Source organism: Listeria goaensis (assembly GCF_900186125.1).
In the GTDB taxonomy this organism is placed as follows: domain Bacteria; phylum Bacillota; class Bacilli; order Lactobacillales; family Listeriaceae; genus Listeria; species Listeria goaensis.
In genome coordinates, this window is record NZ_FYBQ01000014.1 from 1 (window position 1) to 56,585 (window position 56,585).

65 protein-coding genes and 2 pseudogenes are annotated in these 56,585 nt (G+C 38.2%); 58 read left to right on the top strand and 9 right to left on the bottom strand.

Features of this window, described 5'->3' with window-relative positions:
- The 30 genes from CFT42_RS12915 to ssb form a co-directional block, all read left to right on the top strand.
- Positions 1 to 422: VaFE repeat-containing surface-anchored protein (locus tag CFT42_RS12915; RefSeq protein ID WP_159458171.1), on the top strand; the 422-nt coding region annotated here is incomplete at its 5' end.
- Positions 423 to 499: 77 nt separating this feature from the next.
- Positions 500 to 841: a hypothetical protein gene (locus tag CFT42_RS12920; RefSeq protein ID WP_088816311.1), complete on the top strand. Its 342-nt coding sequence runs from the start codon at positions 500 to 502 to the stop codon at positions 839 to 841.
- 27 nt (positions 842 to 868) lie between these two features.
- A complete protein-coding gene (locus CFT42_RS12925; RefSeq protein WP_088816312.1) occupies positions 869 to 1,675 on the top strand; it encodes a hypothetical protein in 807 nt (268 codons plus the stop codon).
- Complete coding sequence (locus CFT42_RS12930; RefSeq protein ID WP_088816313.1) at positions 1,676 to 1,897, top strand: hypothetical protein; 222 nt, start codon at positions 1,676 to 1,678, stop codon at positions 1,895 to 1,897.
- Between the two features lie 29 nt (positions 1,898 to 1,926).
- Positions 1,927 to 2,154 (top strand): hypothetical protein, encoded by a 228-nt coding sequence (locus CFT42_RS12935; RefSeq protein ID WP_088816314.1) that lies wholly within the window; start codon positions 1,927 to 1,929, stop codon positions 2,152 to 2,154.
- Between the two features lie 24 nt (positions 2,155 to 2,178).
- Positions 2,179 to 2,658, top strand: coding sequence for a hypothetical protein (locus tag CFT42_RS12940; RefSeq protein WP_088816315.1), 480 nt, complete (start codon positions 2,179 to 2,181; stop codon positions 2,656 to 2,658).
- Positions 2,659 to 3,066: 408 nt separating this feature from the next.
- A complete protein-coding gene (locus CFT42_RS12950; protein WP_088816317.1) occupies positions 3,067 to 3,420 on the top strand; it encodes a hypothetical protein in 354 nt (117 codons plus the stop codon).
- Positions 3,421 to 3,485: 65 nt separating this feature from the next.
- Positions 3,486 to 4,898 (top strand): hypothetical protein, encoded by a 1,413-nt coding sequence (locus CFT42_RS12955; protein WP_088816318.1) that lies wholly within the window; start codon positions 3,486 to 3,488, stop codon positions 4,896 to 4,898.
- An 18-nt stretch (positions 4,899 to 4,916) separates the two neighbouring features.
- Positions 4,917 to 5,267: a hypothetical protein gene (locus tag CFT42_RS12960; RefSeq protein ID WP_088816319.1), complete on the top strand. Its 351-nt coding sequence runs from the start codon at positions 4,917 to 4,919 to the stop codon at positions 5,265 to 5,267.
- Positions 5,268 to 5,333: 66 nt separating this feature from the next.
- Positions 5,334 to 5,603: a hypothetical protein gene (locus CFT42_RS12965; protein WP_088816320.1), complete on the top strand. Its 270-nt coding sequence runs from the start codon at positions 5,334 to 5,336 to the stop codon at positions 5,601 to 5,603.
- Complete coding sequence (locus CFT42_RS12970) at positions 5,581 to 5,916, top strand: hypothetical protein (RefSeq protein WP_088816321.1); 336 nt, start codon at positions 5,581 to 5,583, stop codon at positions 5,914 to 5,916. The genes CFT42_RS12965 and CFT42_RS12970 overlap by 23 nt, the downstream gene beginning before the upstream one ends.
- A 5-nt stretch (positions 5,917 to 5,921) precedes the next feature.
- Positions 5,922 to 7,115, top strand: a complete 1,194-nt coding sequence (locus tag CFT42_RS12975; RefSeq protein ID WP_088816322.1) for a hypothetical protein — start codon at positions 5,922 to 5,924, stop codon at positions 7,113 to 7,115.
- A complete protein-coding gene (locus CFT42_RS12980) occupies positions 7,112 to 8,527 on the top strand; it encodes an immunoglobulin-like domain-containing protein (protein WP_088816323.1) in 1,416 nt (471 codons plus the stop codon). The genes CFT42_RS12975 and CFT42_RS12980 overlap by 4 nt, the downstream gene beginning before the upstream one ends.
- Positions 8,528 to 8,680: 153 nt before the next feature.
- Positions 8,681 to 8,962 (top strand): hypothetical protein, encoded by a 282-nt coding sequence (locus CFT42_RS12985; protein ID WP_159458172.1) that lies wholly within the window; start codon positions 8,681 to 8,683, stop codon positions 8,960 to 8,962.
- 192 nt (positions 8,963 to 9,154) lie between these two features.
- The gene (locus tag CFT42_RS12990; RefSeq protein WP_088816325.1) at positions 9,155 to 11,827 is read left to right on the top strand and encodes a VirD4-like conjugal transfer protein, CD1115 family; all 2,673 of its coding nucleotides are present in this window, start codon (positions 9,155 to 9,157) and stop codon (positions 11,825 to 11,827) included.
- Positions 11,828 to 11,842: 15 nt separating this feature from the next.
- Positions 11,843 to 13,861: a pLS20_p028 family conjugation system transmembrane protein gene (locus tag CFT42_RS12995; protein ID WP_088816326.1), complete on the top strand. Its 2,019-nt coding sequence runs from the start codon at positions 11,843 to 11,845 to the stop codon at positions 13,859 to 13,861.
- 20 nt (positions 13,862 to 13,881) lie between these two features.
- Entirely contained in the window at positions 13,882 to 14,235 is a 354-nt protein-coding gene (locus CFT42_RS13000) for a DUF5592 family protein (protein ID WP_088816327.1), read from the top strand.
- Positions 14,225 to 16,741 (top strand): VirB4 family type IV secretion system protein, encoded by a 2,517-nt coding sequence (locus CFT42_RS13005; protein WP_088816328.1) that lies wholly within the window; start codon positions 14,225 to 14,227, stop codon positions 16,739 to 16,741. Before CFT42_RS13000 ends, CFT42_RS13005 begins: the two co-directional genes overlap by 11 nt.
- 12 nt (positions 16,742 to 16,753) lie before the next feature.
- The gene (locus CFT42_RS15030) at positions 16,754 to 17,800 is read left to right on the top strand and encodes a lysozyme family protein (protein WP_088816329.1); all 1,047 of its coding nucleotides are present in this window, start codon (positions 16,754 to 16,756) and stop codon (positions 17,798 to 17,800) included.
- A gap of 20 nt (positions 17,801 to 17,820) precedes the next feature.
- The gene (locus tag CFT42_RS13015) at positions 17,821 to 18,468 is read left to right on the top strand and encodes a hypothetical protein (RefSeq protein ID WP_159458173.1); all 648 of its coding nucleotides are present in this window, start codon (positions 17,821 to 17,823) and stop codon (positions 18,466 to 18,468) included.
- A gap of 12 nt (positions 18,469 to 18,480) precedes the next feature.
- A complete protein-coding gene (locus CFT42_RS13020; protein ID WP_088816331.1) occupies positions 18,481 to 18,876 on the top strand; it encodes a hypothetical protein in 396 nt (131 codons plus the stop codon).
- On the top strand, positions 18,873 to 20,369 hold the full coding sequence (mobP2, locus tag CFT42_RS13025) for a MobP2 family relaxase (RefSeq protein WP_088816332.1): 1,497 nt from the start codon (positions 18,873 to 18,875) through the stop codon (positions 20,367 to 20,369). Before CFT42_RS13020 ends, mobP2 begins: the two co-directional genes overlap by 4 nt.
- A gap of 48 nt (positions 20,370 to 20,417) precedes the next feature.
- A complete protein-coding gene (locus tag CFT42_RS13030; RefSeq protein ID WP_088816333.1) occupies positions 20,418 to 21,893 on the top strand; it encodes a DUF3991 domain-containing protein in 1,476 nt (491 codons plus the stop codon).
- Positions 21,894 to 21,902: 9 nt separating this feature from the next.
- Positions 21,903 to 22,832: a hypothetical protein gene (locus tag CFT42_RS13035; protein WP_088816334.1), complete on the top strand. Its 930-nt coding sequence runs from the start codon at positions 21,903 to 21,905 to the stop codon at positions 22,830 to 22,832.
- Between the two features lie 528 nt (positions 22,833 to 23,360).
- Positions 23,361 to 23,648, top strand: a complete 288-nt coding sequence (locus CFT42_RS13040; protein ID WP_088816335.1) for a hypothetical protein — start codon at positions 23,361 to 23,363, stop codon at positions 23,646 to 23,648.
- 544 nt (positions 23,649 to 24,192) lie between these two features.
- Positions 24,193 to 24,747 (top strand): hypothetical protein, encoded by a 555-nt coding sequence (locus CFT42_RS13045; RefSeq protein ID WP_088816336.1) that lies wholly within the window; start codon positions 24,193 to 24,195, stop codon positions 24,745 to 24,747.
- Between the two features lie 41 nt (positions 24,748 to 24,788).
- A complete protein-coding gene (locus CFT42_RS13050) occupies positions 24,789 to 25,109 on the top strand; it encodes a helix-turn-helix domain-containing protein (protein WP_088816337.1) in 321 nt (106 codons plus the stop codon).
- Positions 25,110 to 25,143: 34 nt separating this feature from the next.
- Entirely contained in the window at positions 25,144 to 25,365 is a 222-nt protein-coding gene (locus CFT42_RS13055) for a hypothetical protein (RefSeq protein WP_088816338.1), read from the top strand.
- Positions 25,355 to 26,350, top strand: a complete 996-nt coding sequence (locus CFT42_RS13060) for an ArdC family protein (protein ID WP_159458174.1) — start codon at positions 25,355 to 25,357, stop codon at positions 26,348 to 26,350. The genes CFT42_RS13055 and CFT42_RS13060 overlap by 11 nt, the downstream gene beginning before the upstream one ends.
- A 366-nt stretch (positions 26,351 to 26,716) precedes the next feature.
- Positions 26,717 to 27,142 carry a single-stranded DNA-binding protein gene (ssb, locus tag CFT42_RS13070; RefSeq protein WP_088816341.1) on the top strand — a complete coding sequence of 142 codons (426 nt, stop codon included), beginning with the start codon at positions 26,717 to 26,719 and terminating at the stop codon, positions 27,140 to 27,142.
- A gap of 42 nt (positions 27,143 to 27,184) precedes the next feature.
- Here the strand turns inward: ssb and CFT42_RS13075 are convergent, their stop codons facing one another.
- The 4 genes from CFT42_RS13075 to CFT42_RS13105 form a co-directional block, all read right to left on the bottom strand.
- A complete protein-coding gene (locus tag CFT42_RS13075) occupies positions 27,185 to 27,439 on the bottom strand; it encodes a hypothetical protein (RefSeq protein ID WP_088816342.1) in 255 nt (84 codons plus the stop codon).
- A gap of 273 nt (positions 27,440 to 27,712) precedes the next feature.
- Complete coding sequence (locus CFT42_RS13085; protein WP_088816344.1) at positions 27,713 to 28,453, bottom strand: hypothetical protein; 741 nt, start codon at positions 28,451 to 28,453, stop codon at positions 27,713 to 27,715.
- Positions 28,454 to 28,506: 53 nt separating this feature from the next.
- The gene (locus CFT42_RS13090; protein ID WP_088816345.1) at positions 28,507 to 29,250 is read right to left on the bottom strand and encodes a hypothetical protein; all 744 of its coding nucleotides are present in this window, start codon (positions 29,248 to 29,250) and stop codon (positions 28,507 to 28,509) included.
- 847 nt (positions 29,251 to 30,097) lie between these two features.
- A complete protein-coding gene (locus CFT42_RS13105) occupies positions 30,098 to 30,340 on the bottom strand; it encodes a hypothetical protein (RefSeq protein ID WP_088816348.1) in 243 nt (80 codons plus the stop codon).
- 159 nt (positions 30,341 to 30,499) lie between these two features.
- Between CFT42_RS13105 and CFT42_RS13110 the strand changes: the two genes are divergently transcribed.
- From CFT42_RS13110 to CFT42_RS13200, 18 genes are all read left to right on the top strand, one after another.
- Positions 30,500 to 30,721, top strand: a complete 222-nt coding sequence (locus tag CFT42_RS13110; RefSeq protein WP_088816349.1) for a hypothetical protein — start codon at positions 30,500 to 30,502, stop codon at positions 30,719 to 30,721.
- Between the two features lie 189 nt (positions 30,722 to 30,910).
- Complete coding sequence (locus tag CFT42_RS13120; RefSeq protein WP_088816351.1) at positions 30,911 to 31,201, top strand: hypothetical protein; 291 nt, start codon at positions 30,911 to 30,913, stop codon at positions 31,199 to 31,201.
- Position 31,202: 1 nt separating this feature from the next.
- On the top strand, positions 31,203 to 31,676 hold the full coding sequence (locus CFT42_RS13125) for a hypothetical protein (protein ID WP_088816352.1): 474 nt from the start codon (positions 31,203 to 31,205) through the stop codon (positions 31,674 to 31,676).
- A gap of 469 nt (positions 31,677 to 32,145) precedes the next feature.
- Complete coding sequence (locus CFT42_RS13130) at positions 32,146 to 32,601, top strand: hypothetical protein (protein WP_088816353.1); 456 nt, start codon at positions 32,146 to 32,148, stop codon at positions 32,599 to 32,601.
- A gap of 2 nt (positions 32,602 to 32,603) precedes the next feature.
- Positions 32,604 to 32,969 (top strand): hypothetical protein, encoded by a 366-nt coding sequence (locus CFT42_RS13135; RefSeq protein ID WP_088816354.1) that lies wholly within the window; start codon positions 32,604 to 32,606, stop codon positions 32,967 to 32,969.
- A complete protein-coding gene (locus CFT42_RS13140; RefSeq protein ID WP_088816355.1) occupies positions 32,959 to 33,834 on the top strand; it encodes a hypothetical protein in 876 nt (291 codons plus the stop codon). Before CFT42_RS13135 ends, CFT42_RS13140 begins: the two co-directional genes overlap by 11 nt.
- 194 nt (positions 33,835 to 34,028) lie before the next feature.
- Positions 34,029 to 34,724, top strand: a complete 696-nt coding sequence (locus CFT42_RS13145) for an AP2 domain-containing protein (RefSeq protein WP_088816356.1) — start codon at positions 34,029 to 34,031, stop codon at positions 34,722 to 34,724.
- A 1,142-nt stretch (positions 34,725 to 35,866) separates the two neighbouring features.
- Positions 35,867 to 36,841, top strand: coding sequence for a dsDNA nuclease domain-containing protein (locus CFT42_RS13150; protein ID WP_088816357.1), 975 nt, complete (start codon positions 35,867 to 35,869; stop codon positions 36,839 to 36,841).
- Positions 36,831 to 38,486, top strand: coding sequence for a coiled-coil domain-containing protein (locus CFT42_RS13155; protein ID WP_088816358.1), 1,656 nt, complete (start codon positions 36,831 to 36,833; stop codon positions 38,484 to 38,486). Before CFT42_RS13150 ends, CFT42_RS13155 begins: the two co-directional genes overlap by 11 nt.
- A 258-nt stretch (positions 38,487 to 38,744) precedes the next feature.
- On the top strand, positions 38,745 to 39,323 hold the full coding sequence (locus tag CFT42_RS13160; protein WP_088816359.1) for a recombinase family protein: 579 nt from the start codon (positions 38,745 to 38,747) through the stop codon (positions 39,321 to 39,323).
- A gap of 162 nt (positions 39,324 to 39,485) precedes the next feature.
- On the top strand, positions 39,486 to 39,779 hold the full coding sequence (locus CFT42_RS13165) for a WXG100 family type VII secretion target (protein WP_088816360.1): 294 nt from the start codon (positions 39,486 to 39,488) through the stop codon (positions 39,777 to 39,779).
- Between the two features lie 64 nt (positions 39,780 to 39,843).
- Positions 39,844 to 40,134 carry a TIGR04197 family type VII secretion effector gene (locus CFT42_RS13170; protein ID WP_088816361.1) on the top strand — a complete coding sequence of 97 codons (291 nt, stop codon included), beginning with the start codon at positions 39,844 to 39,846 and terminating at the stop codon, positions 40,132 to 40,134.
- An 11-nt stretch (positions 40,135 to 40,145) separates the two neighbouring features.
- Positions 40,146 to 40,490 (top strand): DUF3958 family protein, encoded by a 345-nt coding sequence (locus CFT42_RS13175; RefSeq protein ID WP_088816362.1) that lies wholly within the window; start codon positions 40,146 to 40,148, stop codon positions 40,488 to 40,490.
- Positions 40,487 to 41,857 carry a T7SS effector LXG polymorphic toxin gene (locus tag CFT42_RS13180; protein ID WP_088816363.1) on the top strand — a complete coding sequence of 457 codons (1,371 nt, stop codon included), beginning with the start codon at positions 40,487 to 40,489 and terminating at the stop codon, positions 41,855 to 41,857. The genes CFT42_RS13175 and CFT42_RS13180 overlap by 4 nt, the downstream gene beginning before the upstream one ends.
- A 3-nt stretch (positions 41,858 to 41,860) precedes the next feature.
- Positions 41,861 to 42,514 (top strand): DUF443 family protein, encoded by a 654-nt coding sequence (locus tag CFT42_RS13185; RefSeq protein WP_088816364.1) that lies wholly within the window; start codon positions 41,861 to 41,863, stop codon positions 42,512 to 42,514.
- A gap of 13 nt (positions 42,515 to 42,527) precedes the next feature.
- On the top strand, positions 42,528 to 42,827 hold the full coding sequence (locus CFT42_RS13190) for a DUF4176 domain-containing protein (RefSeq protein ID WP_088816365.1): 300 nt from the start codon (positions 42,528 to 42,530) through the stop codon (positions 42,825 to 42,827).
- A 272-nt stretch (positions 42,828 to 43,099) separates the two neighbouring features.
- The gene (locus CFT42_RS13195) at positions 43,100 to 43,372 is read left to right on the top strand and encodes a hypothetical protein (RefSeq protein ID WP_088816366.1); all 273 of its coding nucleotides are present in this window, start codon (positions 43,100 to 43,102) and stop codon (positions 43,370 to 43,372) included.
- A gap of 428 nt (positions 43,373 to 43,800) precedes the next feature.
- Complete coding sequence (locus CFT42_RS13200; protein WP_088816367.1) at positions 43,801 to 44,157, top strand: hypothetical protein; 357 nt, start codon at positions 43,801 to 43,803, stop codon at positions 44,155 to 44,157.
- Between the two features lie 71 nt (positions 44,158 to 44,228).
- Here the strand turns inward: CFT42_RS13200 and CFT42_RS13205 are convergent, their stop codons facing one another.
- The gene (locus tag CFT42_RS13205) at positions 44,229 to 44,741 is read right to left on the bottom strand and encodes a hypothetical protein (RefSeq protein WP_088816368.1); all 513 of its coding nucleotides are present in this window, start codon (positions 44,739 to 44,741) and stop codon (positions 44,229 to 44,231) included.
- 197 nt (positions 44,742 to 44,938) lie between these two features.
- On the opposite strand from CFT42_RS13205, the pseudogene CFT42_RS15130 reads away from it, so the two are divergent.
- The 4 genes and pseudogenes from CFT42_RS15130 to CFT42_RS13225 all read left to right on the top strand — a co-directional run.
- Positions 44,939 to 45,073, top strand: a pseudogene (locus tag CFT42_RS15130) (helix-turn-helix domain-containing protein); the annotation flags it as partial.
- Between the two features lie 341 nt (positions 45,074 to 45,414).
- Complete coding sequence (locus tag CFT42_RS13215; RefSeq protein ID WP_088816370.1) at positions 45,415 to 46,293, top strand: DUF1672 family protein; 879 nt, start codon at positions 45,415 to 45,417, stop codon at positions 46,291 to 46,293.
- 22 nt (positions 46,294 to 46,315) lie between these two features.
- On the top strand, positions 46,316 to 48,316 hold the full coding sequence (locus CFT42_RS13220) for an SA1320 family protein (RefSeq protein WP_088816371.1): 2,001 nt from the start codon (positions 46,316 to 46,318) through the stop codon (positions 48,314 to 48,316).
- A gap of 52 nt (positions 48,317 to 48,368) precedes the next feature.
- Positions 48,369 to 48,725 carry a hypothetical protein gene (locus tag CFT42_RS13225; protein WP_088816372.1) on the top strand — a complete coding sequence of 119 codons (357 nt, stop codon included), beginning with the start codon at positions 48,369 to 48,371 and terminating at the stop codon, positions 48,723 to 48,725.
- A 53-nt stretch (positions 48,726 to 48,778) separates the two neighbouring features.
- On the opposite strand, the gene CFT42_RS13230 is transcribed toward CFT42_RS13225, so the two are convergent.
- Positions 48,779 to 49,309 carry a hypothetical protein gene (locus tag CFT42_RS13230; RefSeq protein ID WP_088816373.1) on the bottom strand — a complete coding sequence of 177 codons (531 nt, stop codon included), beginning with the start codon at positions 49,307 to 49,309 and terminating at the stop codon, positions 48,779 to 48,781.
- A gap of 199 nt (positions 49,310 to 49,508) precedes the next feature.
- Positions 49,509 to 49,970: a hypothetical protein gene (locus CFT42_RS13235; RefSeq protein WP_088816381.1), complete on the bottom strand. Its 462-nt coding sequence runs from the start codon at positions 49,968 to 49,970 to the stop codon at positions 49,509 to 49,511.
- 274 nt (positions 49,971 to 50,244) lie between these two features.
- On the opposite strand from CFT42_RS13235, the gene CFT42_RS13240 reads away from it, so the two are divergent.
- The 5 genes from CFT42_RS13240 to CFT42_RS13260 all read left to right on the top strand — a co-directional run bounded on the left by CFT42_RS13240 (position 50,245) and on the right by CFT42_RS13260 (position 53,724).
- A complete protein-coding gene (locus CFT42_RS13240; RefSeq protein WP_088816374.1) occupies positions 50,245 to 50,907 on the top strand; it encodes a DUF7168 domain-containing protein in 663 nt (220 codons plus the stop codon).
- Between the two features lie 228 nt (positions 50,908 to 51,135).
- Positions 51,136 to 51,411 (top strand): TIGR04197 family type VII secretion effector, encoded by a 276-nt coding sequence (locus CFT42_RS13245; protein WP_159458175.1) that lies wholly within the window; start codon positions 51,136 to 51,138, stop codon positions 51,409 to 51,411.
- A gap of 25 nt (positions 51,412 to 51,436) precedes the next feature.
- Entirely contained in the window at positions 51,437 to 51,790 is a 354-nt protein-coding gene (locus CFT42_RS13250; protein ID WP_088816376.1) for a DUF3958 family protein, read from the top strand.
- 1 nt (position 51,791) lies between these two features.
- Complete coding sequence (locus CFT42_RS13255) at positions 51,792 to 53,267, top strand: HNH endonuclease signature motif containing protein (protein WP_088816377.1); 1,476 nt, start codon at positions 51,792 to 51,794, stop codon at positions 53,265 to 53,267.
- Positions 53,268 to 53,289: 22 nt separating this feature from the next.
- Positions 53,290 to 53,724 carry a YrhA family protein gene (locus tag CFT42_RS13260; protein WP_088816378.1) on the top strand — a complete coding sequence of 145 codons (435 nt, stop codon included), beginning with the start codon at positions 53,290 to 53,292 and terminating at the stop codon, positions 53,722 to 53,724.
- A 339-nt stretch (positions 53,725 to 54,063) separates the two neighbouring features.
- On the opposite strand, the gene CFT42_RS13265 is transcribed toward CFT42_RS13260, so the two are convergent.
- Positions 54,064 to 54,390 (bottom strand): hypothetical protein, encoded by a 327-nt coding sequence (locus CFT42_RS13265; protein WP_088816379.1) that lies wholly within the window; start codon positions 54,388 to 54,390, stop codon positions 54,064 to 54,066.
- A gap of 12 nt (positions 54,391 to 54,402) precedes the next feature.
- Complete coding sequence (locus CFT42_RS13270) at positions 54,403 to 55,215, bottom strand: ParA family protein (RefSeq protein ID WP_088816380.1); 813 nt, start codon at positions 55,213 to 55,215, stop codon at positions 54,403 to 54,405.
- Between the two features lie 730 nt (positions 55,216 to 55,945).
- Between CFT42_RS13270 and CFT42_RS13280 the strand changes: the two are divergent.
- Positions 55,946 to 56,585 (top strand): annotated as a pseudogene (locus CFT42_RS13280) (primase C-terminal domain-containing protein); the annotation flags it as partial.

Sequence of the window (56,585 nt, forward strand, 5' to 3'; positions counted from 1 at the left end):
AAGTGAAGTATCAAGACTTAACTCCAGGTCAAACCTACGATATTCAAGGGACTGTTATGGATAAAAGTACAGGAAAAGCCTTAGTTGTCAATGGTAAAACAGTTGTTGCAACTGGATCTTTCACAGCAAAAACAGCGAACGGTTCAGCGAAAGTAGAATTTACATTCAATACAAAAAGCCTGGATGGAAAAGATTTGGTCGTCTTTGAAGAGCTTTATAAAAACAAAGAATTGATTGCAGAACATAAAAATATCAACGATGCCAATCAGACCGTGAAAGTCGCAAAACCAAGTGTCATTATCATGCCGAACATCCCGAAAACGGGTGATCAAAGCATGGTGCTTTTTGTTGAATTTGGTGCCATCTTAGTCGCTTTAGCAAGCTTAGTACTTGTAAGACGCAAAAAAACGAAACAAAATTAAATCAACAGTATGTATACGATAAAAGCGTCTTTTCTTAAAAGGCGCTTTTTATTTTTGAAGAAGGGAGGAAAACAAGCGTGGAATATGGCTATCGCGTGAAATTTCATACACAAACGAAAGCTGTAACAGTCTTAATGATTTTACCGTATCAACTTGATGAGTCGATGTGCGCGGGCATTTTAGATGACTGGCTAGCTTTTAAAGCAAGTATTAATGAACGGATTCAATGTCAAATTTCAACGGGCAAACGAAAAGCTTATCGCCCATTGCCAAAAGAAAAAATCATCGTGAATCGCGTTAACATTGTCCCTAAAGTTGGGTTGCAACGAGAACGTCAATCGATTCCAGTTGTTAGTTTAAACACATCAGATTTGCATTTTATCAGTAAAAAACGTTTATCAACGATGCAATCATCATAAAAAAATGATAGAAAAGTGAGGAAAATCATGGAAACGAAACATAAATGGAAACAAAAAGTACTAACAGGTGCCCTTGCGACAAGTTTACTTGTCTTACCATTATCAGGGTGTGGACAAGCAACTTCTGATTCAAAAGCTGATGCTTCTGAAGCGCCAAAAACAGAAGAAATGCAACAAGAAACAGGCCATAATTTTAAGAATATCAACTATAGTGTAGATCGCTATTTAAGCTATCTTTATGAAGGCAAGAGTACCGAAATGAAAGATTTTCTCGGTATTGATCGTGATTTGTTCGAACAGCAACAAATTGACTTTTTTGCGGAACGCGCAGGAAGTGTCACACCTATTGAATATCCGTTAGTCATTCAATATGAGAATTTTTCAGAAGTCTATCAACCTGAGCAAATTAAAACGGAATATGCGACAGCGATGGTCGCTTATTTTGAACAAATTCAAGGAGATTACTCCATTGAGAAAGTAGAAAAAACAAGCAACGGGGCAGAAGTAACGGTTAAAACGAAAGGCATTGCATTGAACGCCTTAGCAAGCCAAGCGAATGAATACATGGATAGTTTAATTGGTTTTGACCAAAACATGGCATTGAGCAAATATCCATCGGATGAAGTTCAAAAAGCCAATGCTGTGCTCCAATTCTGGGCAATGGGCCAACTCTACAAGCAGGGGAACAAAGCACCACTTCTTGATGAACCTGTTGAATATACTCTTTTCTTCGAAAAAGATGTAGATGGCAATTATAAACCAAGTGACGATGCGATGAAGGATGTCTATTCCGGCAGCAGTAAGAGCACATATGAAGACGGAAAGGAAATCTAGATGACGCCGAACCAACTGATTGAGTCATTTTTTCATATTGTTGGGCAGTTGATTGGCCAATTTGGTCATCTTTTGTTGGGTGCACTTGGTCTGATTGTTGTCTCTGTCCTTTACCTTGTCCTTTATTTCACTCTAATAGGCAGTCTGTTGTTTCTCGTCATTTATGGTTTGGTTCGATGGATTCGTAAAAGAAAGTCTATGAAAAAAGAAGCGAAGAGATAGGAAATTATCACGTAAAGGAGCATGAAAGGATGCCAATAACCCTTTTACAGAAAAAACGCATGGCCCAAAATTGGACGATACGTCAACTAGCTTTTCGAGCCCATTTAAAATCTCCTGATTACGACGAGGAGTACTTAGAACTGGTCATCGAATGCATCGAATCGAATATATGCCAGTGTCCCAAACCACGAAAAACGTATGAATGGAAAGCATTAGCTAAAGCCCTCGAATGCGAGGTCGCTGATATTTATGAATAAGTCTATAACGAGGAGTTGAAAGAAATGAATATTCATCCCAAAACGCTTCACAGGATGCGAATCGGATTTAAATCCATGAGTGTCTTTGGTGGAATCGTGAGTTTATGGCTTTTTTATCCCCCATTAAGCCATCAATTTTATGCCTATCTCACGGCCCATGGCTTTCAAGATGCATCTTTTGAGGAGACTTTACGGTCTTTCTCCAGGACGATGGTCTATCTACTACTCATGTATGCGACGCTAAAAGTGGTTATTAAAGGACCCCAACTCAGTTGGTTAATCAGTGTAACACAAGGTGTTTCGTGGTTTTTAACACAATTAGCAGCAGTAGGGATCATCGTTGCCATATTATATAGCTTCCTGGTGCCCGTTCAACAACAAATGGCCAGTATTTGGATGTGGCTATTTATTATCTTGTTTTGTGAGCTTGTCAGCCAAGCGATAGCGGTGTGGCAAAGACGAGAAGAAGAAACACGCTATTTTTCCATGAGATATAAGGACTAAGACACGCCGTCACTCGTGTTCTATCATAAGCAGTGACTTTCTAAAGTGAATTTTAGGAGGAGGAAAGAAGATGTCGAGTATTTTATCTGTTATACAGCTGTTTCTCATTCTTGTGGGAGCCCTACAACCTAAATTTATTTCCTATACTACGCCATGTGTCATTTTGCTAGCACCATGTGTTGGCTTCACGTTTATGCTACTGGACAGTCCCATTTATCTGCAAATCTTCATGTGGGTCCTGCAAACAATCCTTGTGGCAACGAGTCTCTATTCATGGAAAATGAAAAAAGTGACAAGGAGATAGCAAAAAGAAGATCATATATCCCATAAGAGAAAAGGGAAATCACAGGAAATGAAAAGCGTGCCGCACATAAAGCCAGCGTGTGAAGAAAGGAAGATGTGATCCAAATGAGTGAGTATCAACAGGAAGAAGCTCGAAAACGGGCACAAATTTGTTATTGTCAAAGTTTATTTCGAAAAGACACGATGGATGTGAAACGGGGCGTATTGGCTCCAGAAGTCTATCAATTTGATCGAGATCATACAACAGAAGAGGCCTTGGATATGCGCTTAGAAGCATTAGCCAGCCTGAATGAAGTCGATTATCCGGTTTTAGAGCCAGTAAGAGAAGCTCTGGAAGAAACACTTCGCTACCAAACGGAGGAAGAGAAGGCGACTTATCTAATAGAAGAAAAAAGAATTCTTCGAGAAAAAGTGGCGGAATTTTATGAAGAAAAGCAAGACTTTCATTTGGAACTCTAATTCAGTGAAAAATGAAGCCATATATGAAATGAATCACATTGTAGAAACAGGAAAGGGTGAAGCGAATGGTAGCTCTAACAGAAAGTATCGCACCAATTATGGAAGAACAACGAAAAATGATGCAACGCCATCTTCAGATGAATATGGACGGGGCAAAAGAAAAGCAATTATTTATCTCGGAAGAAGAGATTTTGGCGCTGATACAAGCACACTATGATCGCTTAGAAGAACAGATTCAAGAGAACCATTTTCAAAAAGAAGAAGAAGTACGTGATGCGTTTGGTGTCTCATTAACTCAATTTTTCCGCGAAATGGCCTACTACTTTGGGCAATGTGTTCAAAAAATAGGTGCAATTGCTGAAGAAAAATATGAGGCCATCGCACAACGGCTACATCATCAATTAGATCGTCAAGCAGAACAAAAAACAAGTGAATTTGTTACGAGAACAGAGAAAAAAATGCAGCCTAAGACAACGGAAGATACTCCAGAAGAAAAGAGCGTGAAAGCACAGCCAAGGGAACAATCACTTCCTGTGCAAAATGGAAATAAGACGGATGACGTCCGTTCTATTAAAAAAGAGAAAAAAGCTGAAACGCCAGTCCTATCCAATACAAGCAGTATGCCGAAACAAACAGAAAAAGAGCCAGCAGTAGTTAAGAATCCTCCTGAACAAAAGAGAGAAGAGGAGAGTCAAAAAGAAGCACCAAATGTAAAGGGACAGACAGAGAAATCTGAAGATCCCTATATGAATTCTTTAATGGACACACTTATTCCTGACAATGAGGAAGCTCCTACGATGACAAAGGAACAGGTGGAAGAAATACAAGAAGATACACGCTCTACGTTTAAGGACGTAGCAGATGTGGTTGAACACGAGGCGGATAAAAATGGGAAAGTTCTTGCTGTAGCTGAATTAGAGGCTATTTTAAAAGAGCGAGAAGAACGTCTTGTCACGATGATTACAACTCTTTTGGAAGATAAAAGTGCGGCTTCTTTACCAGAATCTCTGAAGGCTGAACGTCAGTCCACCATTCAGAAAGTAAAAACAAAGTATCAGTCTACGAAACAATCTGTGAAAGAACATACAACGGAAAAAGTGGTTGAACTCAAAACAAAACTCGTTCAAGGGCTACAGCGAACAGCTTTACGACTCAATCAAAAGCTCTATAACTTTGCTGTTCACATGGATGAAAAGTTACAACCCAAACAACCCACTCTCCTACTTCCAGAAGCTAAGACCCCTTTACTAGAAGCCTACCCTGCAATGAAGGAAGCTGGTTTTACGCTTACTGTCCAAGATGAACCCTACCTCATTCGATATAGTCAAGAAACAAATGAAGTGGTTATGCAACAACAACAAGAAGAAGTTCACAGAATAGACTATTCGGATGACCTTTCCTTAGAGGAAGTTGAACAGACACTTGATCAAAAATTACACACCGATGATAAGGATCAAGAAAAAACAGTAGAAGTATAAAAGAACGGGAGGGAGAATATGGAAGCCAAACAGGCTCGTAAACAAGCTGAACAAGCCTATGCCATTTATGTTCAAGAAGAGTTATTTCCTCATATGGATAGACTGCTAAAAAGTATTGATGAACGTATCTACTTACGAACGTTGGATAAAAAATTTCAAGTCAATATTGTCATTCCCTTAAAAAAAATATATACACTATCCCCCACAAAAACGCCGTACCTTCAAGTGAAACAAGAAGCGATGGCGTATTTATTTGAAGAATTAGAACAACAAGGCTATACAGTACGCTACCGGCTAGGCAGTAAAGTCTGTAGTGCACTCCTATTCCAATATGAACCCAAAAGTCCATATATTAAGATAGCCTGGTAAAATCACGGGTTTTTAGTTTTCTCCCGTTCTTACAAAAAACTAAAATCAAAGGAAGGAGGCATGGTTGTGCTCGAAAGACAAGTGAAACCAAAAGAAAGTAAGGATACATTGTCGTTATTAAAACTTTATTTTGAAAGCGAAGGGGTACATCCGGATGATGGTATTCATCAGCTCTATCAAGACTACCTAAATCAACATGGCATATCGGAGAGCATGATCCCCCATTTACGAAAAGCCATTCACGTACAGAAAGAGTTACATCAAACGAAACACCAACTGATGGAACTCCAACAACAGATAGGAGGACAAGCTTATGGAAGTTCTGAAGAAGTATAAAAAGGTGACGATAATCGTCCTGACAGCCCTTGCTGTTTGTGGTCTTTTCATTGTGCTAGATCCACACGTCGTACAAGCAGCCAATGAATTTGAAAGTAAAGTGACGAGTGGTTCGGCTGATTTAAAAAGTCTGGTACGTCGAATAGCTCCAGGACTGATTTCAGCGGTTATTGTATGTTTAGCTTTATTTTTCTTAGGCCCAAGGAGATTGAGAGAGGCTGCCCAGGATCATCTCATGCATGCCATTTTTGCCGTCTTTCTTATATGTGCAGGCGGTGCGATAGTCTCCTATTTATTTGATTTATTTGGGTGATGCGGATGTTAACTGTTATTATTCAACAAGCGCATGCTGCCCAATTTATGCCCAAAGAGTTATCGCTACTCGATTTTACCCAACGAACGCATCTGCTGACAGATGGAGAAACGTTTGAAGTGGAGCTATTAAACCCACAAAAAGTGCCCTTTTATGTGACGAATTACGAACCGGGCACCGATGGGCGTTTTGATCTTTATTTGATGCAGCGGATGAAACAGCTGCGGAAACAAAAAAAAATGGATAAAGCCCGTTATCTCGTGATTCAAAAATGGATTGAAGAAAGTTGTTCGGAAATCGTTGCGATTTCCGAACCTTCTTCTCCCAGTCCATCTTTTGAAAAGCCCAAACGGAAAGGCCGCAACGAGCCTTCTCCAAAAGACAAAAAGAAGCCAACCCCTATCCAGCAAGAGAAGCCTGTCAAAACGAAGAAAACCAATCTTCCACTACGATCCATCCCGTGGAAATGGCCTTCTCTGAAGAGGACCTTTCTTAAAAAAAGTGCGTTTCTGATACTTGGACTTTTTCTGATGGTGAGTGTGGGGTTTGGTGCATCGTATCTGCTTCAGGAACATTCTCAAGCACAAGAAAAAGCGAAGCCCAATGTGAAAGCTCTACAACAAAAGAAGGCGTACCACACCTTCCTGAACGTCTATCCCAAAACATTTTGGAAGTGGGAACAACAAGTCGTGGAAAAGAAGGATATCGCCACACTAAAGAAGGTTTACCAACAAACAAAAGAGCGCAATGTGGCGTTTGATTTAGCCTTTCTTGAAAAGAAATATGAGCGAACCATCTTACTTTATCAGGCGAATTCAGATGTTTTGACGATGACGGATTTACGCCAAGACAGTCTAACCTACAGTTATATCCAAGAGGGGCAACTTGATTTAGCGCAAAAACAACTTACCGAGAAATCAAGTGCCTTCCTTTATGAAGAAATGGGGTGGGCTTATTTGGAAAAGGGACAAATTCGTCAAGCTGAAGAGTCCGCCAAAAAAGCGAAGCGGCCAGAACTCATCCAACAACTACAAGATTATCAACTTATCGAAACGACGTTGAAAGAAGTCGATAAACAGGTGAAGCGAAAAAACTTAGCCGCCCCTGTGAAAAAGAAATTACTGGAAAATCAAAAAGAATTAAAGAGTCAACTTGAGGCTTTGAAAAAGAGACCAGGAAAGGAAAGTGAAGCACAGTGACGCAAGAATCGAATACGTCCGGGAAAAAGAAAATTGTCGTGGCAGGACTCGTGATTGTCCTGTTGGGAAGTGGCATTGGAGGCGTTTTGTATTTATCGGAAGCCCAACATATGTTTTCCCACCCAACCAAAGAAAAGAACCAGCAATCTTTACTCCAACGGCGTGTAGCCGATACGGTACCGAAGAAAAAAACAAAAGACAGTCGTTCCAATGGATTGGAACGTATTGTAACGGAAGATTCTCTGGTTTCTTCAGAAGAGAGACCACGTGAGGAGGTGGATACAGAGACTCACACAGGAAGAACAAAAGCCAAACAAGTGGCGTTAGAAGCGATTGCGAATTTACCAGACGAATTAGGGGAAGCGAAGGCGAAGGAAGACATAAGGAAAGTTGCGCCGCCAACGCCCATCTTGATTAACCAGGATAAAACGGCAGAAGCATCTGCTCCAGACCAACCTTCCTATGCCTATCCGTATTTAGAAGGGTGGAATGTGGAACTGCATGTGGGAAGTCCGTTTCAACCATTGGATTACGTCAAAGCCACAGACGAGCTGGATGGAGACCTCACGGATGAAGTCGAAGTCATCCAAAATCATGTCAATCTAAAACAGGAAGGAACGTATACGGTTCGTTATCGCGTAACCAATCGACATGGCCTATCTAATGAATTAGACATTCAAGTTCATGTTCTCAATGACGCACCCGTTATTTTAGCGGACAATCATCGTATTTCTCTTCAACAACCGTATGATCCATTAGTAGGGATTACGGCGACCGATACGGAAGATGGAGATGTGACAAAGGCGATACGTGTCGTCGAAAATCACGTCCAAACCAATCAAGAAGGCCTTTATTCCGTCACGTATGCGGTGATGGATCGAAATGGAAAAGAAACGGAAAAAACGATTCAAGTGGAAGTGAAAAATGATGCGCCTATTATTCAGGCGGAAAATCAAGTTCTTCTTGTCGATGCGACTTATGATCCTTTAGAAGGGGTGACCGCAACGGATGTACAAGATGGGGATATCACCCAACAAATCGAGGTCATTCAAAATGAGGTGAACACGCATCAAGCTGGGCTCTATCATGTGACGTATCGCGTGGTCGATGCGCAAGGACAAGAGACGACTAAAACCATTGAAATTACGGTACAAGCGCCTCCTACACCGCCTGTGCTAGAAGTACCTGTCGAATTTAATACGACCATTGGTGTCACACCAGATTGGCTGCAAGATGTGCACGCGACTGATCAGGAAGACGGGGACCTTACCTCGCAAGTCACCGTAGACGATAGTCAGGTGGATATTCTGTTACCTGGAAACTATTTGGTTTACTTTTCCGTGACGGATTCCTCAGGTGAAAAATGTGAAACCAGTGCCATTGTACATGTACAGGCGATAGAAGAGTCATAAAATATTGAAACTATCACGTTTCTCGATGATATACAGTTGGTCATGCTTATCGCGCTTTTGGTTGTCATGGCAGGTATTATAGTCATCCTAGATCAATTCAAACTAGTGAAGCAAAGCCTAAACAAAGTGGAGAATAACCAGGAAAAAGACAGAATGTCTTATTCCGAAGAAGTGAGCGACATGGCGAAAGACTGCCAAATGGAATCCAAATTCATTCAAGAAAAAGTGGATGAGCTAAGAGACAAGCAAGAAGAAGCCAAAGGACTATTACGGGAAATGAATCTTCACATCCAAGTGGTGTGGCAGTGTTTCTCAGAGGAAAGACAGAGGCAGGAAATGGACCGAAGAGATGCGACAATGGCACAAAATAGTGTGGAACAAACCATGCCTCAGGTGTGGCAGGAAATAAGAAAGTTACAAACTGAAAATAGCTAATTGAGAGAAGAAAAACAACAACTTCATGAGAAAATATTGAATTTACAAGCAGATTTGGAGCAATACGAACAAAAATATCAACGTCCCCGAGGTCATGATGGGCCATTGATGGAACGTTAATCCGAAAAGTACATGTCCTTTACATGTGCTTTTTTCTTTTATTCATTTCCAAAAAAGGAGGTTTGAAGCGACATGATGAAAAAAGAAGCCACATGGAGAAAAAGGCTACAACACGTCATTCCAACCCGATGGCGCGAGTCGAGAGAAGAAGCGTATCGGAATACGCCTCATTATTTGGCCAATCCTAAACTCCTAACGCTCATGGCTTGTATGGTCTTTTTACTTGCCTTATTGATGGAACAGATTCTGTATACCGCTTTGTTGTGGACGGGGGAAAGTATTGGGAATGCTATTCATCAGCGAACAGGTGACTCTTTTTGGGGCATATTTTGGGCGCATAGCTTGCTACTCACTCACCCTTGGCTATTTGGGATTCTAAGTACAGCCCTTGGTCTTGCGATTGCCTTTGTGGTCATGAGTGTGCATCGTTCTTATTTTGCGATGGAAGATGTATTAACGGCCGGGACGAATTCTTTTGAAACGAGGTTAGGCATTTTTGAAACCTATCCCCTGATGCACTCGATTGAAGCTGTTCCGTATGAGGAAAAGCCAGGCGTTCCCCTTGCCCATTTTTCCATGGAAGAAATGGAAGCGTTAAAGCAACAAGAACAACGTGCGCTACAGAAGCGTAAAAAAAAGTTAAATCGCCGTCCCATCCCGTGGTTGACGCACAAAGCACAGGCGCATCTGGAACAAGAAAGGGAACAAATTGTGTTAAAAGAACAAACGCTGGAAGAAGCGCCCTATACGCAAGATGTAGCGGTTCTGTCAGAAGAATCGTATGCCGAACGCAAAAAGTTTTGGTTGGCGGTTGGAACCGAAACCACGAATGTGGTTTGTATTGGGATCACACGTGCTGGGAAAAAGGTGTTCTTTGTGGCACCAGTCTTGGATAGTTTTTCTCGCCCCCAAAAGAATGCGGATAAAGCGAGTTTTATTGTCAATGATACGAAAGGAGAACTTCTACTTGAAAATTATCGCATGTTAAAAGAACGTGGGTATAAAATTCGGGTTTTAAACTTATTAAAAACCTATCAATCTTCAGCGTATAACCCGTTTGCGTTGGTCATTCAAGCGTATAAAAAATATATGAATGAAGAAGGCATATATTCCTCCATCGAACAATCTGAAGCTCTTGATGAGGCGCAAAAATTACTCAATAGTATGGCTTATACCTTCTATGAAAATCCGGAATCTAAAGATCCTTTTTGGGGCGATAATGCACAATTACTATTTGTGGCTTGTGGCCTCGTGTTAGTGGAACAAGGCATTAAAACGGGTACAGAAGACAAAATCACGATTTATTCCCTGGCTACGATGGTGAATGAGATGCGTGGCGATGATATCTTAAGCGCGGATCACCCTTTTTTACAAAACTTTGTCACCTCCGAACAATCGGAAGAAGCGTTATTCCGCAAGTACAAAAAACAAAATACATTGGATGTCTTTTTTGGGGAACTTCCTGCGGAACACCCTTCCAAAATCTTATATGCATCGATTAAAGCCGCAAGTCAAGCATCTTCCACGATTGGGGCGATTGCGGGCCATCTTTTTTCAGGTTTAAAAGTGTATTTAATGAAAGGGAATGCCACCTTGACGGCGAGAAATGAATTTGACTTAGAGGAAATTGGCTTCGGGAATCAACCAGTCGCGGTTTTTTTAATCATACCGGATCAAGATAAAAGTAACCATGCCCTGGCTACTTTTTTTATTGATCAAAGTTATAAAGTCCTCATTGATAAAGCTTTTGAGATGAGTACGGAAGAGAGTAAACGCGCGTGTAAGCGCCCCGTCATTTATTTACTCGATGAGATGGGGAGTATGCCGATTATCAATGATTTAGATAATAAGTTAACGGCCTGCCTTGGCCGAAACATTCGGTTCTTTTTAATCCTTCAAAGTTTTAGCCAGTTAGATAAATATCCCGATGGTCTCTATGACACCATTCTTTCGAACTGTGGTTATACCTTCTTTATTAAAAGTCCGAGCGAGAAGACCACCGAGTTAGTCAGCAAACGACTAGGGAAGCGTCCCGTATTCAATCTATCACGCCAAGGGAAGTTTTTCTCTTTGTTTAAATCGGAAACCGAGAGCGTGGAAAAAGAAGAGCTGTTAACGCCAACGGAGTTGGAACAACTGCAATTTGGTGAAAATGTCATTCTACGAATTATGACGAATGAAAATTTAGAAGGAGAGGCCATTACCGCCTATCCGATTTTGAACCGTGGGGACAGGCGTTTCTATAAACATTATGACTACATGCAAACGTATGGCGAAACCACGTGGGATGACATTCCGGAAGTAAATCAAGGCAGCCATACGGAAATTGAACTGCGTGATTTAGTCACCCGATTAGATCCGAACGTAATCTTTTTAGATGAACGGCGAGAAGCTAAAGGTGGCGCGGTTATGCCTGAGGTGGAAACGGATGGAATCACTCCACCAGCGACACGGAAAGGCATTTCTGTCATGCAAGAAAAGCGCCGTGAAGCGTTAGCAACTTTCATTTCGAAACAAGCCTATACCCAATCTTGCCAGGCTTATTATGGGGCACAAGGTTGCGCCTTCTTAGCGCAACAGATTAAGAAAACCATTTTACGGAACCACGTATACCGAGAGGTACTCTTAACGATTTTAGATACGAGTACGATGGAAAACTTGATGGACTGTCTGCTCTCCGTAAAATCAGATCAACAATTTAGAAAGATGATGCAGAGCATGCATCAGGCTGAAAAAATAGCCTGAAGAAAGGAGGGAAACATGAAGAAACTTGGACACGGAACAGGAATAGGCTTGACACTCGCCATGCTATTCTCACTTTTATGGTATCCCGTGAAAGCGAGTGCGGATCAAGTACAAGATTATGTGACGACCCATATGCCATCGAACAATGAGGCCATTGTGACGTTCTTTCACCAATTTGATGCGATTATTGCCCACACGGGTTTTTGGGCTTTTGTAGGCCGTTCCATTAGCTGGTGGTTGATTGATTTGCTTGTGAAATTGGTGAACGTCTTAACGGGTGTTTATGGGGAGATCGTATCCTTAATACCGTTTTATGAAAGTGATGGCGTAGCCAATCTACTGAGTCAATTTACGGTCTTACAGAAAGCTTTCGCTACGCTAGTGATTGTGAGTCTAGGGACTATGATGGTGTTTATTGGGCGTAAAGCTAATGTCGGGGAAACCCTTGTGAATTTAGTATGTGTATTCCTCATTTTAGGCTTTTTAACGTTTGGTATGAGTAAAGCGACTTCCATTGTGACCGCCTATGTGTCGAGTGGGACCAATGAAACTACCCCCTCAGGACAACTCGAAGTGGGAGAGTCCAATCAAACCAATGGATTTGCGCCAGGGAATACCACTGTACTTGCGAATGTGTCAGATGTCTATGCGTTTGCTGTCGATGATTTTGAACATCCTGATTTAGAAAAGAAAAACTTTATAACCGACTATAAAACGATAAATCCCCTTGAAATTGTCGATATGGAAATGATTAAAAACTATTCTCCTGAAAAGGGGGCTTATTTAGAAAAGAAATTGCAGAGTATTCCCGGAACGGATGGAACCGTGCAAGAAGTCGCCGTTGATATCAATGATTTACCCAAGCTATTGAAACCTTTAACGCCACTTATTGGGGATTCGTATTACCGGTATGTCTATAATGCATGGACGATTATCATTACGTTAGCGATTACAGCTTTAGTTCTTGTGCTGACATCGTATAAAGGAGCAGGACTGATTATTGATATTGCCTGGAACTATCTGTTTGTGAATATCATTGGCTTCTTGGATATTCGAACGCTCTCACGCTTTAAGAAAGTCGTGGAAAGTATCTTTACCTCCATCGCCATGTTTTTGATTATCCCAGCCTTAATTAGTTTGTTTGGTTTATTTAATGCCTTTATTGCGGCTTCTGGAATTAGTCTTGTGGCTCAAATTATTTGTTTGGCGGCAGGGGGTTATTTTGTGATTAATGGGCCTGAACAAGTCGTTCGGGTACTGGGCATTGATGCCGGTGTCAAAGATGGATGGAACCTCATTGGTGGCGCACTGGGTCTCTCCAAAGCTGGAAAGGCCGCTATAGGAGGCGTGGCAGGAGCAGCTTCCTCAGCTGCAGGAATTGGTGGTTTTATCGCAGGCTATACAGCCAATGCTGGTGGTGAAGGTTCATCAGATGGAGAAGGCTTGTATGATCAGGATGATGAGCACACAGAAGATGACCATGATGGAAGTCTTTATGGGGATGAACAAGAAACGAATGATACGGCACATTCAAGTCAAGGACAAGGTGCGCAAGAAGGCCTGGAACAGCCACAAAAAGACGAAGAGAACGCGTCATCGCCTTCCAGCGAATCATCTGAAGGCGGACATACCTCGGAAGGGAATGAGGAGAGTTCAATCGAACGTGCGGAGGAAGATCCTGACAGTCTAAGCGAAACAGGGGCGAAAGAATCAACCGACCCTGTGAAATCACAAACGAAAGCAGACTCATCAGCGTCCCCAACGTCATCTCCAACTCGGAAATCGAAGAGTGCTACGTCTACTACTAAAGAAAAAGCAGGCCGACCAGGAAAGACCGAGAAAAAACCGACGGTAGATCAGTCCCATAGTCAACCAAGCCCATCTGTTCAGGAATGGGCGAAGAATAAAGCGACTCAAAACCGTTTTGCCCAAAGTGCGAAAAAAGGCTATGAAATGGGAAAAGGAACACAACAAAAACAACGTGATCGTCAAGCACGTAAACAACAAGCCAAACGTCCACTTGACGAGGACTAATCCTACAAGGAGGAAAAAGGATGAATGACCAAAAATTTTTAATACCGAAAGAAATTCGCGCCACTCAAAAGCTGTTTAATTTATTGAATTTGAAGATGTTAACCCTTTTGTTAATGTATTTCATGTTTATCTTATATTCCGATTCCTTTATCCCGGCGCGTTATCGTCTGACGGCGTGGATTGTGGTTGGAATCGCCTGCGTGTTTTGGATGTTGCCGTCTGTATCGAATCCCAAGAAAAACATGTTACAGGCTCTTTTGATTACCTTGAAACGGGACCATCATGTGTATGAATCGATTCCCTATGAACCACGCCACAGCATGGAAATCGAGTGGGAAGAATGGCAAAAGGAGGTGAACCGACGTGTACATTGATGATCGCGTAACGGATGAGACAACGAAGTCTGCGTCCCAAAAGAAAAGACGTTTTCGAAAGCGAACCACGAAAGCACGTATCCCGTTTCTTCGTGTGACGAAAGACGGGGGTTTTCAACAAAAACGCGAATTTACGGACTATCTGGAGATTAGGGGAACTCATGTGGAACAGCTACACCCTTCCGAACAAGTCGTCGCGATGACGAATTTTGCCTTTTTTCTCCGGAAACAAAAAGGAGACTTGAAGTTTATCTTTATGCCCTTTCCAGCGGATACGCAAAACCAAATCGATTATATGAGCTATAAAATCCAACAAAATCCGAATTCAGCCTGGTACCCGTATCAATCGGACCGTCGCCATGATTTGCATAAAATTAGAGAATCGAAAAAACATCAAGAATTTTACTTGCAGTTTTTCGCCGAATCGGAAGAGGAGCTCGCTGAAACAAGAGCTTCCTTGTTAGACTATCACTATGCGTTTTTTGAAATGGTCTCGTTACCCGTCGAGAAAAAGATTAAAATCTTGTTTAAGCTGAATAATATGAATTCCGAGTATGTGACTCCTACGGTCCCCAACGAGAAAGAATGGGGGCAAGAAGTCGATGATGACGGAACTGATGAGGCTTTGATTCGCCTGATTCAACCGCAAGGAAATCTAGCGTTCAGTGAACGGTATATTCGAAAAGGGGATGGGTATGAAACCTGTTTAGAAATCTATGGCTATCCGCGTGAAAATGGCCCATTCTGGGGGAGTCACGTCTTTAATCAAAACGGGGTCATCACGACAGTAGACGTGCGAGATATCACCAAAGATAAATTATTACGCGCCTTAAATAATAGTATTGATGAACAAGAAAGACGCTTTCAAGAAGCGCGGAATGAAGCCCAGAAAAGGACAGCACAAGCCGAATATCAATCCCTTCAGCAATTGTTGACGGATATCATCTATGGGAATGAAACCGCGAAAGAGATGGTGACACGGCTGTATTTGTATGCCCCTACTTTAGCAGAATTGAATCAAAAAACCAAAGCCATCCAAAGCCAATTGAGTTCTAAAGGCTATCAAGTGGCGGCATTTTTATCGGAATTAGAAGCGCAGTGGGAAGGTTTGTTTACTTCCTACAAACGACAAAATATCAAGCTGAAGCGACGAGGGCAAGAGATTAAAACCTTTTCTTTAGCGGCCTCCTATCCCTTTAATTTCTCCCATTTATTGGATGAACGCGGTTTGTATGTTGGCCACACCGAAACAAAAGGGGTGGTGCTGCTGGACTTATTTACGAAGAATGCCATTCGGAAGAGCTATAATTTTTTAATCGTCGGGACTATGGGCTCTGGGAAATCTGAAACGATAAAAAAACTGGGCGGACACAACACGATTAGTGGGAACTATACCTATGTCTTTTCGGTCAGCCAAGAATACAAACGACAAGCCAAGGCACTGGGAGGTCTTCATTTAGATTTAAATGGACGAGAAGGATCTGTGAATCCGTTACAGGTCTTTGCGACGGAAATTATCGATGAAAATTCCCTAGTGGTGGACGAATTAGGGAGTTTTAAATCCTTCATTAGTGCTAAAAAAGTAGAGTTTCGCTTTTATCATAATGGAACGGAAAGCGATACATCCGATTTGGAGGCCGAATATGAAGTCCGGCTAAGAGAATTCTTTGAAGTCTGGTGTGAGGCGCATCAGATGTCGCTCGATCAGATTACACAGTATGAAAATGACCAGTACCCGATATTAAGTGATTTTTTAGCGTATTTAATCGATGTCTATTATGCGGATCAAGAACAAAAAATTGTGAATCCTCATCTCACCATGCATGAACAAAAACGGTTTGATCGGATTATTTTAACCCTACGCACCATTACCCAAAACTACGGGGATATTTTTAATCAACACACCTCCATTCCGCCACTAGAAGGGGTACATCACTGTGTGTTTAATATGGAAGGGCTACTGAAACAAAGTCAAAATATTTTCAACGCCCAATTTTTTAATATGTTAAATATGGTTTGGGACCAGGCGATACGGAGAGGCCAGCGTGAAAAATATCAGTATGACCGCCAACAAACGTCATTTTGGGATATTGTCTATAGCTTAATCATTATTGATGAGTTCCATAATATTACGAAAATGAATAATGCGGTGGCGATGATGTTATTGGACCGATTAGCCCGTGAAGGCCGGAAATATTTCTTAGGGATTGGCCTTGCTACGCAAAACTTCTATGATGTTTTGCCCCAACAGATTACGACAGATGTGGACAAATACATGCAAAATTTATTCAATATCACCACCTACAAATTCATTATGAACCAAGATCCTGAGTCTGTCTCGGCGATTGACGAAGCGTTTCGAGGCCAGTTTAGCCAAGCGGAGCTGGAACGGATTCCGCATCTCACGGTTGGGAAAACCATTTTAGGGATTACGGGTTACGGCAATCTTCATTTTAAATTTGAGATTTCATCGCGTGAGCGTGACATCTTTGATGGTGGGGCGTGAGCAGGTGAATTCATGGGGATAACATTCAAACTCAAGTTAGCCGGCCTAGCCGGGATACTCAGTCTCGTCATCTGCCTGTTGGTCGTGATGTATCAACTGTTGGTTCTCGTTGCCGCCGTTGTGGGTGGTGCGGAAGAGGAACAAGCGATGACGAATCTGCCCATCGGAGCCGTGTCCAAAGATGTATTAAAGTATCAAGATGACTTTGAAGAAGCGATTCGAGCCCAACATTTAGATGCCGGTTATTTAAGTATTCTCCTGGCCATCTGTATGCAGGAGAGCGGTGGTCATGGCGACGATGTGATGCAGGCATCCGAATCGATGGGCTCTGCCCCGAATACCATTTCGAAAGCGCAGGCCTCGATTCAACAAGGCGTGAAATATTTTGCGTCATTAGTTAAAAGTGCTAAAGTAAAAGGGCCGGGCGATGAAGCGCGTCTGAAGGTAGCCGTTCAAAGTTATAATTATGGCGGTGGTTTTATTGGCTTTGTTGAGAAAAGTGGTGGTCAGTATACGCCTGAACTTGCGAAAACGTTTAGTATTTTACAAGCCGCCAAATTAGGATGGACGAGCTACGGAGATCCTTTATACGTGGAACATGTTTGGCGTTATGTGTCAACCTCAGATGCGAGCGAAAAAGCGAATGTGACAGGTCAAGGGGATTTTAAAATCCCAGTGGACCATCCTGTTATAACATCTGGTTTCGGTGCTCGTTGGGGGACTGTCCATAAAGGGGTGGACTTTGGCCAACCTATCGGGACCTTGATTGGGGCTAGTGAAGCAGGTACCGTTGAATTTGCCGGATTCGGTGTGAGAGGACACGGATTTGGTGGTTATGGCAATTGTGTGCTTGTGAACCATCATAATGGCTATTGGACGTTGTATGCGCATATGAGTCAAATTCGAACGGCAGTGGGACAAAAGGTGCAACAAGGTCAAATCATTGGAGATGTGGGGAGTACAGGCGATTCGACAGGTCCTCACTTGCATTTTGAAATTCGCACACAAAAAATGGGTGGACAAGTGGATCCTGTACCGTACTTGTACCCTCAAACGTGAATAGAAAGTAGGGAGTGCAGATGAAAAAAAGAGGTATGATGATCATGGGGAGTATTCTACTCCTTCTCGTGTTGGTTGTGGGCTATCAAGCGATGAAACTATACAGTTCAAAGGAGACTGAAAACTTGCCCCAAACAACGGAAAAGAAGGCAAAGGAAGAAAAGAAATCCAGTGAGACGGGCCAAACAAAAGCCATGACGAAAGAGACAAACGATGCGGCGATAGAGGAACAAATTCATCAAGCTGTTTTAAAAGCCCATGTAGAAGCGACGCAACAACAAGAGAAGCTGAAGGAAACGCTCACGGAATTTACCAAAAAATATTATACGTATACGAGTGAAACGGCAGCGAAAGACTATGAAAAAGCTAAACCATATTTGACACAGGATGCACAAGCTAAATATACGAGACCAACCGATGAAAATTATGAAGGCAATGAGGATGTCTATAAACAATACGTAGAAGATGTCGAGATGTATCTCGATACGAAAGAAAAAGACGGCTCTTTTATGGCGATTGTGACGTGCCACGGGGACTCTGGTGAAGTGTCTTCTTCTTTCCCCTTAATTGTGAAAGGGCAGATTGTAAAGGAAGGGAATGACTGGAAAGTAGATCAAGTGGTGGATGGGAATCCATCTAATTTTCCAGATCGCTTTTTCTATGAATAGAAAGGAGCACAAATGAAACAAACCATTTATATTAATGAACAAACGCATGCAAAATTGAATCAAATTCTGGAAGAAGATGGTTTTAAAACGATAGGCCAATTTTTAAATCATTTTGTGGCCCATTATGAGACACAAAAAGAGACGACTGAAAAAATAAATCAATTGACTCGAATGTATGCCGGGATTAAACGGACAACAGATGATCAGCGTTATAAAATGGGTGTGGTCTTGGATGTGTTAAATACCATGATGCAGGTAGAAGATATCTATGAGTGTGTTCCTGTTGAAGAAGAAAAAAGTGCGGTCGTGGAAGGCGCTCTAATGGCGGCAGACAAACGACAGGAAGCGGAGAAAGTACGTGCCTATCACATTGCCCAAACGCCAAATGTCAGCCGTGAGGAAGAATGAGTACTTCTCCGGGTATTTTTTATAATTCGAAGTTTGTGGTGGGTGGGAATAAAGGCGCTCTGGAGTATGCCGATGACCGGGATAAACTACCGGATCACTTGCGAACGAGCTTGTTTTTAAATTATATGGATAATCCGAAAAAAGCAAGTGGCTTAATCAATATGGAAGGGAGGTATGTGACTCCTGAAGAAAGAGAGCGATTAAGCCATCAATTTGACCTAGCGGAAGAAGCTGGGTCTCTTCTGTGGCAAGATTTATTTAGTTTTGATCATGACTGGTTAGCGAAGCATGGAATGTATGACGCGCGGACGAATACCTTCGATTTGGTACGGATTTCGAAAGCGATTATTGCCGCAGAAACCTACATCTTTGAAAAAGAGCAGTATCAACAACCGGTGGGATGTTTTGCCTTTCATGTGAACACCGATCATCTTCATGCGCACTTTTCGATGATGGAGCTCGTCCCATCCCGTGAAAAGAAATGGTTTCAAACCGTGGATAAGAAAACCGGCGAAGTGAAACGACAGTATCAACCTGTTGGGGCGCGAGATAAAAGTACCATTAAAGGCGCGAAACGGATTTTTGCGAATCGTCTTCTCCGCCATGACCAGGAACTAACACGGATCACCGATTTAATTCGACAAACGATTGTCGCTACCTTACCAAAGAAAGAAGTGTGGCTACATCCAGCTTTTGAGGAAGCCTTTTTAGTGCTTTATCAAAAGTTGCCTATGCAACGGAACAGATGGCAATACGGGTATGCGAAAGGCCAGCACTTTCAACAAGAAATCGATCATCTGATTCAACTCCATTTAGATACGTTTTACGAGGAAGATTACCGTGATTTGGTGCAGAAAATCACGTCTCTTGATCAAACGTATCAAGAAACGTATAAAGGGGTTCCACACGGTCAAAGCGTCCATGTGATCCACGAAGATGGACGTGTGATAAGCGAACAAAACATACCAGAATTAGAAGGGAATTTCACGCAAACGAAACTACAAGAACTTTATAGCAAGATGGGCAATGCCCTACTCCGTGAAATCAAGCAGATGGATCAAGAAATGCGACAGAAAGGTTTCAATCCAAAAGAGTACTTTGGAAAAAGGCGATTAAAAGCAGAGGTAACTGAAGCGCTTGAGCCTTTTTCAGCCCCCTTACCGGAAGGCAAGAAAAGGAAAGTATCTCCTGAGTGGGATTTCAAAAGCTTGGCCCCACAGACCAAGGAAGAACATTTTCAGGAAGTGTGGATGGAGCAAGGTAAGCAAGCCAATCGACCTCATACAGAGGCAAGAAGAGCCTACAAACAAGCTCTTCAAAGACCGCACAAACAAACCTATCGATCACCCGAAGAATTCCGAAGAGCTGTGGAAACGGAGAAAGTATTGCGACGTATGCAGAAAGCGTTTTATAAAGATTATAAAACCTGGAAAAACGAACAAGCCTTTGAAGCCTTACAACGAGATTTACAATTTCATCATCACTATACCTAAAAAAGAATCCCATTTCCGGATTCTTTTTTTGTTGGAGAGGAGTTTTATATGATGGCACAAACGATGGTTCAAAAGAAAGCCAAACCCCGTCACTTTACAGAGGCAGAAATTAAACAAGCCCAACAAATGGATTTACTGGGTTATATGGAAAGTAAGGGTGAAATTTTCAAACGGGCAGGGAAATATTACGTTCATCAGGAACACGATAGTCTTGTGATTTGTCCCGAAAAAGCTTATTTTTCGTGGAATAGTACGGGGAAATCAAGTAAAAGTTGCATTACCCTGGCGATGCAATTTTTTGAGTTGAATTTTCAAGAAGCGGTTCAAGATGTGTTAGAGCACACGGTTTCTTCTGATAAGGTAGAAGCCCGTCGATATACTCAGGATGATAAAAAAATGTTTGACTACCCGCAGGATATACAAGAGTCGACTCGCACCGATGCCTTGAAAAAATATTTAATTGACGAACGAAAAATTGACCCTGATTTAGTAAGCGAATTAATTCAACGCAAGTATATCGTACAAGATCAACAACAAAATGTGGTGTATAAATGGTTGGATCCGTTACAGAAAGAAAAAGTAGTTGGAGCAGCAAAAGAAGGCACGCGAATCATTCCAGAAGAGAAGCGAATCAAACCGTCTATGAAACGATTTAAGCAAGTTCTTACTTCAGGGAACCAGGGCTTTTATTTTGATGTGGGCAAGACCGAACTCATCAATCAGATTTATCTTTTTGAGTCTCCAGTGGATATGATGAGTTATCTCACGTTAAAAACACAAAGAGGAGATGCCTCCATCCAAAATGCACGATTCTTAGCCATGGATGGTGTGAAAGAATCGGTCTTTTTTCATCACTATATGTCGTTGACAGCTAAACTTAAACATCCGATTCAACCTATTTGTTGCGTGGATAATGACCATGCCGGGCATGTCTTTCTCGAAAAATTAAATGCCTTTGAGTATCTTGATTCGGAAGGGAATAACTGTCTGCGAAATGATATTCCTTATGACCGAGCGCTCACACCAGAACTCATTCAAGTCTATCAAGAAGCAGGACACTATTGGCAGGTAGACTGGAAAGCGATTGCGGCTGTGCATAAAGCAGAAACAAATCTTACACCTCAGGGGAAGGCGGCGAATGCGGCAGGCATTCAGAAGTTTTTCCAGTATGAAAAGGGACTTTCAGACATGACGAACCAAGCCCTATTGTTACCTGAAGCGATGAGCTGTGCACGTGTACTGAAGGAGCATTCTAAGGAAAATAACATCCGTTTTGATCAAGTCTATCAAGAAGAAATCGTACATCCTACTCACCAAGCCAAGGCGATGGGCTTTATCGAAACTATTCAATCTTATTATGAAAAATATCAGGACAATCAGTATTTTGTGGTCCAAGAAATTCCTAAAGATTGGAATGATATTTTAGTCGCCGTAGCTGAAAACCGGCATGAAATATATACGATTCTACCCCAGGAAGAGCAACATCTTGCTGAACAAAAATCCAATCCCCTACCAGAAAAATGAGGTGATGATATGAAGCAATGGCTACTGGATACATGGACAAGATGGGACGATCAACGGCAAGAAAAAGCGCATTATTTAGGTGGGAAAACCAAATATTTTTATTATGGAATGGCACTTGTGACCGTGTTTGTTTTCTCTTGGTTGGGTTATAAAGTGCTCACCTATCAAACGAGTTTAGATACGGATAGTGGCGTGGGTGTGCCCAGTCAACTGGCCTTAAATACGACCACGGTTCAAATGATTTCCCGTCAGTATAATCCCCATAATCAGTATTTAGAAATTTTAGTTCAAGCCAAAAGCGAGGACTTTCAATGGAATGAAAAACTCGAAACCATCGTCACAGAAGGCGAAGAGAAACAACGTTTACCGCATACCTTTTTACGTGTGACCGATCAATATTATGTGTTAGGCGTGAAAAATGTGCCAGCCGATTGGCATGTGATTTATATTGATGTTGGACTTATTGTGGCACCAGAAAATCGACAAGTCGATGTGGATTTGGGCAATTTATTAGGTGAAAAAGGCGCGCAAAAACAAGCGGATGGCACCACCGTGTATCAAGACTTGTGGACCTTGAATCACGAAAAAACGAAACGGGATGTCACGCTTCAACCGAAGACAGAATCCGACTATGTGATTCAATATACGCAGCTTGAAATCCAAGAATCGCAGAAGCTGATTCAGAAGATTGACACCTATATGGCCAACGTAAAAAAAGAGCAGAAACGGGTGAAAAATGAAATCGAGAAGCTTCAACAAGAGGAACGTTATCAGACAGAAACGGAAATCGAAAATACCGAAGATACGATTCATAATTTGCAGGCGAACGTGGCTCAATTGGAAGCCGATAGGAAGAAACAACAGACGAAAAAAGCCGAGCTACAAGAAAAAATCGAGAAGCTACAATTACAACAACGTGACCAGAAAAAGAAAAAATAAGCGTCAAAAAGGCTTAATAAAAGCACGGTGGAGGCACGGTATTAGGCACGGTGAGGACACGGTGGTATTCCGACTTACACGGTGGAACCGCCGTGTTTTGGAAAAAAAGAAACACCGTGCCCCCACGGTAAGGGTGGAAAAAGCCCCCGTGTATCCACGGTGTTGGTACAAAAAGCACGGTGTACCCACGGTAAAACGGACTCTGTATGGTACCACATGCAGGCTAGGCACTGCCTAGCCCCCCACGGTTTTTGGGGGCACTGCTCTCTTATCCTGCTTTCCATCGGCCCCCGATGGAAAGCTCGTTTTTGTGACCTTTCGGTCTCAAAAACGAGAGCACTCGGAAACGAATCAGGCGAAGGAAAAGAAATATTGTAAATGGAACGAGGTGAGCGAAATGGAACAGGGGAATGACAAAGTAAGGTTTGAAAAATACAGGCACTTTATCTAATCAGGCGATAGGATTGTGGTTCAGGCCACGTGACGAGATGAATATATGGAGCGTTTTAAAATTCGAGGAGGTGCTGCATGCCGGATCTAAAAATTAATAAGGTATCGGATGACATTTTGGAAAGCTTAACGATTATTGCCAAACAAAAAGGCTATAAAAGTCGCGATGCTTTTTTACGCGATGAATTACAAAAAGTGGTGCAGCGATATTGGAAAAAAGACGGAACTGATATTGAACAAATTTTATTATCCAAGACACTTAAAATTATCGAAATGAATTCGGATGTGATGGCGGCTTTGATTCGCGAACAAAATGTGCAAAACCCGTTTCAATTATCAGAATACGAAGATGATTCATCACAATAGATTTTATGATTTTTTTCGTGGCCACTCTTTTTTAAAAAACTATCGGGAGAAAAACGAGGTGCACTCGGTGCAAGAGAAGAGGCACTCATTAGATTAGAAATGACAAGCGAGAATGGATAGAAATCGATTCAGATAAAACGTGTTGAAAGAATTGAAACAGTGTCACGAGCATGGTTTAGAATGTGTGATGATAGGCATTAAAAAATAACCACGGTGGACATGATTCCAGAACTCCTGGATACGCTTAAAACTTATCAACGGAAAACGTTAATCCTTTCATATTGTGCCAAAATGTTACAAAAATGCTCTCCGGAAATGTATCAGCAATTTGAAAAAAACTTGTGTCTATATTCCGATAAATGATGGTTATCGACTCATGTTAAGTCGGTTTGTTTAATCACGCGAAAGAGGGGCTTCTATCGTCTAGCTGAAATCCATTTTAAAACCATCAGGAGAAAAACGGGGTGCACGGAGTTCAGCTAATACTTGCAAGGAACTGTTTCTCCTTTTATGATGAAAGTATCAAAAGGAGGAGTTGCATAAGATGAATGAAAGCTATGTTAAATTACAAGTATTGCTGGAGACTGTAAAGAAATCCTGGAGCTATCTGAGAAATCATATGGGTGACTGGGTGGCAAAAGTCATGATTTACGTAGGATGTGTTTTTGGTATATTAGCTACTATTTTTGTGTACATGGAAGCTAGGCATATTAAAATGAATTTAGATGAACTAGATAAAGACGGGATTTACATGTTTGTCATGTCTATTTACATAATTTTAGGAGGTATACTAATCCTATACCGTAAACTTTTGGATACTAAAAACAAAAAAGCTTTTATATTTTTGGGACAAATAATCCTATTCATGATGGCGGGATTTAGCATCGTAGGTATATTTGAAATTAATTATCATTTTTCCGTTTTTATAAAAAGTTTAATGCTACTTTATCTCATTTGGTTTGCTATTTTTGAAACCAAAACAGCCTTTCTTCTGGTAAAGAAAAAATTATATAGTACAATTCAAAATCCGCAAGATCGTTTATCGCTAATCATTACAATTTCTATTGGTGTAATCACAGCATTGACGTTACTTAAATAAAGAGCCGGCAAAGGCTCTTTTTTCTATGGGAGGAATTTAAAATGGATGTCCATCAAAAAGATTTATTTAAAGTGATGAATGTTGACATTGAAGGTTGTTTAGAAGACCAACAACGACAAAATCACAACAGTGAGATTGTGGCGATTAAGCATTATTCGCCGGAGGAGGTGAAGCGAATACGGCAGAAAGTAAATATGTCGCAGCGTGTCTTTGCGCAAGTGATGGGTTCATCGATACGGACCATCAAGTATTGGGAAGACGGTCATAAAAAACCGAGTGGGGCAGCGAATCGATTGCTTCAACTACTGGATATAGATCCCGATATTATGACGGATTATGGCTTGTTGAAAGAACATTTATAAGAAAAAGAAATCAAAAATCAAGGAGGTAGGTTCGATGACAAAGACCTATGGATTGCTCGAAAAAATGACAATACATCCGATTCAAGCAACTTTTTGGCTGGTGGAAAAAAAGGAGCGCGTCACGTTTTCATTAGAGGAAGAAGATTATCAGCTTGTGCAAGAATTGGAACAATTGGAAGAAGGAAATGTATTTTACAAGCTGGATCTTCATGCGAAAAAAATCATCTGGGAAGGGGGCGATGCACATGGCTTATAAACGAAAAACAAAAGAAGAATTACAGCAGGAAGTCACGCAATTAATGGGACAAATGGATACGGCGATACAAGATTACGTGGCCGATCCGGACAAAATGAAAGAACTTTTACAGTTTATGAGTACCTTTCATACGTATTCTGCTAATAATCAATTACTCATCCAAACACAGTATCCAGGTGCGACTTGTGTCGCATCGTATAAACAATTTCAAGACCGCGGTTTTTCGGTTCAAAAAGGAGAAAAAGGCATTCGGATTTACCGACCGAATACAGTCCGTCTGTTTCAAACTTCCGGGCAAGAATGGAAACTCGTTTCGCAAGCCACGCCTACCGAAAAAAAACAAATTCAACGTGGGGATGTGTTGACCAAAAGGGTGCAACACTTTAAACTCACTAGCGTCTTTGATATTTCTCAAACGAATGCACAACCGGAAGACGTACCAGATTTATTGCCGAACCGACCGGAGCGGTTTGAAACAGAGGAAGACATCGAAATCTTCAATGCGGCTTTACGAGAATTGAGTGAAGAGAAGGGGATTCAGGTTTATTCCTTTGATGAAGTGGCTTCCTTGAACATCCGATTAGGGGCAGCCAAAGGGGCTTATGTGCAATCCGAAACAGGCGAGCAAATGATTGTCATAAAAGCAGATCCAACGACAACGGACTATGCACATACTTTGATTCATGAAATGGCCCATGCCCATATGCATCACGGCTCTCAACAAGACCATCTCATGACAGAAGACAAAGAATATCAAGCGGAAATGGCAGCCTACGTCGTGAGTGAACATTTTGGCCTGGATACATGGGACTTTTCAGAAGCATACATCGCGAACTGGACCCAAAATGGCCAACAGCTGGAAAATGCTCGAGAACTTTTGAAACGCGTTGGTGAATTTAGCCATCAACTTATTCCGGAGGTGGCCGAAAAAAAGGAAGCGATTTTAGAAAGAGAAGAAGCGGAAGAATGGGAAAGGAGTCATTGAACGTCCATCGAAGTGCGATTTAAATATGAAATGATTAAAATAATAGAATGTAAATAATAACATACAATTAGTAGTGTTTTTGGAGAGGATATGGTATACTAAAAATAAAAAAGGAAGGGATGAGTGGAATGACTCAGGCCGTCTTGACGAAAAGAAAGAAACGATGGTTCTGGCTTTTTAGCATAGCGGGCATCTATCTATTGGCACATTTTTTGTTCGATTTTTCATTAGGACACTTTCTTTGGAGACTCTTACAAGTGTTTATGGTGGGCATTCTCGTGTATGTTGTGCTGCGTTTTATATGGCCCTTTTTACTTGCTGGAGCCGTAATCTTAATTTTATCTTATTTTTAAGGAGGGAAATATCATGATGAATCGCGTGTTGCTCGTCGGGCGACTGACGAAGGATCCTGAATTGCGTTATACACCGTCTGGTGTAGCAGTTTGTACTTTTACCTTAGCGGTCAATCGGGCTTTCACGAACCAACAAGGAGAACGAGAAGCTGATTTTATTAACTGTGTGGTTTGGCGTAGACCAGCCGAAAATGTAGCGAATTTCCTCAAGAAAGGAAGTCTTGCTGGTGTGGATGGTCGTCTTCAGTCTAGACATTATGAAGGACAAGATGGTAAGCGTGTCTATGTGACAGAGGTTGTAGCAGAATCGGTTCAATTTTTAGAACCACAGGGCAAGGGACGTTCCACAAGCATTCAAACGTATAATGATGGTACAGGGAGAGATCCGTTTGAAGGGACCAAACCGGTGAATATTTCTCCGGATGACCTTCCGTTTTAAATTGATAAAAAGCCGTTTACTCTAAAGGGAGTAAACGGCTTTTTAGGAGTTTTTCTGCTTCTTTTCATGGAGTTGTTCGGCATACGTGAGCACATCGTCACGCCAAAATAAACGAACATTGGATGGCCCCCTTTTTCCAGCACCGGAATGATAAAAAGTCGGAATGCGACTATAGGAAACGGCCTGCATAAAAGCAGCTGGGGATTGTTGGGTAATGGCGATAGCTTGTTCTTTTGTGAGTAACTCATGTTGGAGAAAATGTTGCAATTCTTCCAGGTTATCAAATGAATACGACATAAACTTCACCTCATTCCTAGCATAGCACAAGGGTCCTAATCGAGCAATTATTCCCATGTAAGTACTGGAATGAAGGTATCCCATTATGTAGCCATACGAAAAGCATGTTTTTCTCTCCCGATGAACGAAAACGCGTTTTCGTGAAGCCCGACTTTCGCAACGGCGGTGGCGGTTGGAGTGTAGAAAGTCGGGCTTTCTTTTTTATGAGGAGGGCAGTGCCAAAAAGGGTTTTCTTTTGGCGGTGTCAACCGAAGAAAAAAGCCTAGCGCAAGGCTAAGCATTTTCTGAATATTCGTTGGTTAGGTAGTAATTCAAATAATAGTCTTCTAATATCTCTAACAGATAATCTTCTAAATCGGAATCATATATCACGCTTAATCTTTCTGTTTCCCACGCTTGTGCCAAAAAGGTTTCGGTAATAACAGGAAGAGGGATTCGATGCGAGAGGTCATTCATAAAACTATCGACTTGTAATAGCTCTGCAAGATTTTCACTATCATAGGCTTGAGAGGCTATCTCATGGTTTTGAAGATGTTGAGCCGTAAAAGGTATATCGTCATACCATTCTTTCATAACTAAAGTTGTCAATGCACCATCTCGACATACTGGTTGTATCTGGATATTTGCCGCATAAAAAATTTCACAACCTGGTTCAAAATCTATAAACCGAAATTCAAGGTAACTGTGAGGCGCGTCAAATAGTTTTTTCAGCCAATCGGAATTCTGCAAATCGGGTGCATTTTGTAACCAGTTGAAGAAATTGGCAACATTTCGACTATAAGTCCATCGTCCTGTCCCTTCAAAGTCGAGTGAAAACGTGGTGCTCGATTCGTCAAGAGTATCAAGTTGTTGCAAGATAGAAGGGAGGTCATCTATGAAAATCGTTGCATAGTAAGTGCGTTCGAGTTCATTTTCTTTTTGAATACAAAGTATCAAACGTTTCAGTAATTCAGGTTGTTGTACCAGTTCCTTAGAAAAATGTAAGGTGCCCGTGGCACTGGATATATTTGCCATTGTCAAAACTCCTTTTTGGTTTGTGATTGAATAAATGGGTTGTCCGTTGTCGTCTAATTCCGATAACCTGGCAGGCTTTTGAGGTATGTGACATATTCATAGAAGTCTACAAATACATCTAGAATGGTAGAGCAACAATCTTCTAAATGATACACGCCTAAATGATGATGTTGCCAGGCATGTGTCAGAAAATCAGCTGTTACGACACTGGATGGTATTTTTTGGCTTAATTCGTCCATAAACGCTTTTTGTTCCACTAGTGTATGTGCATTGAATTCATCAAAAGCAAGTTCAAATATGCCATATTTCATACAATGATTGGCGGTGATAGGTAGGTCTTGTGTCTCCGTTTCAGTGACAGACGTTATTATTTTCTTATGGACGTATAAGGGTTGTATCTCCCGAATAGCTTCATAAAATATACCGCCGCCAGGTTCAAAGTCAATGAATTTAAATGTTAACCAATCCTTATTGGTTTGAAAGAGTGAGACGACTCTTTTCATGTCAGTTGGAGAGAGCTTTTCTTCTAAACTCTCAAAAAAAGAGTCTATATTATACGTATATGCCCACCTTCCCATACCACTAAAGGATAAAACAAAGTCGTCTGTCATCGAGGAAGCATTGGTATTGATTTCTGCTTCGATACATGCAAGTGAATCCATAAAATAAGTACAGTCGTGAGCGTTTCCCAAACTTTCTTGAATACATTGTATAAGAAATATAACTTCTTTTGGACTCTCCGTGACCATGTGGTGTGGAATGGTCATGGTTCCAAAAGCATCTGATAAGTTTGCCATCAAATTTTGCCTCCTAGATAAATTTCATTTGGAATGAATTTCTCAACGTGAGAAGAGATTTTCCTTGAAAAGTCTGTTCGTGTTTCTTGAGAATAAAAGCACGTGTAGCCATTAGAAAGGCACCTCCTTTCCTTCGTTTTGTACCCCTATTTCGAGTGTATAGAGTACGGTATCTAAATTCGTATCGGTGTGGTTTAAAATGTCATCAGGTTCTGTTTCTTGTAAGATAAAGGCGGTTTCGGCTTCATATAATTCTAGGGATTTTTGGTAAGACGTAAAAGCGTGGGTTTGAACCTCATAGGTTTCAGTAAATAGAAATGTGACATAATATAAGGTGTTTGGATTCACTCTCTTTTTAGCACGCTTGTTTAGTCTACGTATTCGCTTCTTTTTTGACCTCCTTGTCGAATTATTTCCCAGATAGAAGTAGACTATTTCAGGGTGCATCGTCCTTTCTTTTTTTCTTTTTGATTGGGTTTTGTTTGTGCTTTTCCTGAGAGAGAACGAGCCTGAAGGGAGACCAAAAACAAGGGAGTGCTGTAGGGAAAGTTTTTCAGTGAAGCGGTTTGAAAAAGTTTGCCGCCCCTGGTTTTTGGGGGACTGGAAGGCTAGGATGAAGAAGGGAAAAGAGGGACAGACAAAACACAAGCAAAGAGAAAGGGGGTTGGGTCTTAGACTTGCGAAGCAAGTCTTCCCCGAAACGGCGGTGGCGGTTGGAGTGGAGGGGATTGTTGAATGAAGCAGGTATTGCCAAACAGGGTGTTGGTTTGGCGATATCAGCTGAAGTAAACAAAAAAGCACTAGTTTCTGATCTCTAAAAGGGACCGAAACAGGTGCTTTTTTATATTTATTCAGATCTTTTACGTGAGGCTTGCCATGCGCTCATTTGGGTTTTATAGGCCACCACATCATCTCGAAAAAATAAACGAATCACGCGTGACTCAGATTCTTTTATTTCCAAAGCCGGTCTTAGTTTACCGGTTCGGACAGACTGCTTGAAAGCGCTTAATGATTGCTCAGTTATTTCACGTGCCTGGTGACTGGATATTAGATGGTCTTGAGCGTATTGAAGAAACTGTTCTTTGTTCATTTCTGGACCTCCATTCTTTATTAATATAGCACAAAATAGGGCAAGTAACATAACCATATATATATGTAATGAAAATGTAATCCATTTAAAACAAAAGCGAAATAACATAACCATGTGGTTATGTTATAATAAGTATATAAGATAAAGGAGGTTGTGAAAATGAGTAAAGCATTGAACCAAAGACAGCAAATTTATTTGGACTTACTAACAAAAAGAGCAAAATTATTAAACCAGATAAACCAAGCAGAAACCAATGAGAAGATTCAAAGTTGTAAGATTCGAATGAAACACCTTGATCAGAAAATTGATATGCAAACTATGTTATTGAACAGTGATGAAATACGAATTGTACTTGAAAATTCAAAGTGGGGATTGGCGTGATGATTGTGGAAAATTTACTACCTATTTTGTCCATGCTACTGTTCTCGGTAATTGCCCTTCCTAAAATTTGGAAGAGCAGTCAAAAAAATAAAAAGGCTTTACGGAGCGGCTACTCTGTAAAGCTCAATGAAAAAAACATACACAAATTATATCAAAATACAAATCATCGTGCAACAGGAGGTCAGAGCTATGACATATGAAGAACTTCCTAGTTGTTGTTATATCGAATGGAATGGCAAAGCGAAATTGGTCTATAAAGAGTGTCGTACGCTTTACGATACGCACAGCAAAGGTTCAGTAAGTGAACTGAATATACAACTAGGAGTATCGGCATTAGAAGCCGAAATGATGTATCTAGCAGCCACATTCACTGGATTTAGCTACTTAAAGCGGCACATGGGACAATGTGAACGAATTGCTGAAAGTATGCTTCGTCAATTGCAAATGAGTCATCTGCTTTTGAAGAAAGGAGCATCTTGACGTGATGAAATTTGAAATAAATGGTGTATTAGCCATTAAAGACCAATACGGTTGTAATATGATGCTAGAGCGGGTAAGAGATGCTACTTTAAGAAAAGAGTTAGTAAAGTTATTTAACGAATTAAATGCCGTACTTGTAACCCAAAAAACGCAAGAACCTTATTACAGCTTTACATGTCACGTACCTTGTCCATTTCATGAGTACTTAACTTTCAGGAGAAAGCTCAACATATTGCTCGAAAGTTATGATTGTTACCCTTTATTATTTTCTTATTCCGAACGAAATTTAGAAACAGATACCAGCGTTGATATAGACATGGCAACACCCAGCAATGGTATATTGTATTCTTTAAATCACGAAACAGGGCAGGAAGAAATAAGCGACAAGGAGAATCCTCATTTGATTAAGGAGCTACTCTATAACTATTCATATTCGATACCGTATTACCTACCCGTTTCTATCACTATAAATTAATAGTTTAACGCGCGAAGAAATTAATGAAGTCACAGTTAAGTTTGCAGAATCGTTAGTAAAGCTTCACGAGCAGTATGATGATGAAAATGAGTGAGTACTTTTGATAAATTTTAAAAAAATTACTTAAACTAAAGAAGGATAATCACAATGAAACAACCAATTTTAACATATGAAATAAAAAGGCCATGCATGGTTGCATGGCCTTTACGCGATTCATACGGGATGTATGAGCGTTAATCATAGCATAATAAGTCTAAAAAAACAAAAGACACGAGGAACCACCCTCGCATCATAGAAAATAACCATCAAAAAAGATGATTAAGGTAAGTATAACACATAGTTTAGGAATAATGAAAAAAAGAAAAAAATAAATCGATAATATGTTAAAAAAACATTGACGAACGTGTTAAATTAACATATAATAAAGATATAGAAAATAACCAAAAAAAATAAAAAGGATGATGTAGAAATGATCAATAATCGTGTATTCGCACTCAATCAAGATTTAGAAAAAAATGTCAAACAAATCGTAAAGGAAATTGCGCTTAAAAATCAACTTCATTTGAATAGCAAATATGCAAAAGACTGCGCAATCGAAGTAATCGCAGAAGGAAACTTTGACGGAATGCCAAATGTTGAGCTGAAAATAGAACGAGAAGACAAGAAAAACGTCAAATCACATTCATTCTTTCTTACTTATATTTATGATGAAAAGGGAAATGAGGGAGCTCTTCTGGAAAGTAAATTTTACGGAAGCAAGGATCATAATAAAGTGATGCGCAATATTCCTTTTTCTCAAGACGTTGAAGAATTAGCTCACTATTTAAATACTGTAGATAACGCGAAGTTTAATCGCGAATCTCAAAAAGACTTCTTTTATAATCAAAATAACTATCAAGTTAAAGAAGAAAGCGAGGTGTTCTAAGCATGAAAATTTATGCGATTAAAGAAAAATATCTTGGCTGGAGAAATCGAGTGGGAAGAAAACCCAATTTTTATCGTGAAACTTGGTTTGAAGGCGTTATAGGCTATTACGAATTTTTCTTTGTGATTGATTTTCGTGGCAAATCTTATTTGAAAGAAATATATAACGACACTGTTCATCATAAAACGAGCATCGACTACTATGAACTAAGTCTCAGTATGCAAGAAACCCAGCATAATATGTATTTAGAGTCACATGTTGAATCTGAATGGAAAATCGTGGATTATACGTTTCACTGTCATAAAATCCATTACAATTATGAACAAAAGACAGAAATGCTAGAAAGGGGAATATTGATTGAATACTAAAGTTGAGTATCAATTAACAGCTTTTTTTAAGAAACATGATATTTCTCAAATTGATTTTTGTAGAGAGTATCAAATTTCTAATGAAACACTTAAAAATTATAAACGTCCAAACAAAAATACATCGACTTTGAAGTATCCAGTTGAACTCATTATAGGTTTAGCTGATAAGATAAAGGCGACTACTGATGAAGTCATTTCTGAATTGATATACTTAGAAAGTGTTTTTGAGCTAAATAAACAAGTAAATCTTGAATTGTTGGATGGAGGGGATGAAATGAAATCGAACACTTATGAAAGGAGTTATGACGAAGGAAAGAAATTAGCTTACCTCATACAAAAATTTAAAATTACACACATAAATAATCTCGTGTATAAATTGCGAGGTGCTCTTAAAAGAGAAGCATTTAAAGAGATTAGAGAGACGATTCTAGTGCTATATGCTCAAACAAATGAAAAGATTCCGGATTTTTTTTATAACATCGAGAATGATCAGGAAAATTTTAAAAATGAGATGTATGCATTTATTATGGGATTGATGAATATCAAACAGGATAAAAAAGAACATCAATTTTTTCAATTAAATGACCAAAAAGGTCAATCAAGAGATGAAAAACTATTAAATGCGATAAAAAAAGCACTGGTCGATAAATTTGGCCAGGCTAAAACTAGTCAGTATATGGATAGTGATGATAATCAACTAAAAGATATGTTGCTTCATATCTCAGAAAAAACTATAGAAGATACAGATTATGTTATTGCATCAATTTCAAAAATGAATGAGGACAATAAGATTCTTGAAACGATTCAATTGCATGACTTTCAAGACGAGATCACGGTCTTTATTCAATTAGGATTTAATCGTTAAAGAATGATTTTTTATAGCAAAGATACTGCGGATCCATTTGAATTAAGTGAGTAATTTGTTATAATGAATGTATTAATCGATGCATTATGTAATGTAAACTACTATGTATTTTACCCATATGTTTATTTTAATCTAATCAGAATGACAAGAGCTACTTTCAAAAGTAGCTTTTTCCTTTATAGAGAGGTGATTATATGAAAATAGGAGAAAAATATAATAAGCTAACTGTCCTTGAAAAACTAAATGAGTTTTCTGGAAAAAGTACGAATCGTTTGTGGCTGTGTCGATGTGATTGTGGAAATCTTGTTAAAACGACGGGGTATAAAATACAATCTGGACATACAAAAAGTTGCGGTTGCTTAGTCAAAGAAACAGCAGCCTCCAAATTCCAGGTAGAAATCGGGAAAAAATATCACATGCTTGCCATACTTAGCGATACTGGAAAACGGACAAAGGGCGGACAAAGGATTGTCACTTGTCGATGTGATTGCGGCCAAGAGACTGATGTGATCTATGGCAAGTTAACAAGTGGCCAAACGAAGAGTTGCGGTTGTTTGGCAAAAGAGCGAAGAAGCCAGGCTTTTAAAAAACGTTCAGCTGAAGATATTCGCAAAGGCATCCAAAAACAACGAGATGAACGTATATTGATTGAAGGTACCCGAATTGTGAATATAAACAAACCGCAGCAATTGCTGAAAAACAATAAATCGGGTCGTAAAGGGGTTACTTTTGATAAAGAAAGAAAAAAATGGATGGCTCAAATTTGGTTTCAAGGAAAGAAACATTTTTTAGGCCGTTACACTAATTTTGAGGATGCAGTGAAGGCGCGAGAAAAAGCTGAAGAAGAATACTTCCAGCCCATTTTAGATAAATATGACAAATCAAAGTAGTTTGTTCGTCGTATTTAGTGTGCGTTAGAAAAAAGTCTGGTATACTGGATTCATCATGTAGCCAAAACAAATCCGATGACTTAAAATCCCTATCCGCATGAGTAGGGTGTTTCGTGTAACGTTTACTTTTGAAGAAAAAATGGTATAATAACATAGAAAGAGAGCCATGCGACAACATGACTCCCTAAACAGTAGCACCGTTAAAAAGACGGTAGCTAGACATATCAGATTACTAAAAAGTAACCAAATGACCGCCTCGCAAAAGTGGGTCAGATGGTTACTTTTTTGGTTTGTTGAAGTCTAGAATCATCACGACGAGCGTGGCAAAAACCACAGCAAACGTCAGCGCTTCATACACAGACACGGCTAGTCCTTTCTAGGAGTAAAACCTTTTATAACCAAGAGGCATCACCCCCGATACTGGAGATTTAGCCACCATCTTTCTCACTTTGCTACTGCTGAAGCTATTATATCACAGGAAAAAGAAGAAAACCAAGCGCCTAACGCCTTTCGCAAGCTTCAGTTGTTCGAAGCTAAAGCTGGAAACGGTGTTGCTGCCAAAAGCCGAATAAAACCACAAAGTAAGCGTAGTCAATATTTCAAAAGATAGTTGCATGATGACGATAATTATGTTAGTATAAAAGTATAAGTTGTGTATTATTTAATCTATGTATTGTGAAATGCTTTTAAATTACTATTTACTATTTACTATTTACTATTTACTATTTGATGAAAGGAGTCTCTGTTTAAGGGACTCCTTTCGTCTGATATGAATCACTAAAAGAAAGAATTAAAAAAAATAGTATGGTTAGTGTGAGGGTGAAATTGTTAAAGATAAGGAGACTTCATACGAGATTGGCCGCCAACCATTTACTTTGTTCCTACAATAGCCTAATTATAGCATAGAGAAAAAGAACAAACTAAGTGCTTAACGTCTGTCGTAAGCTCCAGTTGTTCCCAACTTTCGCTTGCCAGAAAAAACATGTTATAATGAGAATGAAAATTCATACGATTATCCAGAGGGAATCATGTCAAAATTTCAAATTGGAAATATAGTTAGGATTGAAGAAGGAGTTACGCGCCATAGTATGGGGATATCAATTTAAATACAATTATATATAGTTGCGAGAGGATGCTGTAAGATGAGTGACTTTGATAATGGCGGAGCTATTGCTATAAAAGGATTTAACTATCAAAAAGCTTCTATTATACTAGTGATAATAAATAATTATTACAAAAATAATTTTAAAGTGATACCTGAATCAAAGGAAGATTTTGAAATTACTTTCGAAGATAATCATTTTTATGTCCAAGTAAAAGGGACTAAAAATCTTTCTTTGGCCAAACTGATAAAAAAGCCTAATAAATCTTCGAATAAAGAAGAAAAATCAATCGTTGAAAAAAATTTATTACCAGGAAACGATGAGGACAAAAGGAAAATTTTTCTTTGGGAATTGATAGAACAGACAAAAAAGGACCTAGTCAAACAAGAAGGTACTTTGATTTCTCCTGTGTATTGTTTTTCTAAAACACAGCAACAAGAAATAGAAAACAAATTAGGGTTAAATGAGAAGCAAAAAAAAAGGTTGTCTAATCAAAAAATTTATATTACTCCTTTTCCAAATGATATAAATGTGGCGTTAACAATGCTGAAAGGTATAATGGTTGAAAAAAATTTATTTGTAAATAATGAACGAGCAAAAGTTGTGTTAGGAGAACTTGCACTGGAAATTGATCAAAAAAGTGAAATACCAGTGACAAATGAAATTGATATTAGAAGAAAAGAGATTAGTGGGAAGTATTTAAACAAAGTTTTTTTAAATCTAAAACAAAAAGAGTTGTTTGATGAAGTGTTAGCTAGCCTAACATTAAATACAATCATGAAAAAAAAAGTTAAAAAAGAAAAATTAGGTATACCGTTGTTACATCAATCATTGAAAGAGAAACTGAAACAAAGGGTTGATTACGATGTAATTATGGGGAAAAATGATGTCGAGGCAATAAATTATATTCGAGATATATTGAGTGAGCTAGATCCACAAATTAGTACAGAATTATCCGTTGCTTTAGCAATAGAATGTTTCTGTGAGTTAGGAGCGGAAAATCATGATATTTAATTCATTTTCGATTCTTGATTTTAAAAATAAAGAAGCTAAAACATTTGATTTTAATGACACTACAAATCTTATTGTTAGTGATGGTAATCATCAGGGTAAATCAAGTCTTTTAAAATCTATGTATTATACGTTAGGATTTGATGTTCGTCAATTTCCCAGTGGGTGGAATATTGATGATTTGTATTTTCAATTAGAAATAAGAATTGAAGATTCTACATTCACTATTAGTAGGCAAAAAAACAATTATAGAGTTAGCGATAGAACCGAGCCAATGACCGTGAAAGAATATTCAGAATGGTTGCGAAATAGACTTAATATTTATATGAAATTGCCACACAACAAAACAATGGAATTACATGATGCATACTCTACCGCAATGATTTTACCATTTTATATCGATCAAGATGATTCTTGGGAAGATACTATATATAAGAATGTTTCAAATGCAACAAAGCAATATCGTGATGTTCCAAAAAATATATTTGAAAGTGTGTTTTCTCTTTCTGACGTGGAAATTAATAAACTAATAAGTGAACGTACAGACTATTTGAATAAAAAGAAAGAAATACAATCTACAATAGAAAATTTCATTAAAATAGTCGGAGAATATAAACAAGAAAATGAAACTGAAGATATAGTAACCAAACTTGATAAAATTGCCTTAAAAAATGATATTGACCGTTATTTACATATGATAAATGAATTTAATCAGGAAGTTACTGGTTATAAAGTGAAATTGCTACATAAACAAGAATTATTAGACCTTCAAAAACAGGAATTATCTGAATTAAAGAAACTTATACAGATGAATAAAAAGAGATATGAAACTATAAAGACGGAATGTAAATACTGTCATTCGCAACTAACAGTGGAGCAATCTTTAAGGCGTTTGGAATTGTCGAATAATGATTTTGAGATTGCTCTTTATAAAGATGCAGTTCAAAAAGAAATTCAGAAATTAGATCAGGAGATTAGTGACTTCAAGAAAAAACAAAAATTAATTGAGGATAAAGTAGATCAAATTAGTTATGAAATACAAAAATCAAAGGAATTATTAACCATTGACGATTATGTAAATTTAAAGGCTAAAAATGAGGCGATAAAGACAATGGAAGGATTGATTGATAATCAAAGAATGTTGAAACAGAATCTGGATGAGAGAATCAGTAAATTAAAAAAAAGTATTGATTCTTTAAAAAAGGAAAAAAATGAACTAAAAGAAAGAATTAAAATGGATTATGAAAATCAAATTATTAGGATAAAGAATATTATAACTGACATAGATATGAATGAATTGAAATTTCTTGACTTTAAAAAAATTAGTGGTAGTGGTACGGATAAAAATAAAAAATATTTAGCATATTATCTAGTGTATTTTAGTCTTTTAAAGAAATATAGTACATACAAAATACCTTATTGTATGGATTCTTTTATCAAGAATGAAATATCTGGAAATAGTGCTACTGAAATGTTTAATGCTGTCCAAAATTGTTTTTTTGATGATGAAAATCAAACATTTTTCTCGATTATTTCAGAAAATCTAAAACATTTTAAGCGTGATGAAGTGTATAATAAAATATTAGTGTCAGGCCACTTATTAACAAAGGAAGCCTATGATACTGTTAGTTTAAAGTTTAATTTTTAAAACTAGTAGTTTATTATTTAAGCAGCTAACAAATATTCTTATGATGGTTATTCTTTTAGGAAGATTATTAATTGTAGCTTATTTTTTTAAATTCAATATGTGTTGGAGGTACCGTAAATTAATATAAATTAAATAAGTGAACTATTTAAATGTCAATAGGGTATACTCTATTGAACAGTTGGTGAATTATTGATATACTTATCTTCGGCGGGTGTTCAATAGAACTGTTCAAAAATACTTTTTCAAAAGGAGTTCAAAATGGAAAAAATTGGGTATATTCGTGTAAGTTCCACAGAGCAAAATATTCATCGTCAAGTCGAACAACTTTCTCATTGTCAAAAAGTGTTTATAGATAAATTAAGTGGCCAAAATAAAAATAGGCCGGAACTTGAAAAGATGTTAGCGTATATTCGAGAAGGTGATTTAGTTGTCGTCACGGAATTGGATCGTCTGGGAAGAAATAATGAAGATTTAACGGAAATCATGGATGACATCAAAAAACGAGGAGCAACCCTGGAAGTTTTAAACTTACCTCAATTAAATGGCATCCAGGATGAAAATTTACGCTTATTGTTGAATAACTTGATTATGGAGCTATATAAGTATCAGGCAGAGTCTGAACGCAAGCGAATTATCGAGCGGCAGCAACAAGGCATCCGTTTGGCCAAAGAAGCAGGTAAATATAAAGGAAGAAAACCGAAATATACGGAACACAGTGAAAATTTGCAGCATGCGTTTGATTTGTTGAATAAAGGAGCAAGTGAAGCGGAAGCAGCACGAAAAGCTGGAATAAACCGTTCTACTTTTCGGAGATATAAAGAAAAATATCACGTATAAATTAGGCCGGTCTATTAGGTTCCTTTTTTCAGTAAAAAGTAAAATCGTAATTATTGTATACTTTAGTTTAGTTTCAGGCACACAATTGAACAAAAATCAGAAAATAATTTTATTTAAGACTCCCATTATGGTATACTGAACAAAAAAGAGGAGATGAAGAACATGTCAGGACAAATTAGAATGAGCCCGGTAGAATTACGGGATCGTGCCAAAACGTATGGGACTAGCGCGCGTGATATTGAACAATTACTTCAACGTTTATCCCAAATACAAGAACAACTTCGCAGTGAATGGGAAGGACAAGCGTTTGCACGGTTTGATGATCAGTTTAATCAATTAAAACCAAAAGTGACGGAGTTTGCGAATTTGATGGATCAAATTGAACAACAATTACAAAAAACAGCCACTGCAGTGGAAGAACAAGACCAAACGCTTTCACAAAATTTTGGATTCTAATAACAAAGCAGCGTCTCTTAGATCAAAATGAGAGGCGCTCTTTTCAGATAAAGAGGTGTTAGGGATGCAGGAAGAAATTGCCAGTCAGATGGGTATTGCACAGCAGACTGCTACATCATTGAATACTGCTGTAAATCAATTGGAGTCAGACAAAGTTATTCAACAAGACAATCAAACAACACTTCAAGGAAATCAAATGGCAAAAGATTATTTAACTAAAGAGTCTCAAATAGTTCAAAAATTTACTCTTGCTTTTAAACAAGACATAGAGAATATTAGAAGTGTGGCGGCCGAGTTTGAATCTTTTGATGGTCAATTACAGCAAAACTTTGAAATTAATTTACCTACTCTATAGGAGGAGAAAGTTTGGATAGGTTCCAAGAAATCACGAATCAAATCAATAATACTCAGCAAACTTTTTATGAAATTGAAAATCAGGAACGAAAATTAGAGAATACTAGATGTCACTTTGAAGAGATTTTAAATCGAAAAGAGCGATTGTTCTTTGATATCAAACAAATATGGATTAAAGGTGATATGGCATACCGTACATTAGACAATCAACGAGATATTCAACGATATCAGGATAGTCTAATGGATGAGATAATGAATGAACAAGAAGAAATCAAGAAGCAAAAACGTAACTACCAGAAACAAGAAGAAGAGCTGATTTGGCAGCGAAAAAAAATATGGGAGGAGGAAAATGAGTGAGCTTGAATATGTTTTTAGATCAGTCAGAAACTCAAGCTTCTACGGCCAGTCTTTTTTGTAGAAGCCACATAGAGGGAATGGAAGCAATAAAAACAAGCATTTCTCAATTTGTAGCAGAAGAAGACTTAAAAGGAAAAACATATGACTCGGCAAAGCATTATTTCCAACAAATTTATATTCCTTTAGCAAATGGTATAATTTTAATTGCTGAAACGCTTGAGAAAGCAATTAAAAAGCTGCCAGAGGAATATAAAGCGGATGTCGATGCTAATTCTTTGCAAGAAGACGTCCTACGTAGCCATATACAGCAATTGAATAATTTAGCGATGGATATTGAGTCATTGACAGCTAGCGCAAATCTTTCACCTTTAGGTCATCCAAGTACTGGAATTGTAGACACTTTACATTTGCAAGCACAAGAAAGTCAGAAAAAGTTAGATAAGCTAATAGCATTTGATGGGAGTTCTACACATATTTTTTCGGAACTAGATGTTTTATTTAATAATGTTGAATCAGGGTTAAAGGCTATTACCAACGGACGGGGATTTAGTAATGCAACTGGAATTTTTGATAGTTCGTTAATTGATACTTCTTGGATTAGCCCAATAAACTCTTCATATAATATCTATATGAAGGAACATATTGACAGTAAGATGCCAAACTTGAATGCACAAGATATTGCATATTTGCAAGACTATGCTACCAACCATCCTGATGAAGACGTACCTAAGAGCTGGCAAACTTGGTTGATAAATATGATTCAGGGAGGATATGGCTATGTAGGACAGTACTCAGCTGATATCACAAGCTTAATATCTTTAGGAGTTGTTAAATTTGGTGGTATAAAAACTGTTTTAGAAGCTGTTGCTAGAAGTGAAGGCCCGAACGCATTTGCAATAGTAAACCCAGCTAGTAAGGGGCCAGAAATTGTTCAAAAAGGACTCAAATTAGGAAAATTTGCAAAAGGCTTAGGTCCGGCATTATCTGTTGTTGGTTTTGGTTTAGGTATGGCTGACGACATGATGAATGATGATAAAACTCTAGGAGAGGCGACTGTTCACAGCGGTACATCTACACTTGTTGGTGTTGGTGCTGCAGCGGGGGGATCATTTTTAACAACAACTGCTTTGGTAGCATTTGGGGTAAGTAACCCTGCTGGATGGGCCATTTTAGGAGGAGCTGCGGTTGGATTTGTTGCTGTCAAAGGGTTTGACTATTTATATGATAATAACATCCTAGGAATTAAAGATGGACTTGATTGGACTGGAGAAAAAATTGATCAAGGCCTTGACTGGGCTGGAGACAAATTAGGAGAATGTGTTGAAGGTGTTGGTAAAGTACTTAATCCTATGAACTGGAGTTGGTGATTTTTGAATTCAGCAGATATAGAGGGCATATATAAAAATATACGATATAGAATTATTCATTCTGAAAACGAAGTATACTTATTAGATCTGGATAGCCCATTTTTATTTTTTATATTTCCATTTTTCAGCGGTCTATTCACAAGAAAGGTACATATTATTGATCCTCAAATAGCATCGCAACTAGCTATACCAGATGAAGTGAAGAGAAAACAGAAAGAGAATTTAAAGATGCCGTATAAGAGTATACTAGCAGTTTTAATCATCTTTTTAATCCCAATATATAGAAAAATTTCTTTTCAATTTCACTTACCAGTTGGAATTGAGTATATAACGTTTGCAATTTTGTGTACCTTAATTATACTAATGCGAATTTTGATATCTAAAAATGCCAAAAAGAAACTAACAGAAAAAGTGAATTTGAAAAGTTTAGATTATAAAAAGATAAAGATTAAACCAGAGTCGTTTAAATATCAATTTATAGTAACAATTTTTTATATTTTTTTAATGGTAATGGGTTGTATATCGTTAATTGCGCAAATTAAATCATCCGACAGTGAATTTTTCCTTGTGTATATCATAGCCCTTTTTTTCTTGAGCTTTTTAAATGTTGTTGGCGCAGCAGATTCAGCTGGTAAATGTAAATTAAAAAAAATATGAAGGGGTGTATAATTTGTTACCCATAGGATCTATAGTTTACTTAAAGGACGGAATGCAAAAAATGATGATTTTGAATAGAGGTCCAATAGTTGTGATTGAAAAAGAACAATGTTATTTTGACTATTCAGCGTGTGAATATCCTGCAGGATTAATTCAAGATAAGATTTTTTATTTTAATGAAGAAAATATTTCTGAAGTTATATTCGAAGGATATAGTGATGAGAAAGAAAAGCGATTTGAAATAGTTTACAAAGACTGGCTGAAGCAAAATCCTGAACTCAAAAAAGGTACTGTGAATAGATTGCTAAATTAACTATAAGTTGCATTGTTTATAGCCTGCAAAAGCAAAGAGATTTAGAAAAAACTTCTAGATCTCTTTTTGGCCTAAAACATGCATCTCGAAGAAAATTGGACATTCTGTAATATTCTGAGTATATTTTTTGTTCACTTGTTCCATGCACCTCACATAATGAATTGAACGCTGCTTTAAATAGACTTGGTGATACTGGGGAAGGAAATAAAAACATTGATGATTTTGTCGACTGGTTAAAGGATTATACTAATTAAAGTAAAGGAATATTTTAGATGAGAAAGAAATACCTTACATGGGGAAGTTTTATACTCATAATCTTATTAATAATAGGAATTATTGTAGCCTATAATGTGTATAAGTCCCAACAAGAAGAACAAAATCGTAAAGATAGAATAATTCATTTTTCTGATGCTTTGTCTTCAGCGGCACGTGCTGAGCTTGAGCAGTATGGTTTGACAAGGTATCTAACACCAGAAGAAGCAAAAGAGCTTAAAAATTTGTATTATGAAAGAACTCAGAACATAACGGTGGCGATAGAGAGATAAAATACTTACTAAATGAGGATAATAATTATTCCTTAAAAGATTTAAATCCAGATCGTTTAAGTTTTGTACTGAATGCGTGCCTTACAGATGTTGGTAACGGAAATAAAAATATAGATGATTTTAATCAATGGGCTAGAAAAAACAGTAATAATTAATAAAGGTAGAAAATAGGCTTGATTACATACAAGACTTTATCAATAGTAAAGAGCCCTGGAATAGTTAATCCAAGGTTCATCGTGTAGGCTGTTTGTGAATTTATGACATGTGTCATATTTCCGTAAGACCAGGATACAATGAAATCAGTTGCAGCGTGCCAAGTCTTGAGAGATTACAGAGAGGACTTTCATACGTTAATGAAAAGTATAAAAATCAAGTGAGTGTCCCATATATGGGGAGTAATTCCCCTCACTTTTGGGAGGGGAATGGGCATGCTGAATGAGAGAATGACAAAAAAAGAATTACTCAAACGAGTAAAAAAAAATCAAATGAAAGCATCAGTACTCGAAGAAGTAGAGAAGAATACGCGAGAAAGTAAACAAAAATTATGGGAAGAGCATCAATTAAACTGGATCAATATTCAAAATATCACGGAAAAAGTAGAAGAACAATGTGGTTGTCCAGGTTATTTTCAAGAAGAAATAGCATTGTTGAAGATTTCTTTTAATGAGCTGATGCAGGAGATTGAAGCGAAGATTGCTGATTGTCAGAAAAAAAAGGCAGCGTTAGAGGCTGAATTAGACGACTTAATTGAAATTGGACGGCAACTAGAGCATGCTAAGAAATAAGTTCACATAAATATAAAGGCATATATAAATTCGAAGCCCCCCAGATTCATTTCTAGGGGGCTTCTTGTGATTCAGGGTTTTAAGAAATCAGAAAATACAGTATGGATCTCTTGCAATTCATAGCGCGGACAATTGAACATGAGATATTTATTCACTTGATAAAGCTTGATGACTTTATAAAAGGTGCTATCGTTAATTTGATAGCGTTGCATGGTTTCCTGACGTGTGGTCATCTTTTTGGGTATCTTATCGACCTTCTCCCCTACCCCGTCGCTATTGAGCAAAAGAGTATTGTCGAGAAGAAAACGAAAATAAGATTGCTTCTGGTACAATTTTTTAGCGCGGTATAAATACCTCCATTTTTCTTCTGGATACTTTTCAAGTGCTTGAGTAGCAATGAAATTTAAGCGAATGTATTTGACACTTTTGGAAAATTCTTGTGTGATCCATCTGCGGCGAAAACCGAGATGTTCTTCAATATCCTGGATAGTCACCGTATAGCCATTCGCAAAATCTTCATGATAGTAAGCACTTATTTCGGAGTATGTTCCATTTGGAATCGGTTTATACATATTTGAATCCATTTCTCGCACCTCATAAGTACATGTGTGTAGTATTATTATCTTTTACGTTATTTCTTCTTAACTTCTGTTCTTTTTATCGATTCCATGGCAGAATGGTAAATCTTCATTTCGAATCCACATGTTAAATACCATTTTAACACAATAACACAAATGTTATTGTGTTATCTAACATGTTTCAGTAAAAAGGAAGAAAACCGAAATATACGGAACACAGTGAAAATTTGCAGCATGCGTTTGATTTGTTGAATAAAGGAGCAAGTGAAGCGGAAGCAGCACGAAAAGCTGGAATAAACCGTTCTACTTTTCGGAGATATAAAGAAAAGTATTTATAAATATTTAAGTTGCATAACCTATCTTAGCGAAAGTAGTACAAACAAAAAGCGGTCTTATCATGGAATAAGGCCGTTTTTTCGTTTTCATTTGAAATGTTTTAGGCTGAATAAAAGCGCCATTGTGAAGATGGCGAGATCATTATTTGTAAGATGGAAGTAAAGAAGTTTATAAACCACTCAAAAAAATAAAAATGCCTTGGTCTCGCCAAGGAAATTTCTGCTAATGAGTAAACTCGCAATATCGACAACATGATGATGGATAAATATGGTATATTATAATTGAAAGAAAAATACATAAGTGGCGTTGTTTTGTAATCTAAGTAGAGAAAAGAGGCCTTGTAATGAAAGGGAAAAAAATAGCCATTTCTATAATTGGTGTATCAATTTTACTGGGGGGATGTTCATTTATGGGACAGTCAGATGAAAAAGAAAAGAAAGTAGACGACGGGACAACACCTGTTGCGGAGTATGAAGGGCAAGGGTTTATTTTTGTTGATGGTGATAAGTCTAAAGATATTGTTGAAAAGAATGAAGCAGAAATTAAAAAAAGAGCCATCAAATATATGAAAGATACATATAAAACTGATGTAAAAGTAAATAATGTGGTTCCAGCAAGAGACGCTGCCGTTGTTATGGTTGAAGCAGAAGAACCGATAGAGTTTCATACTTCTGTGATTGTGGGGATTGACCCACGTTCTAAGGAATTGAATAATACTCGTTCCGAGGAAGGGAAAGTAGAGTCTGGTATTGTAAGTGGTTTGTATGCTAAAGCCTACAAAGAAAAATTTGTACATTTGGACACTTTTGCAGAAAAAGAAGCAAAAGAAAATAATTTACAAGGTTTGAATCAGGCGACAATTGATAAAACACAAGCATCAGGGTATGAGCAAATTTATTATTTTGTTCCACTTGGTGGTGATTTCACAACGGTTTATGATGCCTATATGAAAAACCCGAATATTTCTGTTGATCAATTACAAGTTCTATTTTCAAATGAAAATAGTAAGATAGAGGAGATGGATATAGCTATCCGTTATTTTAATATAGGCCAAGGTTTACCAAATCAAGAGATAGTTAATAAGATTGGCGAAAACTTGAAAAAGGAAGAAGGTTTACCTAAAGGCAACTATAATATAATTATCTATAAAAATTTTCTTGTTGACCGTGTAGGACAACCAAATGGAGACGATGTAAGGATTGAAGGAATAGAAAAATATTAATAAATAGGGAGGAGGAAACGTAATGTCTGTTTATACCGATATGAAAACGCCAGACATAGATATCATAGAATTAAGTGGGAAAATAGTTTATAGTGAGCCAAACGACTATGATAGATTAAAAGTAAACGGGAATAAATATGTTGTCAAAGAAGGCGAATATGGCACCAAATCCGGACTCGACTATATGATTGTCGAAAACACCAAAACAGGCGAAGTCGGCATGATTTTCCAAGGCACGCAAGGGCAAAAAGACGGTGGGCGGGATATTATTACCGATGCTACGCTTCCTGGAAATATCCCTGATGATCAACTAAAGGCGGCGGATAAAGCTTATAAGAAAATGAGTAAAAAATATGCGATTAAATACGTAGGGGGGAACTCTTTAGGAGGTGGGCTCGGCAATTATGTCGCATCAAACAATGATGTGAAAAGTGTGACTTATAACCCTGCCATTTTGCCAGACGGCGAGTATTCGCAAAAGAATCCCGACATTACCAATTATATGAGCGAATATGATCCGTTAACATTGGGGGAACGAAGTGCGGGATACTTAAGTCGTTTACCGGGTAAAAATGTCACGTTAAACAATAACCTACCTTTATTTGCCACCCTTACATCTAACCACACAGGCTATAGTGAAGCGATTAATATTGACGGTGAAGAAATCTTGATTGATGCGGACGCTTATTTACCTGTTGGCGTTTGGAGTGGTGCTGTTTTGACAGGTGGAAAAGGGCATAAAATAGACGTCAATCCTGAAAATATGAAAATCTTGGCGAACTCGATGGTCACCAGATTGAAGGGACAAATTACCACCGCCCAATCACATGTGGATCATGCCGTGGATATTGTCGAACAGGAAGGCAATAAACTAGACGACAGAAAAACCAAGCTAACCGATAGTTTTGATGATTTACTCGGACAAGGAAGCTTTGGAAAAGCGTTAACAACGATGTCAGGTTATGAATCCGTAAGGGATATTATCGAATCGGGAACTCCTGGCATTTCAATCGCAAGAAAAGCGATTTATAAGCTTAAAAATTCTTCTGTGGTTTCAGATTTTCTAGTCAGCTTTTTAGGAAATTTTGACGGCATGATAGGGACATCAATTGAATTACCCATTCTGATTGTGGATACAGTAACGCGACTAGACGAAATTATTTCTCAATTAGACGCACTCAAAAAACATGCGATTCCGATGCTGTTTCAAGGAATCGACAATGAATTTTTTAGTGATGGCATGGTGAAGGAACTCAAAGCTCATTATAAAAGGATAGATGAAAATAAAGAGGTTGTAACGAGTCAAATTATGACGTTCGGTACACAAGTCACTTATGTATCGAATGAATTGGAAAAATCAGACAAGCTTTTAACCGCCACTCAAAAAATAGAACGGGTCTCAGCGCCGCCTGCGACTTCAGATTTTACTTTGCAAGAATCAAAGGTACTCAAAGACGGTATGGGGAAAAAGCAAACATTACTCGATCATAATTATAAGCGATTTAGAGAACAAACGGTGTCTACATTGGAGCCAGTGATTGGTCATTTTTCAAGCACATTGAACCTATTAGACGAGACCGTAGACGATTTTATTCAAGGGCTACGGAACGCACGAGGAACTTTTGAACATCTTAATATTCCGTTCACAGATTTAGATGTAGCGATTCCTGTTTTACTTACAGAAGCGATTGACTCACTGAAACCTTATCAAACTGCGCTTGATTCTATCAAAACGGCTGTTCGTTCATTGCGTGGTGGTGGGTTAAATGATGTACTGGAAGCATACCGCCCGTATATCGATACGGCTCTTTTTGAGGGGACACAGTTCCAGAATGTCATCGCCCTGAACAAAGCATCAGTCAATATTTACGAAAGTTCGAAAGTGGTTTTTGAAGATATTAAGTACCAGTTAAGTGATAACAGAGCGGCGGCGGTTGAGGCACTGGACAAACAGGCTGACAAAGTTGTGGCCAATTTAGGCATGCTTATTGGCCAACTAAAACGAGGTAGCATCGAAGTATAGAAAGTACAAGCAAGGAGATTAAGTCTTCTCAAATTTGGGAGGGAAATAGGCCATGGCGAACGAGAAAATGACAAAACAAGAATTACTCAAACGAGTACAAAAAAATCAAATGAAAGCTTCAGTATTCAAAGAAGTAGAGAAGAATACGCGAGAAAGCAAACAAAAATTATGGGAAGAGCATCAATTAAACTGGATCAATATTCAAAATATCACGGAAAAAGTAGAAACACAGTGTGGTTGCCCAGGTTATTTCAAAGAAGAAATAGCATTGTTGAAGATTTCTTTTAATGAGCAGATGCAGGAGATAGAAGCGAAGATTGCTGATTGTCAGAAGAAAAAGGCGGCGTTAGAAGCTGAATTAGACGACTTAATTGAAATTGGACGGAAACTAGAGCATGTGAAGAAATAAGGCGAACATAAATATAAAGGCATATATAAATTCGAAGCCCCCTAGATTCATTTCTAGGGGGTTTCTTGTGATTCAGGAGTTAAGAAATCAGAAAATACAGCATGAATCTGTTTCAAATCATAGCGCGGACAGTTGAGTATGAGATATTTATTCACTTGATAAAGCTTGATGACTTTATAAAATGTGCTATCACTAATTTGATAGTGTTGCATAGTTTTCTGGCGTGTGGTCATCCTTTTGGGAATCTTATCGACCTTCTCCCCTACCCCATGGCTATTGAGCAAAAGAGTATTGTCGAGAAGAAAACGAAAATAAGATTGCTTCTGGTACAATTTTTTAGCGCGGTATAAATACCGCCATTTTTCTTCTGGATACTTTTCAAGTGCTTGAGTAGCAATAAAATTTAAGCGAATATATTTGACATTTTTGGAAAATTCTTGTGTAATCCATCTGCGGCGAAAACCGAGATGGTCTTCAATATCTTGGATAGTCACCGTATAGCCGTTCGCAAAATCCTCATGATAAAAGGAGCTGATTTCAGCAAATGTACCGTGAGGAATAGGTTTATACATATTTGAGTCCATTTTTCACACCTCCTAAAGCACACACGTGTAAATTAGCACCGACTTTGTTTAAAGTGACCCCCAGTCACACAGAGAGCGAGTTCTTTTCTGTTCATTTGTTTCGTCTACGCCGATTATTGAATTTACACTTTTTTATTGAAAAGATAAAATCTAAGTAGTTCTAAATATTTTTCCTAGTATACCAGTATACCAGTATACTTTATAGTTGCTCAAATAGATTCTGATATACGGCTTTATAACCTTGAAGCTGACGTGTAGATAGTTTTGTATTAATATAATTATCTAATAGCATGTTCACAATATCATTTATAGATGGTGTTCCTTCTGTTTCAAGCTCTTCTAAATCCTTAATGTACGGCTTTAATGTATTAATTTTAAGGATAACATCTGGTGACATTTTTTGAGTCTTTGTGGCTTTTTTTCTCATATCAAAGCCTTCTTTTTCTACATTTTGAATTTGACTAGTCTTTGTTTTAGATGAGTCCGCCGATGTTGGTTCAGAATGTGAATTATTTTCTTTCACTTGTGGCGACTCTTTTGATTCTGAAGAAGATGAGTCTCTTCCAAAATCTCCAACACCTGCTATATCAACTTTTTTTGAATTAAGTGTAGATTTTCGCTTCCGGTTAATTATTGGAGATATTCTTTCATTATTAGCCAATTCTTTCACATCCTCTCCTATATATTTTGAAGCATAACCTCGTGTTGGTCTAATTCCTCTAAAACATCAATAAATACCTGATGAGCCTTGTTTATTATTAGCAATCGAATTATACATGGCCAAAAAGGAAGACGGCACCTTCAGATATTCGTTACGTGATGTGGAAAAAAGAACCGTCATTGCCAGGAGAACTTTGTTACGTTATTTTAGTGAACTTGGCATTTCTCGGAAGAAATCATGATTGTTCAGACTGAAGAGAGGAAGTGGCTAGATTATGGAAGAGAATGAGCAGCTGAGAAGGATTCAAAAACTATTAGCACTTGCCAGTGATGCCAATGAAAAAGAATCACAAGCAGCGCTTGCTAAAGCACAAGCATTGATGATGGAACAGCAAGTATCTGAAGATGAGGTTATCCAGTATGACCGGAAAATGAGGCTCGATTGTGTGGTGGAACGCATAGTATATTCGGGAAGACCACAAAAGTGGGTCTATCGTCTCTGTCGAATTATTGCGGCGAATTTTCGAGTAAAAACTTTTTACCAGGATGGAATGCCAATTCAGTTAGTTTTCTTGGGGATTGAAAGAGATGTTCAAGTGGCTGAAATTACTTTTCTCTATGCCATGGGAAGTGTTCAATATGGGGCTAGGGAATTCATGAAACGTCCAGAGGTCAAGAGAAAGTATAAACGTAAATGGGGCATGAAGCAGGATTACATAGAAGGTTATCTACAAGCCCTTCAAGCGACTTTTAAAACGCAAGTAGTGACAAATGGTTACGAACTCTCCTTACAATTACCAGAAATTGTAATCAAAGCAGTCAATCAAAAACAGTTAGTGCCAGGTAAAAATAGACAACATGTGGTGCAAGAAGCAGAAGCTTACTATCAAGGTTATAAGGATGGTGAGGAATTTCGACAAAAAGAAAGCATCGAATGAGAGACATGGCTTGCCATAGATACTTTCATAAAAAGCAGAGTATTTATAGATAACAAACTTAAAAAGACGAAAACCATTTTAGTGGATTTTCGTCTTTTTGCCTGTTGGACAAAGTTTTATGGATGGTGCTTGTTTTTCACAGAATAATTTACAGAAAAATTCATATTACGTGCTATAATAAGGTATCGTGGAGTTATTCTAGTATAGGTAAGGAAGAGGGGGATGCAAATGGCCGTGATTCAAAGTAATCTTTCGGCTGCCACACGTGTAGCTAATCAATTTGGCCAAGCTCATGATCAAATGATGTTGGTCAACGCTCAAACCATTCAACGTGCTGAGCGTACAGTCCTGAACGGGAATCAAGAAGCCAGAAAAGCCAATCAACAGGTTCAACAAATGGTGCAAGTATTTAATCAATGTCTCATGCGAGATATAGGGTATATTCAACAAACAGCTCAAGAATTTGAACGTCAGGATCAAAGCCTTCAAAAACTTTTTGAGTGAGCGAATTAAATGAGGTGAATCCAACATGGAGATAGAGAAAAAAAGAGAAGCTATCCAGCAACAATGGCATTTCGTGAGTGACAAACAAGAAGTGAATTTGAACCAGCAAAGAAGTATCGAATATCAAAGTGAACTATATCAGGAGTTCCGTCATCGCCAGGAAGCTCTGTTTACGAGAATGGAACACTTTTGGTTAGGTGATCCGATGATGCGAACCTTTTTGAATCATGCTCATCAGGATTTAAGAGCTGAAGACAAGCAGATAACTTTTCATTTGGAAGAGCAACAAGAAGAGCGCCGGCAAGAATATCGGCAACTTGTCCAACAAGAAGAGGAATTGCTCCATCAGCGTTTAGCTCTATCGAGAGGGGGCCAGTAAAATGACCTTGTCGATGTATTTAGGGGAAGTGGACAGTCAAGCAGAAAGTGTGGAACAATTTTGTGCACGTACGATAACGGGGATGGAAGCGACTCTTCGTGCGATTCATGCGTTTAATTTAGAGCCAACCTTACAAGGAAAAACATACGCCAGTGCCAAACGTTATTTCATGCAAACATACCGCGTATTCGCGCAAGGCATGATTTTATTGTGCCAGGAGCTTCAGGCACAAAATCAAGCGCTACCTGCCAATTTTCGAGCAGAAGTGGCACAGACAGATGTTGTGGAAACGGAACTGTTAGCCCAAATACAAGAATTGCAAAGACTTCAAACGGGGTTAGCAGAATTGAATGGAGATCTGCTATTACTGAAGCCCATGACTTACATTTATGAAGTGTGTGAGCGGAAACTAAAAGAAAAGTTAAAAGCTTTACGATTGTTTAATCAAACGTCCGGCACTTATTTCAATGTAGTGATGCAACAAGCAGCCAACTTGCAACGCGGTCTTACGGCTATCACGCAGCATTCAGGGTTTAACCAGGCCACCCAAACCTTTCAAACAATGGGGATGGATTTAGGTTGGACAAGCTCCATTGAAAAAGCCTGGCAAGCCAATCAAAAACAAAAGCAAGAAGAGGCGGAAGAGGCTCTTATTAAGGAATATGAAGAGAATATGCCCTTACCTTACATACCTAAGGGGAATTATGCCGGTTTTGTGGTGAAGGATGGAAAATTAGATACGGAAGCTACTCTAAAGCGTGTCGATGACAATGTGGAAGCGAATAAAGAACTCCGCGGACAATGGGTAGGTATCTTAGACTTTTTGACACCGGTGATGGACGCTGTGCGCCTAGCGTTTGGTATCGAGCCTAGTAATGGGAAAGAAATCGAAGTCAGTGGGCGATACACAGCAGCGGCTTTTCTCCTACTGCCATTTGTTAAAGTGGCCAAGATTGAAAAGTTTGTAAAACTCGCTCGGGACAATAAGGCCTTTAAGTATACGTATGAAGGATATGATGATATTTATCATTTAAGCAAAACGGAACATGTAGGAACCTTAAAAGGCAGTAGTGTGAAATTAGATGGTGTTATGGAAAAAACAATTATCTATACAAAAAGGAGTAAGACCGAAGCGGCACAAATGCGCAAAATATTCAACTCGTCAGTACGAACTAATTATTTAAAGGATGCAGCTAATAGTTCAGAAATAATCAAGGAATTCAAAGCTGGGGGGCTAACGGACAAACAAATTCAAGATATGAAAAAAGGCGTTCAACCAGAAGGGTATCAAGTACATCATAAGCTACCATTAGATGATTCAGGAACTAATGATTTTAGCAATTTGATGTTAATCAAGAATGACCCATATCATAAGGTTATAACAAACTCCCAATTAACTTTTTCCAGGAAAATGCAACCAGGGGAAAGTGTAAAAGTGAAGTTTCCAATTCCAGAAGGAAACATATATCCTAAATAACAACATTATAAGGAGTGTAATTATGCTGATAGATACGATATCTAAAGTAAAGAAAGTTATGGAGGAGTTTAATCGGACTATTCCAGATGGAGCTACTTTAAGAGAAATTGAATTATTTAAAAAGTGGGCATTAAACAATTTTGGAGAGTCGGTTCCATGGAAAGATTATGTTCCATTTTTACAAGAAGTTAATTCATTGCAATTCAATGGAGTATTTTTATACGGCATAGGGAATGTACAAGAAAATCTTGATCTCGTGGAGAATAACAAAATTTGGCATGATGTTGAAGAACAAAAAAAATATCTTTTCTTTGGAGATGGAGATATTTCTTGGTATGTATGGGATTGTGAACTAGATGAATTTCAGCAGTTAGACAAGCCAAGTGGAGAAGTATATGAAATTTATGATAGCCTAGATGAAATGCTAATCGAGGCTCTAGAGGTAACTTTACCATAAAAATTAAACAAGTTAGCAGATTTTCAAATACATAATCTTTTAATTCAATTGATGACTGGAATGAAGGATAATGTAGATTTGAAAATTTACTCTACAATATTTAGGATAGTGATTGTAGACTTTTTCATAGTATAAAGATTAACTTCCAAAAAGCAATAAGAGGCGAAACTTGGGGTACCGAGGGCGCAAATAGAAAAGAAACCTGTAACTCTAAAGCTACGGGTTTCTTTGTGTAAGTGTGTGTGAACTACTGAAATACGCCTTATTTCCATAATACATAGATATATGATAAACGTTTTTGAAGTATAACCAATTAAGTATAAAAGTATAAATTTATACTTATCGTTCTTTTACAGACTTTATACTATTTCTAATGAGTTTTTGCTTCTGTGGAGGCATTTCATTGATGTAATTTTCTACAACTAAATTAATTACTTCATAAATTTTCATATCTTCAATAGTAGAAATAGTACTTATAGCTGTATGTGTTTCAATAGAAATTCTAATACTTTTAGGTAAATCTTTTGTTGTTAATTTTCGATTTTCTGTAATTAGTAAATTTTCAGGTCTTGAGCGTTCTTGTGATTCACTGGCAGTGGGTTTGATACTCTCAGGACGTTCTGTTTTATTCTTTCTAAATGAATTTAACCCTATGTTATTAGCCATTAATATCACTTCCTATTTTTTTAGTAATTCAATTCTTTGTAATACTTCTTCTGCTACGCTCTTATATGCTTTATGAACATTTTTATCGTGGATATCTGATTTATTATTAGTAATACCTTCTCGATCAAATCTTTTTAATCGAGCCATTTGCTTAATTTGATTAGTAAATAAATTTTGTTTTTGGAATGAATCAATTGCATCTTCAATAACATCCTTATCTAAATCAGAGCCATTTTGCATTAAAACAGGAAGTACACCCAATATATCAGTGTTTAAATTATAGTCATCTGTTAACTGAAGTAGGTGTTCGATATATGTTTCAGCTCCTTTCAAAGAGCGTTCTTGAGTCTGTAATATAATGATGACATAATCACTTGCAACAAATGCACTATCTGTAAATTTATTCATTTGAGGAGGCACATCAATGATTACAAAATCGTAGTCCTCCTTAATTTCATTTAAAAGTTGATTAAAATAGCTATCCATACTTAAATCATCGCTAAAATTATCATACAAATAGCGCTCAAATTCTTGTAAATCTTTATAAGATGGTAGTAAATCTAGGTTCTCTTTAACACTAATTAAAGCAGGCCTCAAGTCTTGGTGCTCAAAGATGGCGTTTGCTAGTGTAATTTCGTATGTAGGTTCTTTCTTTAAAACTTTTTTCATCGTAGTAAATAATAAATCTGTTGTATTGGCTTGTGGATCAAAATCGACGACTAAAACTTTTTTATCCATATTAGATAATTCATATGCAATCATAACGGCGTTTGTAGTCTTTCCAACGCCTCCTTTAAAATTACCTGTTGTAATAACTGAAGTCATTTAAATCTTCCTCCATCTCTATAAAATTATAAAATATTTTTATACTTTTGTAGAGTTAGTATAACATATGATTTTCAGCTATTCAAGTATAAAAATATAAAAGTATAAAAATATAAAAGTATAAATTTATACTTATCCTGAAAACAGTTGCGAAGTGTACTAAAGCGACTTTTGTTAATAAACAAGAGAAATATAACTTCTATAATTATAAAAGTATAAAAATATAAAAATATAATTTTATAAAAATATAAAAGTATAATTCAAGTATAAAAGTATAAAATTATACTTTTATAAAATTGAGTGTTTAGAACCTTGAGAAAAGAGCCTTTTCACTTGAAGAAAAGGGTTTACAAAAAAAAAAACTTGTTGTATTGTTAGTACAACAAGCAAATAAAAAAGGAATCGTTAATTTATATTTTGTATGGCTGTACAAAATATAAATTCAATTACACAACCCAAAAGTGTAATCCTAGCAACGAAACCCCAATGTAGTATATAATTTTTTAGACTTATTTCCGATAAAAAAATTATACCACATTTAGGTTTATTTGACAATGGCTTCAAACGTTGAAGTAAAGCCATTTGAAAAACTTTTTTTCGCTAGGAGACGATTGAGTTCCTTCCTATGTGGAAAATGTGAGTCCTTGAACAGGGGTACGGCACTTCCAAAATGGGAAGAAGTCGTAGCCTTTTTTGTTGTGCGAAAAAAAGGGAAGGAGTCCAGTGTGGTATGCCTAATTCTAGCAAAACGATGGATGTATATACATATTCAGCTATCATTAGCACAGTGGTACACGAAGGCATCACAGCTTTTTCAAAGCGAAATAGCCGTGGTGTATTCGCTGTGCGGCAACATTTTGCCGCACAAGAAGCGGAGCATGGAAATCGCAAAGGCGTTCAGTTTGTCGTGCGCCAAAAAGAAGACTTGCAACGCCAAAAAGGCGTACGTGGGTTTATCGTGACCAGCCAAGAAGCGCTGATTCAAGAAGTGAATGAGTTTACGCACTGGACACCGAACACGTATCGGTGGGGAACCTACTCAGATGACCACCGAAAATACATCAAAGGCCATTCCGAACAGAACCTGCAACAAATCAATACGTATGTCATTGATGTGGATACTATGCAAGTGGACGTAGCCCAAATGATCATGGCGGCCATGAAAATCTTGAATCAAACGCCAACTTTTATTCTTCAGACGAATCAGGGTTTTCAGCTGTATTTTGTCTTACAAAATCCAATCTTCATCAGCAATGCCCATAACTTTAAGAGCCTACGTGTGGCCAAAAAAGTGGCCCAAAATCTAAAGCATGCCTTTGCGGCGGAATTACCGAACGTAGACCGAGGGTGCAATGACTTTGGTTTCTTCA

What these genes read in the sequence shown, in the direction of transcription:
- CFT42_RS12925 (WP_088816312.1), top strand. Translation starts at nt 869, where the DNA reads ATGGAAACGAAACATAAATGGAAACAAAAAGTACTAACAGGTGCCCTT.
- CFT42_RS12930 (WP_088816313.1), top strand. Translation starts at nt 1,676, where the DNA reads ATGACGCCGAACCAACTGATTGAGTCATTTTTTCATATTGTTGGGCAG.
- CFT42_RS12935 (WP_088816314.1), top strand. Translation starts at nt 1,927, where the DNA reads ATGCCAATAACCCTTTTACAGAAAAAACGCATGGCCCAAAATTGGACG.
- CFT42_RS12940 (WP_088816315.1), top strand. Translation starts at nt 2,179, where the DNA reads ATGAATATTCATCCCAAAACGCTTCACAGGATGCGAATCGGATTTAAA.
- CFT42_RS12950 (WP_088816317.1), top strand. Translation starts at nt 3,067, where the DNA reads ATGAGTGAGTATCAACAGGAAGAAGCTCGAAAACGGGCACAAATTTGT.
- CFT42_RS12955 (WP_088816318.1), top strand. Translation starts at nt 3,486, where the DNA reads ATGGTAGCTCTAACAGAAAGTATCGCACCAATTATGGAAGAACAACGA.
- CFT42_RS12960 (WP_088816319.1), top strand. Translation starts at nt 4,917, where the DNA reads ATGGAAGCCAAACAGGCTCGTAAACAAGCTGAACAAGCCTATGCCATT.
- CFT42_RS12970 (WP_088816321.1), top strand. Translation starts at nt 5,581, where the DNA reads ATGGAAGTTCTGAAGAAGTATAAAAAGGTGACGATAATCGTCCTGACA.
- CFT42_RS12975 (WP_088816322.1), top strand. Translation starts at nt 5,922, where the DNA reads ATGTTAACTGTTATTATTCAACAAGCGCATGCTGCCCAATTTATGCCC.
- CFT42_RS12985 (WP_159458172.1), top strand. Translation starts at nt 8,681, where the DNA reads ATGTCTTATTCCGAAGAAGTGAGCGACATGGCGAAAGACTGCCAAATG.
- CFT42_RS12990 (WP_088816325.1), top strand. Translation starts at nt 9,155, where the DNA reads ATGATGAAAAAAGAAGCCACATGGAGAAAAAGGCTACAACACGTCATT.
- CFT42_RS12995 (WP_088816326.1), top strand. Translation starts at nt 11,843, where the DNA reads ATGAAGAAACTTGGACACGGAACAGGAATAGGCTTGACACTCGCCATG.
- CFT42_RS13000 (WP_088816327.1), top strand. Translation starts at nt 13,882, where the DNA reads ATGAATGACCAAAAATTTTTAATACCGAAAGAAATTCGCGCCACTCAA.
- CFT42_RS15030 (WP_088816329.1), top strand. Translation starts at nt 16,754, where the DNA reads ATGGGGATAACATTCAAACTCAAGTTAGCCGGCCTAGCCGGGATACTC.
- CFT42_RS13015 (WP_159458173.1), top strand. Translation starts at nt 17,821, where the DNA reads ATGAAAAAAAGAGGTATGATGATCATGGGGAGTATTCTACTCCTTCTC.
- CFT42_RS13020 (WP_088816331.1), top strand. Translation starts at nt 18,481, where the DNA reads ATGAAACAAACCATTTATATTAATGAACAAACGCATGCAAAATTGAAT.
- mobP2 (WP_088816332.1), top strand. Translation starts at nt 18,873, where the DNA reads ATGAGTACTTCTCCGGGTATTTTTTATAATTCGAAGTTTGTGGTGGGT.
- CFT42_RS13030 (WP_088816333.1), top strand. Translation starts at nt 20,418, where the DNA reads ATGATGGCACAAACGATGGTTCAAAAGAAAGCCAAACCCCGTCACTTT.
- CFT42_RS13035 (WP_088816334.1), top strand. Translation starts at nt 21,903, where the DNA reads ATGAAGCAATGGCTACTGGATACATGGACAAGATGGGACGATCAACGG.
- CFT42_RS13040 (WP_088816335.1), top strand. Translation starts at nt 23,361, where the DNA reads ATGCCGGATCTAAAAATTAATAAGGTATCGGATGACATTTTGGAAAGC.
- CFT42_RS13045 (WP_088816336.1), top strand. Translation starts at nt 24,193, where the DNA reads ATGAATGAAAGCTATGTTAAATTACAAGTATTGCTGGAGACTGTAAAG.
- CFT42_RS13050 (WP_088816337.1), top strand. Translation starts at nt 24,789, where the DNA reads ATGGATGTCCATCAAAAAGATTTATTTAAAGTGATGAATGTTGACATT.
- CFT42_RS13055 (WP_088816338.1), top strand. Translation starts at nt 25,144, where the DNA reads ATGACAAAGACCTATGGATTGCTCGAAAAAATGACAATACATCCGATT.
- CFT42_RS13060 (WP_159458174.1), top strand. Translation starts at nt 25,355, where the DNA reads ATGGCTTATAAACGAAAAACAAAAGAAGAATTACAGCAGGAAGTCACG.
- ssb (WP_088816341.1), top strand. Translation starts at nt 26,717, where the DNA reads ATGATGAATCGCGTGTTGCTCGTCGGGCGACTGACGAAGGATCCTGAA.
- CFT42_RS13075 (WP_088816342.1), bottom strand. Translation starts at nt 27,439, where the DNA reads ATGTCGTATTCATTTGATAACCTGGAAGAATTGCAACATTTTCTCCAA.
- CFT42_RS13085 (WP_088816344.1), bottom strand. Translation starts at nt 28,453, where the DNA reads ATGGCAAATATATCCAGTGCCACGGGCACCTTACATTTTTCTAAGGAA.
- CFT42_RS13090 (WP_088816345.1), bottom strand. Translation starts at nt 29,250, where the DNA reads ATGGCAAACTTATCAGATGCTTTTGGAACCATGACCATTCCACACCAC.
- CFT42_RS13105 (WP_088816348.1), bottom strand. Translation starts at nt 30,340, where the DNA reads ATGAACAAAGAACAGTTTCTTCAATACGCTCAAGACCATCTAATATCC.
- CFT42_RS13110 (WP_088816349.1), top strand. Translation starts at nt 30,500, where the DNA reads ATGAGTAAAGCATTGAACCAAAGACAGCAAATTTATTTGGACTTACTA.
- CFT42_RS13120 (WP_088816351.1), top strand. Translation starts at nt 30,911, where the DNA reads ATGACATATGAAGAACTTCCTAGTTGTTGTTATATCGAATGGAATGGC.
- CFT42_RS13130 (WP_088816353.1), top strand. Translation starts at nt 32,146, where the DNA reads ATGATCAATAATCGTGTATTCGCACTCAATCAAGATTTAGAAAAAAAT.
- CFT42_RS13135 (WP_088816354.1), top strand. Translation starts at nt 32,604, where the DNA reads ATGAAAATTTATGCGATTAAAGAAAAATATCTTGGCTGGAGAAATCGA.
- CFT42_RS13145 (WP_088816356.1), top strand. Translation starts at nt 34,029, where the DNA reads ATGAAAATAGGAGAAAAATATAATAAGCTAACTGTCCTTGAAAAACTA.
- CFT42_RS13150 (WP_088816357.1), top strand. Translation starts at nt 35,867, where the DNA reads ATGAGTGACTTTGATAATGGCGGAGCTATTGCTATAAAAGGATTTAAC.
- CFT42_RS13155 (WP_088816358.1), top strand. Translation starts at nt 36,831, where the DNA reads ATGATATTTAATTCATTTTCGATTCTTGATTTTAAAAATAAAGAAGCT.
- CFT42_RS13160 (WP_088816359.1), top strand. Translation starts at nt 38,745, where the DNA reads ATGGAAAAAATTGGGTATATTCGTGTAAGTTCCACAGAGCAAAATATT.
- CFT42_RS13165 (WP_088816360.1), top strand. Translation starts at nt 39,486, where the DNA reads ATGTCAGGACAAATTAGAATGAGCCCGGTAGAATTACGGGATCGTGCC.
- CFT42_RS13170 (WP_088816361.1), top strand. Translation starts at nt 39,844, where the DNA reads ATGCAGGAAGAAATTGCCAGTCAGATGGGTATTGCACAGCAGACTGCT.
- CFT42_RS13195 (WP_088816366.1), top strand. Translation starts at nt 43,100, where the DNA reads ATGAGAAAGAAATACCTTACATGGGGAAGTTTTATACTCATAATCTTA.
- CFT42_RS13200 (WP_088816367.1), top strand. Translation starts at nt 43,801, where the DNA reads ATGCTGAATGAGAGAATGACAAAAAAAGAATTACTCAAACGAGTAAAA.
- CFT42_RS13205 (WP_088816368.1), bottom strand. Translation starts at nt 44,741, where the DNA reads ATGGATTCAAATATGTATAAACCGATTCCAAATGGAACATACTCCGAA.
- CFT42_RS13215 (WP_088816370.1), top strand. Translation starts at nt 45,415, where the DNA reads ATGAAAGGGAAAAAAATAGCCATTTCTATAATTGGTGTATCAATTTTA.
- CFT42_RS13220 (WP_088816371.1), top strand. Translation starts at nt 46,316, where the DNA reads ATGTCTGTTTATACCGATATGAAAACGCCAGACATAGATATCATAGAA.
- CFT42_RS13225 (WP_088816372.1), top strand. Translation starts at nt 48,369, where the DNA reads ATGGCGAACGAGAAAATGACAAAACAAGAATTACTCAAACGAGTACAA.
- CFT42_RS13230 (WP_088816373.1), bottom strand. Translation starts at nt 49,309, where the DNA reads ATGGACTCAAATATGTATAAACCTATTCCTCACGGTACATTTGCTGAA.
- CFT42_RS13240 (WP_088816374.1), top strand. Translation starts at nt 50,245, where the DNA reads ATGGAAGAGAATGAGCAGCTGAGAAGGATTCAAAAACTATTAGCACTT.
- CFT42_RS13245 (WP_159458175.1), top strand. Translation starts at nt 51,136, where the DNA reads ATGGCCGTGATTCAAAGTAATCTTTCGGCTGCCACACGTGTAGCTAAT.
- CFT42_RS13250 (WP_088816376.1), top strand. Translation starts at nt 51,437, where the DNA reads ATGGAGATAGAGAAAAAAAGAGAAGCTATCCAGCAACAATGGCATTTC.
- CFT42_RS13255 (WP_088816377.1), top strand. Translation starts at nt 51,792, where the DNA reads ATGACCTTGTCGATGTATTTAGGGGAAGTGGACAGTCAAGCAGAAAGT.
- CFT42_RS13260 (WP_088816378.1), top strand. Translation starts at nt 53,290, where the DNA reads ATGCTGATAGATACGATATCTAAAGTAAAGAAAGTTATGGAGGAGTTT.
- CFT42_RS13265 (WP_088816379.1), bottom strand. Translation starts at nt 54,390, where the DNA reads ATGGCTAATAACATAGGGTTAAATTCATTTAGAAAGAATAAAACAGAA.
- CFT42_RS13270 (WP_088816380.1), bottom strand. Translation starts at nt 55,215, where the DNA reads ATGACTTCAGTTATTACAACAGGTAATTTTAAAGGAGGCGTTGGAAAG.